Origin of the sequence: Glutamicibacter sp. NPDC087344, assembly GCF_044744225.1 — a bacterium.
Taxonomy (GTDB): Bacteria; Actinomycetota; Actinomycetes; order Actinomycetales; family Micrococcaceae; genus Glutamicibacter.
In genome coordinates, this window is the sequence record NZ_JBIUXY010000010.1 from 114,532 (window position 1) to 164,115 (window position 49,584).

The 49,584-nt window shown below is 57.8% G+C and carries 41 protein-coding genes and 1 riboswitch (1 of these 42 only partly in view); of the genes, 13 read left to right on the plus strand and 28 right to left on the minus strand.

Features of this window, described 5'->3' with window-relative positions; all coding sequences use genetic code 11:
- Positions 1-1,617 carry the 3' portion of a bifunctional phosphoribosylaminoimidazolecarboxamide formyltransferase/IMP cyclohydrolase gene (purH, locus tag ACIOWL_RS16980; RefSeq protein ID WP_400387728.1) on the plus strand. It extends 54 nt beyond the left edge of the window, so only the last 1,617 of its 1,671 coding nucleotides appear in the window; its start codon lies beyond the left edge, outside the window; the stop codon is at positions 1,615-1,617.
- A gap of 70 nt (positions 1,618-1,687) precedes the next feature.
- On the opposite strand, the gene ACIOWL_RS16985 is transcribed toward purH, so the two are convergent.
- Genes ACIOWL_RS16985 through ACIOWL_RS16995 form a run of 3 tightly spaced genes read right to left on the minus strand, consistent with a single transcriptional unit; the run spans position 1,688 to position 5,887 of the window.
- Positions 1,688-4,492 (minus strand): FtsX-like permease family protein, encoded by a 2,805-nt coding sequence (locus tag ACIOWL_RS16985; protein WP_400387731.1) that lies wholly within the window; start codon positions 4,490-4,492, stop codon positions 1,688-1,690.
- Between the two features lie 58 nt (positions 4,493-4,550).
- Positions 4,551-5,276, minus strand: coding sequence for an ABC transporter ATP-binding protein (locus tag ACIOWL_RS16990; protein WP_400387734.1), 726 nt, complete (start codon positions 5,274-5,276; stop codon positions 4,551-4,553).
- Positions 5,273-5,887 (minus strand): PadR family transcriptional regulator, encoded by a 615-nt coding sequence (locus tag ACIOWL_RS16995; RefSeq protein WP_400387737.1) that lies wholly within the window; start codon positions 5,885-5,887, stop codon positions 5,273-5,275. The genes ACIOWL_RS16990 and ACIOWL_RS16995 overlap by 4 nt, the downstream gene beginning before the upstream one ends.
- Before the next feature lie 424 nt (positions 5,888-6,311).
- Here ACIOWL_RS16995 and ACIOWL_RS17000 point away from each other — a divergent pair, with 424 nt between their 5' ends.
- Positions 6,312-7,532 (plus strand): NRAMP family divalent metal transporter, encoded by a 1,221-nt coding sequence (locus tag ACIOWL_RS17000; RefSeq protein WP_400387837.1) that lies wholly within the window; start codon positions 6,312-6,314, stop codon positions 7,530-7,532.
- Between the two features lie 13 nt (positions 7,533-7,545).
- Entirely contained in the window at positions 7,546-8,355 is an 810-nt protein-coding gene (locus tag ACIOWL_RS17005; RefSeq protein WP_400387739.1) for a putative hydro-lyase, read from the plus strand.
- Between the two features lie 82 nt (positions 8,356-8,437).
- Here ACIOWL_RS17005 and ACIOWL_RS17010 read toward each other — a convergent pair whose 3' ends face one another.
- The 6 genes from ACIOWL_RS17010 to ACIOWL_RS17035 form a co-directional block, all read right to left on the minus strand.
- The gene (locus tag ACIOWL_RS17010) at positions 8,438-9,421 is read right to left on the minus strand and encodes an adenosine deaminase (RefSeq protein WP_400387742.1); all 984 of its coding nucleotides are present in this window, start codon (positions 9,419-9,421) and stop codon (positions 8,438-8,440) included.
- Between the two features lie 184 nt (positions 9,422-9,605).
- Positions 9,606-10,286, minus strand: coding sequence for a GntR family transcriptional regulator (locus ACIOWL_RS17015; RefSeq protein ID WP_400387745.1), 681 nt, complete (start codon positions 10,284-10,286; stop codon positions 9,606-9,608).
- 47 nt (positions 10,287-10,333) lie between these two features.
- On the minus strand, positions 10,334-12,076 hold the full coding sequence (locus tag ACIOWL_RS17020; protein WP_400387748.1) for an acetyl/propionyl/methylcrotonyl-CoA carboxylase subunit alpha: 1,743 nt from the start codon (positions 12,074-12,076) through the stop codon (positions 10,334-10,336).
- Positions 12,069-13,715 carry a carboxyltransferase domain-containing protein gene (locus ACIOWL_RS17025; protein ID WP_400387751.1) on the minus strand — a complete coding sequence of 549 codons (1,647 nt, stop codon included), beginning with the start codon at positions 13,713-13,715 and terminating at the stop codon, positions 12,069-12,071. Before ACIOWL_RS17025 ends, ACIOWL_RS17020 begins: the two co-directional genes overlap by 8 nt.
- Positions 13,712-14,470 carry a LamB/YcsF family protein gene (locus ACIOWL_RS17030; RefSeq protein WP_400387754.1) on the minus strand — a complete coding sequence of 253 codons (759 nt, stop codon included), beginning with the start codon at positions 14,468-14,470 and terminating at the stop codon, positions 13,712-13,714. The genes ACIOWL_RS17025 and ACIOWL_RS17030 overlap by 4 nt, the downstream gene beginning before the upstream one ends.
- A 184-nt stretch (positions 14,471-14,654) precedes the next feature.
- Positions 14,655-16,112, minus strand: coding sequence for a DHA2 family efflux MFS transporter permease subunit (locus ACIOWL_RS17035; RefSeq protein ID WP_400387757.1), 1,458 nt, complete (start codon positions 16,110-16,112; stop codon positions 14,655-14,657).
- A gap of 142 nt (positions 16,113-16,254) precedes the next feature.
- On the opposite strand from ACIOWL_RS17035, the gene ACIOWL_RS17040 reads away from it, so the two are divergent.
- On the plus strand, positions 16,255-16,851 hold the full coding sequence (locus tag ACIOWL_RS17040) for a TetR/AcrR family transcriptional regulator (RefSeq protein WP_400387760.1): 597 nt from the start codon (positions 16,255-16,257) through the stop codon (positions 16,849-16,851).
- A gap of 213 nt (positions 16,852-17,064) precedes the next feature.
- On the plus strand, positions 17,065-19,299 hold the full coding sequence (locus tag ACIOWL_RS17045) for an NADP-dependent isocitrate dehydrogenase (RefSeq protein ID WP_400387762.1): 2,235 nt from the start codon (positions 17,065-17,067) through the stop codon (positions 19,297-19,299).
- 248 nt (positions 19,300-19,547) lie between these two features.
- Here the strand turns inward: ACIOWL_RS17045 and ACIOWL_RS17050 are convergent, their stop codons facing one another.
- The 4 genes from ACIOWL_RS17050 to ACIOWL_RS17065 form a co-directional block, all read right to left on the minus strand.
- Complete coding sequence (locus ACIOWL_RS17050; RefSeq protein ID WP_400387765.1) at positions 19,548-20,090, minus strand: hypothetical protein; 543 nt, start codon at positions 20,088-20,090, stop codon at positions 19,548-19,550.
- Positions 20,091-20,558: 468 nt separating this feature from the next.
- Positions 20,559-21,020 (minus strand): hypothetical protein, encoded by a 462-nt coding sequence (locus tag ACIOWL_RS17055; RefSeq protein WP_400387768.1) that lies wholly within the window; start codon positions 21,018-21,020, stop codon positions 20,559-20,561.
- Between the two features lie 297 nt (positions 21,021-21,317).
- On the minus strand, positions 21,318-21,854 hold the full coding sequence (locus ACIOWL_RS17060; RefSeq protein ID WP_400387771.1) for a HipA N-terminal domain-containing protein: 537 nt from the start codon (positions 21,852-21,854) through the stop codon (positions 21,318-21,320).
- Positions 21,851-22,390, minus strand: coding sequence for a helix-turn-helix domain-containing protein (locus ACIOWL_RS17065; protein WP_400387774.1), 540 nt, complete (start codon positions 22,388-22,390; stop codon positions 21,851-21,853). The genes ACIOWL_RS17060 and ACIOWL_RS17065 overlap by 4 nt, the downstream gene beginning before the upstream one ends.
- A 688-nt stretch (positions 22,391-23,078) precedes the next feature.
- Between ACIOWL_RS17065 and ACIOWL_RS17070 the strand changes: the two genes are divergently transcribed.
- Complete coding sequence (locus ACIOWL_RS17070) at positions 23,079-23,558, plus strand: GtrA family protein (RefSeq protein WP_400387777.1); 480 nt, start codon at positions 23,079-23,081, stop codon at positions 23,556-23,558.
- A gap of 125 nt (positions 23,559-23,683) precedes the next feature.
- Here ACIOWL_RS17070 and ACIOWL_RS17075 read toward each other — a convergent pair whose 3' ends face one another.
- The 11 genes from ACIOWL_RS17075 to ACIOWL_RS17125 form a co-directional block, all read right to left on the minus strand.
- Positions 23,684-24,310, minus strand: coding sequence for a TetR/AcrR family transcriptional regulator (locus tag ACIOWL_RS17075; RefSeq protein WP_400387780.1), 627 nt, complete (start codon positions 24,308-24,310; stop codon positions 23,684-23,686).
- Positions 24,307-25,071, minus strand: a complete 765-nt coding sequence (locus tag ACIOWL_RS17080; RefSeq protein ID WP_400387782.1) for a tyrosine-protein phosphatase — start codon at positions 25,069-25,071, stop codon at positions 24,307-24,309. The genes ACIOWL_RS17075 and ACIOWL_RS17080 overlap by 4 nt, the downstream gene beginning before the upstream one ends.
- Positions 25,068-25,901 carry a phosphonate ABC transporter, permease protein PhnE gene (phnE, locus tag ACIOWL_RS17085; protein WP_400387784.1) on the minus strand — a complete coding sequence of 278 codons (834 nt, stop codon included), beginning with the start codon at positions 25,899-25,901 and terminating at the stop codon, positions 25,068-25,070. The genes ACIOWL_RS17080 and phnE overlap by 4 nt, the downstream gene beginning before the upstream one ends.
- Positions 25,888-26,727 carry a phosphonate ABC transporter ATP-binding protein gene (phnC, locus tag ACIOWL_RS17090; RefSeq protein WP_400387786.1) on the minus strand — a complete coding sequence of 280 codons (840 nt, stop codon included), beginning with the start codon at positions 26,725-26,727 and terminating at the stop codon, positions 25,888-25,890. Before phnC ends, phnE begins: the two co-directional genes overlap by 14 nt.
- On the minus strand, positions 26,724-27,617 hold the full coding sequence (gene phnD, locus ACIOWL_RS17095) for a phosphate/phosphite/phosphonate ABC transporter substrate-binding protein (protein ID WP_400387788.1): 894 nt from the start codon (positions 27,615-27,617) through the stop codon (positions 26,724-26,726). Before phnD ends, phnC begins: the two co-directional genes overlap by 4 nt.
- Before the next feature lie 235 nt (positions 27,618-27,852).
- Positions 27,853-29,385, minus strand: coding sequence for a deoxyguanosinetriphosphate triphosphohydrolase family protein (locus tag ACIOWL_RS17100; RefSeq protein ID WP_400387790.1), 1,533 nt, complete (start codon positions 29,383-29,385; stop codon positions 27,853-27,855).
- A 262-nt stretch (positions 29,386-29,647) separates the two neighbouring features.
- The gene (locus tag ACIOWL_RS17105) at positions 29,648-30,574 is read right to left on the minus strand and encodes a 2-hydroxyacid dehydrogenase (protein WP_400387792.1); all 927 of its coding nucleotides are present in this window, start codon (positions 30,572-30,574) and stop codon (positions 29,648-29,650) included.
- Positions 30,575-31,398: 824 nt separating this feature from the next.
- Positions 31,399-31,962, minus strand: coding sequence for a YdeI family protein (locus tag ACIOWL_RS17110; protein ID WP_400387794.1), 564 nt, complete (start codon positions 31,960-31,962; stop codon positions 31,399-31,401).
- 69 nt (positions 31,963-32,031) lie between these two features.
- On the minus strand, positions 32,032-32,223 hold the full coding sequence (locus tag ACIOWL_RS17115; RefSeq protein WP_400387796.1) for a hypothetical protein: 192 nt from the start codon (positions 32,221-32,223) through the stop codon (positions 32,032-32,034).
- Between the two features lie 9 nt (positions 32,224-32,232).
- On the minus strand, positions 32,233-33,273 hold the full coding sequence (locus ACIOWL_RS17120) for a methionine synthase (RefSeq protein ID WP_400387798.1): 1,041 nt from the start codon (positions 33,271-33,273) through the stop codon (positions 32,233-32,235).
- Between the two features lie 18 nt (positions 33,274-33,291).
- Positions 33,292-34,284 carry a putative oxygenase MesX gene (locus ACIOWL_RS17125; protein ID WP_400387801.1) on the minus strand — a complete coding sequence of 331 codons (993 nt, stop codon included), beginning with the start codon at positions 34,282-34,284 and terminating at the stop codon, positions 33,292-33,294.
- 122 nt (positions 34,285-34,406) lie between these two features.
- Between ACIOWL_RS17125 and ACIOWL_RS17130 the strand changes: the two genes are divergently transcribed.
- From ACIOWL_RS17130 to ACIOWL_RS17140, 3 genes are all read left to right on the plus strand, one after another.
- Positions 34,407-35,348: a LysR family transcriptional regulator gene (locus tag ACIOWL_RS17130; protein WP_400387804.1), complete on the plus strand. Its 942-nt coding sequence runs from the start codon at positions 34,407-34,409 to the stop codon at positions 35,346-35,348.
- A 225-nt stretch (positions 35,349-35,573) separates the two neighbouring features.
- Positions 35,574-35,664, plus strand: a riboswitch (SAM riboswitch).
- A gap of 135 nt (positions 35,665-35,799) precedes the next feature.
- Positions 35,800-37,110 (plus strand): O-acetylhomoserine aminocarboxypropyltransferase/cysteine synthase family protein, encoded by a 1,311-nt coding sequence (locus ACIOWL_RS17135; protein ID WP_400387807.1) that lies wholly within the window; start codon positions 35,800-35,802, stop codon positions 37,108-37,110.
- On the plus strand, positions 37,107-38,309 hold the full coding sequence (locus ACIOWL_RS17140) for a cystathionine gamma-synthase (RefSeq protein ID WP_400387810.1): 1,203 nt from the start codon (positions 37,107-37,109) through the stop codon (positions 38,307-38,309). Before ACIOWL_RS17135 ends, ACIOWL_RS17140 begins: the two co-directional genes overlap by 4 nt.
- A gap of 440 nt (positions 38,310-38,749) precedes the next feature.
- On the opposite strand, the gene ACIOWL_RS17145 is transcribed toward ACIOWL_RS17140, so the two are convergent.
- Complete coding sequence (locus tag ACIOWL_RS17145) at positions 38,750-40,054, minus strand: MFS transporter (protein ID WP_400387813.1); 1,305 nt, start codon at positions 40,052-40,054, stop codon at positions 38,750-38,752.
- 957 nt (positions 40,055-41,011) lie between these two features.
- Here ACIOWL_RS17145 and ACIOWL_RS17150 point away from each other — a divergent pair.
- Entirely contained in the window at positions 41,012-42,064 is a 1,053-nt protein-coding gene (locus ACIOWL_RS17150) for an NAD(P)-dependent alcohol dehydrogenase (RefSeq protein ID WP_400387816.1), read from the plus strand.
- A 280-nt stretch (positions 42,065-42,344) separates the two neighbouring features.
- On the opposite strand, the gene ACIOWL_RS17155 is transcribed toward ACIOWL_RS17150, so the two are convergent.
- Both ACIOWL_RS17155 and ACIOWL_RS17160 read right to left on the minus strand, forming a co-directional pair.
- Entirely contained in the window at positions 42,345-43,016 is a 672-nt protein-coding gene (locus tag ACIOWL_RS17155) for an SDR family NAD(P)-dependent oxidoreductase (RefSeq protein WP_400387818.1), read from the minus strand.
- A gap of 32 nt (positions 43,017-43,048) precedes the next feature.
- A complete protein-coding gene (locus ACIOWL_RS17160; protein ID WP_400387821.1) occupies positions 43,049-43,420 on the minus strand; it encodes a DoxX family protein in 372 nt (123 codons plus the stop codon).
- A 131-nt stretch (positions 43,421-43,551) separates the two neighbouring features.
- On the opposite strand from ACIOWL_RS17160, the gene ACIOWL_RS17165 reads away from it, so the two are divergent.
- Positions 43,552-43,974, plus strand: coding sequence for a winged helix-turn-helix transcriptional regulator (locus tag ACIOWL_RS17165; RefSeq protein WP_400387824.1), 423 nt, complete (start codon positions 43,552-43,554; stop codon positions 43,972-43,974).
- 335 nt (positions 43,975-44,309) lie between these two features.
- Here the strand turns inward: ACIOWL_RS17165 and ACIOWL_RS17170 are convergent, their stop codons facing one another.
- A complete protein-coding gene (locus tag ACIOWL_RS17170; protein WP_400387826.1) occupies positions 44,310-45,134 on the minus strand; it encodes an EamA family transporter in 825 nt (274 codons plus the stop codon).
- Between the two features lie 176 nt (positions 45,135-45,310).
- Here ACIOWL_RS17170 and ACIOWL_RS17175 point away from each other — a divergent pair, with 176 nt between their 5' ends.
- Positions 45,311-46,153 carry a LysR family transcriptional regulator gene (locus tag ACIOWL_RS17175; protein WP_400387829.1) on the plus strand — a complete coding sequence of 281 codons (843 nt, stop codon included), beginning with the start codon at positions 45,311-45,313 and terminating at the stop codon, positions 46,151-46,153.
- A gap of 1,930 nt (positions 46,154-48,083) precedes the next feature.
- A partial coding sequence (locus tag ACIOWL_RS17180) for a VaFE repeat-containing surface-anchored protein (protein WP_400387832.1) occupies positions 48,084-49,584 on the plus strand: 1,501 nt, incomplete at its 3' end.

Here is a 49,584-nt window from a genome sequence, read left to right on the forward strand (position 1 = left end):
TACGACAAGACCGGCTTGGAGGAACTGGCAGCTGGGTTGCATAACGCAGGTGTCCAGCTGATCTCCACCGGATCTACCGCTAAGAAGATCGCTGCAGCAGGTATCCCAGTGACCGAGGTCGAGCAGGTGACCGGCTCACCTGAAATGCTTGACGGTCGAGTTAAGACCTTGCACCCAATCATCCACGGTGGCATCCTGGCCGACCGTCGAGTGCCAGCGCACATGGACACCCTCACCGAGCGCAACATCGGGCAGATTGACCTGGTTGTGGTGAACCTGTACCCATTCGTGCAGACCGTTGCCTCGGGTGCGGCCCAAGACGAGGTCGTCGAGCAGATCGACATCGGAGGTCCGGCCATGGTCCGTTCCGCCGCGAAGAACCACGCCGCCGTGTCGATCGTGGTCGACCCGAATTTCTACCCACAGGTGATTGAGGCCGCTTCCGCAGGTGGTTTTGAGCTGAAGACCCGCCAGCGCCTGGCAGCCAAGGCCTACGCTCATACCGCCGCTTATGACACCGCGGTAGCCAGCTGGACCGCCAGCCAGTTCCTTGACGAGGACGGCGACGGCGTGATCGACTGGCCAGCCTACTCGGGTGTTGCCCTGCAGCGCGCCGCAGTGCTGCGTTACGGCGAGAACCCGCACCAGCAGGCAGCGTTGTACGTGGACGAAGCCGCCCCGGCCGGTATCGCCCAGGCCGATCAGCTGCACGGCAAACCAATGAGCTACAACAACTACGTGGATGCCGATGCCGCGCTGCGTGCGGCTTTCGATTTCGAGAAGCCTGCCGTCGCCGTGATCAAGCACGCCAACCCTTGCGGTGTGGCAGTGGCCTCCGACGATGCAGCGGATCCGATTGCCGACGCGCACCGCAAGGCGCACGCGACCGATCCGGTATCCGCCTTCGGCGGCGTGATTGCCGCGAACCGTACCGTCACCAAGGGCATGGCCGAAACCGTGAAGGGCATCTTCACCGAAGTTGTGATTGCTCCGGACTTCGAACCAGAAGCGGTCGAGATCCTGTCGGCCAAAAAGAACATCCGCCTGCTGGCCCTGCCTGAAGGCTACGGGCGCAACTCCAACGAGTTCCGTCAGGTTTCCGGCGGCATGCTGGTGCAGGCCGGTGACAAGATCGACGCTGATGGCGATGCACCGGAGAACTGGACCTTGGCCGCCGGCGCGGCTGCCGATGATGCAACCCTGGCCGATCTGGCCTTCGCGTGGCGTTCGGTGCGCGCCGCGAAGTCCAACGCGATCTTGCTGGCCAAGAACGGCGCCGCGGTAGGCATCGGCATGGGCCAGGTGAACCGCCTGGATTCGTGCAAGCTGGCCGTGGAGCGCGCCAACACCTTGGGTGTGAAGGTCGACTCGGGTGCGGACGCAGCCGGTGGGGCCGAGAACGCTGATGGCGCGGCCTCTGAGCAGCGTGCCGTGGGTGCTGTAGCCGCCTCGGATGCGTTCTTCCCGTTCGCAGATGGCCTGCAGATCCTGATCGACGCCGGTGTGAAGGCAGTTGTCCAGCCAGGCGGTTCGGTACGCGATGAGGAAGTCATCGCTGCCGCTAATGAAGCTGGGATCACCATGTACTTCACCGGAGCACGCCACTTCTTCCACTAGGAATTTGCGGTAAGTGATGAAATGGCTGTGGCCCCACCAACTGGTGGGGCCACAGCCATTTCATCCGTCGTTAGCTCAGGGCCCTGCGACGCACTATCGGTAGGTTGTTCTGGGTCAAGAGCCATGCGGCGGCGGAACCGCACAGCGGGACTGCGAATATCAGCACCGTGAATTGTGCCCAGGGTATCTCGATCATGGCATCTCGTTCGAGTAATAACGTGACAACCGTGATCAGGCTTCCAGCCAAGAGCCCAAAACTGGTCCCCAGTACAGTAGTCAAAAGCAACTGCATGGCCGAAATTGCCCGGCGAAGTCGTGGCGAAGCGCCCAGACTTGCAAGGATCGACTGATCGTTGCGGCCATCGGCCAGAGCCAAACCAGCCGTAATTCCTGCTGCGCTGAGGGTGATCACCGCAGAACCCGCCACCATCATCCACAACAAGAATGACGAAGCGGACGGCGGTCCGAGTTCAAATGTGTATCCCGAGTATTCGCCAAGAATCGGCCTCAGCTTGCCCTGGAGCAAATCATCTTGAGCCTGTGAAAGCTGCTCAGCGACTGTGACAAGTACCGCTCGGTCAACTGTGGTCACTGCCAGGGCCTGTGCCGTTTCCGGGGAGATCACCGCGTAATAGTCCAGTGGCTTGTCGGGTGCCTCGACAACCGCGGGGATCTCGTGGCTGGCAATCGGCTCTATTTTTATCCTGAGTGATGGTTGCGTGCTGAAAGTCGGCTGGGCTATTGGTTCATAGGAAACGACCGTGGCGCTTGAATTCGGGTTTTGAAACACAGGATTGCTGAGCACCGCGCCACCCTGCTGAAGCATTTGTAGCGCTTCGGCGCTTGGCGCCCTTCCCAGCAATGCTGCCAGTTCAGATTCGCCACCAACCACCAGGGCAGGAAGCTCCTCTTCGTTGCCCGTCGCCATAGAGCCTTCGCATTTGAAATCAGAGGGCTCCAATGGCCAGTTGTCATCCGCTAGGTAGCATTCGTGGCCGCTTGGTTCGGCCAACGCCCACGCTACGCAGGATTCAAGTGCTGCGCTATCGTGGCGTTCTTCTGCCTGTTGCTCTAGGCTCCAACAACGATGTGAGCTCGGGGTGCCTTGAAGCACTTGAGCCGTGTCGTTGGTACCGAGAACTTCTTGGACTACGGGCAATACTTGTGAACCTTCGAAATAGCGTAACTCGCCTATTGGCGAGGTGCTCAACCCTAGTGGTGTCTGCTCGGAAGCTGGAACATATTCACGTTGTTCCAAGGGGATCACTCCCTGGTTGTGGTTGTATTCCCAGGTGTAGTTTTCGTGGTTCATTCGTTCGGTGCTGGCGGTTAGTACCAAAAGCGCACCGGAAAGAGTCGTCGCGGCAAGTACCGCGGCGACCGCTGGAATACTGCGCCCTAGATGACGCGCTGAATCTCGTGCTGCCAGTCTGGGGACAAGCGGCCACCGTGTTGAGTTGGCCGCAAAAAACCGGATAAATGTGCCCGATAACAGTAACAAGGATGCCAATAGTGCAACGGTGCCAAGTACCGTCAGCAAACCAATGATGTCCTGTGCCTCGGTGGTGACTGAGTATTTGCGAGACCAAGCGTTTACTGCCAAAGCTGAACCAAACAGGAGCAGCACGATTGGCAACAACGCGAGCCCAATTCTTAATGGTTTCTGAGACTCTTTCTGGGTTGCGGTAGAGCGCACTTTGGCGAGTGACGCTTGACGAGCGACGGCTCTGGCCGGAAGAAATGCGGCGCAAACACCAGCGATGACTGCCAGCGCGATCATTGCAATGATCCACCACCAGGGGATGCGGAGCCCCACATAGGACGCTGAACCTTGCAATAATCTATAGCCGACAAAGCTCAAGCCAGCGCCGATGCCTATTAGCGCGGCAAAGGTTCCAGCAAACAACCCGAGCCACAGCCCGCTGGCGGTGACAATTTTTTGAAGGGTGCTAGTTTCGGTGCCGATGACTGCCAATAAGGCAAGTTCACGTTGTTGTTTTCTCGTTCCAACCGCAAAAGCGGCACCGGCCAAGAGCCCGACTTCAGTGAGGGCCAAGAAACCAATCAGTACCCCGGATGAGGCGTCAAATTGCGTGAATACGGGCGTAAGCCACTGGGTGTGGCTCTCTTCCGAAGAGAGCGCGAATGAACCTGAAGTAAGTACCAGTCCACGTTCATTAAGCTGTTCAACTAAGGCCCACGTGGGCTCTTGACTGCCAACCAAGTAGTATTCCTCAGCATCCGCTGACTGGGTGAACACGGCAGGCAACTGATCCGGAGCGAAATAGATTTGCGGCCAGTAATCATCAACGGTTTTATTCCGCAGGGTTCCAACCAGCGTAAATGTACCGGCTGCCGTATCTAGATCGTCTCCAAGACGCAGGTCGAAGGCTTTCAGCAGCCCTGTGGAGGCCAGGACTTCATTCTGTGCCTGTGCAGAGCGACCATCGAGAAGCTCGTACTTGCCGTCAAATGCTGGATTCAGCACGTCGCCGATGGTTGTGGCGACGTACAGGTCAGAATTGGTTTGGGGAATCACAGACGCCACATGGGATAGAGGCAATATCTGGTAATCCGAGGGAAGAAGGTCCTCGAATGCCGCAGTGGCGGAAGGTTGAGCGCCGGTATCCTCGAATTCAACAAGACCAAGAGCTCCCCACGGCCCTTGCCGGACAGCTCCGTTCCCGAGGTAATCGGTGCTGATACGTCCCTGAGTGGTACCGAGCTCCCTGGTAATGGTTTGCTCTGCAGTGGGGATGCGACTCATGCCGACGACTAGAGCAGCGGTCATCACCGCTATCGGTAATGCGATGAGTGCAACGATCAGGACCGAGCGGCGACTGTTGCGCACAATGTCCCGCCACGCCAGACGCATTACGATCCGAGTTTCATACCTTGCTGTTTTGGGAGTAGGTGAAAGATCCAACGGCATATCAGATCGCAGCGTGGTTCAGCAGAACCGTGGGGTCGTGAGAATCGGCAGCTTCGTCAACGATTCGGCCATCCTTGAGGAAGATGACACGATCAGCCCATGCTGCGTGACGGGCTTCATGAGTTACCAACACCACGGCCGTTCCATCGTCGGCGCGCTGGCGTAACACGTCCAGGATGCTATCTCCGCTAAAGGAATCGAGTGCTCCTGTTGGTTCGTCGGCAAGTAATAGCCGTCGTCGGCCTACGATGGCTCGCGCAATGGCCACACGCTGTTGTTGTCCGCCAGACATTTCATCCATAAACCGGTTGGCAAGCTGGTCGATGCCAATTTGTTGCAGCGCAATGGTGGCCTGTTGCCGGGCTTGCCGGATTCCGACGCCGTCCAGTTCCATGGGAAGTGCAACGTTTTCAAGTGCTGTCAGGGTCGGAACAAGATTGAAGTCTTGGAACACATAACCAACGGCTCTACGGCGCAGCCTTGCGAGTTCATTGATATTCAGGCCGCCCAGTGCAGTGCCTTCAATGGCTACTTCGCCGCTGGACGCTGTTTCTAGCCCACCTGCAATGCTCAACAGCGATGATTTGCCGGAGCCTGAGGGGCCCATGACCGCAACAAATTCTCCTGCCGCTATTGAGAGGTCGATGTGTTTGAGGGCGGTAACTTGATTGTTTCCCGAGCCGTAATTGCGGCTGACGTTGCGTAGCTGGAGAACCGGATCACTCATCGGGTGACCTCATGTTCTGCATTGGAGAGCGCGGATTTTTGCCTTGCGGGTGCACCTGCCGCTGAAGCTGAAGTGATATGACCGCCGTGTTTTCTCATCCATCCCTCGCAGTGGTCCAGCCAACGGACTTCAGCTTCGGTGGTGAAGATGAGAGAGTCTAAAACTAGAATCCACGCAACATCCTGGGAATCTCTTTCGTCAGGGTTTACCGCTGCGCGACGCTGGCGTGTGTAGGTTTGTAGAGTTCGCATTGAAGCTGCGCGCTGTGCCTGCACAATTGATTCAACGTCCACGCCATCTAGGGTCAGTGCCAGTGCCAGCTTGATGGCCAGCTCGTTGCGCGGAGGATTGCTTGAGACGACCGGCTTCTGGAACCATTGATCGACTTCGTTCCTCCCCGCCTGGGTGATGCTGTAGATCACGTGTCCTTCGCCGTCGTCTCCATCCTTGGCGGCGAACCCATCACGTTCCAAACGGTCCAGCGTTGTGTAGACCTGGCCGATATTTAGCGGCCATGTCGAGCCGGTGCGTTCTTCAAAGGCTCCACGCAATTGATAGCCGTACATGGGACTTTCTTGCAAGAGTGCCAGAAGTGAATGCCTGATGGACATGGTGGTGCCTCCGTGGATCAGTGCACTTCAGCCGCAGCTGGGCAGCGCACATGGATGCATACTGCGTATGCTCGATACTAGATACTTAGTATGCATGAAGCAAGTTGGCAAGGTTGATTTGCGGCAGGGGGCTGGGATGGGTGCTGCTGAACTTCATTCAGAGGATCTCTTGGAATCTATTTTTCCCTTGCGAGCCACCGAGGGTGAAGGGCTTTTTTCGCCTGGTCGTGACCGCTTCGTGGGCTTGCTGGATGCGCGAACTGTTGTCAGGGCAAGGGCGAAGGGTGTCTGGATGCGTCGGATGTGACGCTGAAAACAAGAATTGTTGAACAACATCTTGATTAGATTGTTCAACAACCTGTATTGTCTTGTGCGTTACATTGTTCCTGTGACAGCTGTCACCGCTACCGCAACGGATGAAAACATGTCTACCCACGATTCAAAGCCTCAGGCAAGCGCGAAAGCACGCCGCACGGCCCTGCTAGGTGCCATGTTTCTTATGGCCACCAGTGCTATCGGCCCCGGTTTCATAACCCAAACCACCGAGTTCACAGTCAAAATCGGCGCGGCCTTCGCCTTCGCCATTGTGGTTTCCATCCTTGTGGACATTGCCGTGCAGCTCAATGTTTGGCGTGTCATCGGAGTCTCCGGCCTGCGCGCTCAAGAGCTGGGCAACAAGGTGCTTCCGGGTGCCGGCTGGTTGCTGGCAGTCCTCGTGTTTATCGGTGGCATGGTCTTCAACATTGGAAACATCGCCGGTACCGGGCTTGGCATCAATGCCATGCTCGGCGTAGATGCCAAGATCGGCGGAGCAATTTCCGCGGTGATCGCGATCTTGGTGTTCCTTTCGAAAAAGGCTGGAATGGCGTTGGACCGCATCGTGGTGCTGCTCGGTGCGATCATGATCCTCCTGATGCTTTATGTAGCCATCGTGGCTGCACCTCCGGTAGGCGAAGCCCTGAAAAATGTGGTTTTGCCCGAACAGGTCGACTTCCTGATTATCACCACTTTGATCGGTGGAACGGTGGGTGGCTACATCACGTACGCCGGGGCGCACCGCATGCTGGACTCGGGAACTAAGGGTGCGGAGAATGTTAAGGCCATCTCCAACACCTCGGTACTGGCCATCATCATCACCGGTGTGATGCGCGTGCTGCTGTTCTTGGCGATCCTCGGTGTGGTAGCCGGCGGTGTTGCGTTGACCAGTGACAACAAAGCCGCGGAGGCTTTCGGGCACGCAGCCGGAGACATTGGGGTGAGGTCTTTTGGCATCATCCTTTGGGCCGCCGCCCTTACCAGCGTGATTGGCGCCGCCTACACATCGGTCTCATTCATCACCAAATCCACCACGCCCGAACGCACCCGCAACCTGATCACCGTAGGATTCATCGCAGTCTGTGCAGTGATTTATGTGCTCCTCGGGCAGGCGCCGGCTACGCTGCTGATTTTCGCCGGCGCGTTCAACGGGCTGATTCTGCCGGTTGGCCTGGCGATTCTCTTGTGGGTGGCATGGCGGCGCAGGGATCTCATGGACGGATATCGTTACCCCACGTTCCTGCTGATCATCGGAGCGCTGGCCTGGGTGCTGACCGTTTACCTTGGCTGGAATTCACTATCCGGTCTTGCTGCCCTCTGGAACGCGTAGGGAGAAGATTCAGATGACCCGCATCCAAGAATTGAGTCTTGCCGAGCGCGCCGCACTTTCCCCGGCCGAGGCCCGCGCGCTGTTCCGTGCCGGGCAGGTGTTGCCCACCGCAGGATTCAGCGCCGGTTACGCCCAGGCGAATCTATTGATTGTCACCAAGGAACTGGCCTTCGACGTCCTCTTATTCGCGCAGCGCAACCCGAAATCGTGCCCCATCCTCGGAGTTCTCGAACCAGGCCAAGTCGCCAGTGAGTTGCTTGCGGGAGGGGACATTCGTACGGACGTACCCCAGTATTTTGTTTATGAAAACGGGGTCAAGGTCGCCGAGCCCACCGACCTCAATGACTATTGGCGTGATGATCTGGTGACGTTCATTATCGGATGTTCATTCACCTTCGAATCGGCGTTGATTGAGAACGGCATCAGCGTCGCGCACATCGACCAGGGTGTGAACGTGCCGATGTACAAGACCACGGTTCGCAGCGCTTCGGCCGGCGTGATGTCCGGGCCCATGGTGGTGTCGATGCGTCCGATTCCAGCTCATCAGGTGGCCGACGCCGTACGCATCACCTCGCGTTACCCAGCGGTACACGGTGCGCCGGTGCATATCGGCAATCCCGGCGAATTGGGAATCGCTGACCTCGGAGCACCCGATTTCGGTGATCCGGTTCAGATTCCCGAAGGATATATCCCGGTGTTCTGGGCTTGCGGGGTCACCCCGCAGGCAGCGGTCATGGAATCCAAGCCGCTGTTGGCCATTGGCCATGCACCCGGGCATATGTTGATTACCGACGCCCGAGACTCGCAGTATCAAGTGCCTTAACCACAATCAGTTCTCTGCCACGACACCTCGCGGTGGCCACGAAGTTTACGGGGACACCGCGAGATGCGGCTGGTTCAGCCGCCTAGGCGCTCTGCGAGGCTTGCCAAGACGCAACTTCGGCCAGCCTCCCGGCACGCTGTTGCTCGTCGAGGAAGGCTGCTTCGAAGGAGTTTGCGGCAAGTTTTGCCCATTGTTCGGTCGTGAAGCTGAAATGCTCGTTGAGCGCGGCGACATTCGCGTCCAGGTAGCCGCCGAAGTAGGCGGGATCATCCGAGTGAATTGAAACGTTGAGCCCCCTGGCCAACATGAGTGGCAGTGGATGCTCCGCCATGGTGTCCACGGCGCGCAGCCGCACATTGGACAACGGGCAGACTGTCAGCGGCATCTGCTCGGCCACTAGGCGCTGCACCAATTGCTCATCATCCAAACAGCGGATACCGTGGTCAACTCGCTGAACCTTGAGCAGATCTAGGGCCTGCCAGATGTATTCGGCCGGTCCTTCTTCGCCGGCATGCGCGACCACGTGAAGCCCGTGCTCGCGCGCGTATTCAAAGACTTCCTGGAACAGTTCCGGCGGGAAACCGAGTTCTGAGGAATCCAAGCCGATCCCGTCTATGTCATGTTTTTGCTCCACGAGGATCTTGAGCAGATCCAACGCCTCTAACGCTGGTGCGTGGCGCCAGAAGCAGGCAATGAGTTTATGAGAAATTCCCCAACGTTCCTCGCCTTCGCGCAGTGCCTCGCGGATCCCAGAAATAACTTCGGTTAAACCGATACCGCGCTCGACATGAGCCTGCGGGTCGAAGAACAACTCAACATGGCGTACGCCGGAATCGTGAGCTCGCGCGAGGTACGCCATGGTGATGTCGTGGAAATCTTGGGAAGTGCGCAGCACAATCATGTTGGCGTAAAACAAATCCAAAAATGACTGCAGATCGGTGAATTCGTAGCGTGAACGCAGATCCGCCAAATCTGTGTAGGGAAGACTGATGCCGTTCTTCTGCGCCAACGACATGATCAGTTCGGGTTCGAGGGTTCCCTCTAGATGGATGTGTAGTTCTGCCAAGGGCAATTTCACTGGGTAGGGCCTTCCATGTCGCCAGCTGCGGGAGATGGCGCAGTCCGCGGAAGATCCAACGACACCATGCCCACGAGGATGCCTTCAATCTTAAGCCCCGTGCAGGCCCGGTTGAGCGCCACCAAGTGCATACCGTGGTGGGATTCTGCCCACAGTCAGGTCCTGTGCCGGTTTATTCCGGGGTTGAGTGCTCTGTGATGTGCCCCAATAGTTCGGCTTCGGCCATGTCCAAATACTCTCGCAGGGTCTGAGCGGCCTCGGCCCTTTGACCGGCCTTGAGCATTCCAACCAAGGTGGCATTCTGCTCAACATAGTGTGAATGGAAATCCGGGGCATCACTCATCGCATGGAAAACCAAACGCATGCGCGCCAAGACCCTTCCCATCAGCTCCTGCAACAGTTCGCTGCCAGACGTGCGGACCAGCTCCCGGTGAAAGGCCTGGTTGGCATCAGCCATGGCCGCCACATTCCCTGCCAGCAGGGCCGCCCGGGCCGTGTCGATGATCGAATCAAGCGCCGCCGCATCCAGTTCCGGACCCCACGCCAGGCAAGCCGGTTCAACGGTGCGGCGCACCGCATAGATTTCCCGGACATCGGCCGCATTGGGGGACGCCACAAAAACACCCCGGTTGGGAATGCGGGTGACAATCAGTTCGCTGTCCAGCAGGGCAAAACTTTCCCGCAAGGTATTGCGGGAAAGCCCCAAGGACTGCGCCAAGGCCTGTTCGGAAAGTTTGCTGCCAGGCAACAGCTCACCCGAGGCGATTTGGGTGCGCAAGAGGTCGGCGGCCCACGCGCTGGAGTGGGCGTGCGGGGCCTTGGCTGGAGGTCGGGTGGCAGTGCTGGCGTTCATGCCTTTCAATCTACCCAATGCGGGCGCCGGGCTCACAGCCCGTGAGCCTACTTAACGAAACCCAGCACCTGGCCTCGACGCACCGCCACCCCCGGCTCCAGCTGGGCGCGGGTGAAAATTCCATCGCGGTGCGCGGTGACTGGGGATTCCATCTTCATGGCCTCAACCATGGCCAACGTTTGCCCCTGGGTGACATCCTGCCCATCCTGAACCGAATAGCTGACAAGGTTTCCGTCCATGGGTGAGTGAAGCTCGGTCTCATCGGCAAGCTGCGCTCCGAGTCCTGCCACGTCCTCAGGGAGTTTGGCCGTCCCGGGGTGGCGCAAGGCATTTACCAAGTCCGCGGGCAGACCCAGCTGCATGGCCTTGCCATCCACCTCGATGGTCAGTTGGGTGCGCTCGCCGTCGGAAATGCCCAGGTTGATGTCTTCGCTGGCCTCAAGCTCATTGAGGAACTCATCCTCAATCCAGGTGGTGTAGACCCCCAAACGGTCGGTGGCAACAAAATCCGGATGGTCGATCACGGCCCGATGGAAGGGCAGTACGGTCGGGACCCCGGTCACCTGCATCTCGGCCAGCGCATTGCGGGCCCGGCGCAGTGCCTGAGCTCGGTTTGAGCCGTGCACAATCAGCTTGGCGATCATTGAATCGTAGAAGGGCGGCACGGTGCCACCGCTGCGCACCCCGGTATCCACGCGGATTCCGGCACCGGTGGGCGCCTCGAACGCGGTGATGGTGCCCGGGGCAGGAAGGAAACCGCGGGCCGGGTCTTCCACATTGATGCGGAACTCAAACGCGTGCCCCCGTGGCTGCGGGTCCTCACGCAGGCTCAGTTCCAGGCCGTCGGCAATGCGGAACTGTTCGGCAACCAAGTCCACACCCGTGGTCGCCTCGGTGACCGGATGCTCCACCTGCAAACGGGTGTTCACCTCCAGGAAGGAGATCAAACCATCCTGGCCGACCAGATATTCAACGGTACCCGCGCCCACATACCCGGCTTCGCGGCAGATTGCCTTGGCGGATTCATGGATTCGGGTGCGTTGCTCGTCGGTGAGGAACGGGGCCGGCGCCTCTTCAACCAGCTTTTGGTGGCGGCGCTGCAACGAGCAATCACGGGTGCCAAGAACCACCACATTGCCATGGGTATCGGCCAACACCTGCGCCTCCACATGGCGAGGTCGAGCCAGGAAACGTTCAACAAAACACTCTCCACGGCCAAAAGCCACGGTGGCTTCACGCACCGCGGAAGCAAAGGCGTCCTCGACCTCTTCCATGGTGTAGGCGATCTTCAGGCCGCGCCCGCCGCCGCCGAAGGCCGCCTTGATGGCCACCGGCACCCCGTGCTCGCGGGCGAACTCGCGGACTTCTTGCGCGTCAGAAACCGGGCCGGGGGTGCCGGGCACCAGCGGGGCGCCAGCCCTCACGGCGATCTGCCGGGCGGTGACCTTGTTGCCCAAAGCCTCGATGGCAACAGGTGACGGGCCGATCCACGTCAGGCCGGCCTGCTGCACCGCGCGGGCGAAGTCCGCGTTCTCGGATAGGAAACCGTAACCCGGATGCACCGCATCAGCACCAGAGCGCAAGGCCACATCAATGATTTTTTTGATGTTCAGGTAGGTTTGCTCACCGGTTGACCCACCCAGCGGATACGCTTCATCGGCTAACCGCACGTGCAATGCGTCGGCATCCGGATCCGAATAGATGGCAACGGAAGCCAACGAGGCATCGGCGGCGGCACGGGCGATTCGCACCGCGATTTCTCCACGATTGGCGATCAGTACTTTATGCATGATTATCCTTGAAAATGAGTCGGAAGGCCGGGGACTGCGTCAGATCCTTATGCGCTGAAACAACGGCAAAACGCAGTTTGCTCCCCACCGGAAGTTGGGCGGCCGCGCTGAGATCCTCTGAGATCAGGGTTGCGATCACCGGATAACCGCCGGTGACCGGGTGATCGGCCAGAAACAGCACCGGCAGGCCGGAAGGCGGGACCTGCAACGAACCGCGCGCCACACCCTCGCTGGAAAGTTCGCCGTCCCGGGTCCGCTCAAGCGCAAGACCTAGGGTGTCCAGCCGGATGCCAACCCGATTCGAGTCGCTGCTGACGCTCCATTCCTGGCCGGTGAGGCGTTCCAGACCCGCCGCGCCAAACCAATCATCGCGTGGCCCGGGAATCACCCTGAGGGTATACACCCCCTGCGCGTCGGGGATCGGCAGGGTGCTTGGTTCGGGAGCGCCAACCACCTGGGTACGGTTTGGAGGTTGCACCCCAAGCACCTGTCCGGCGGCCAACGGCTCGGGACCAAGCCCGGAGAGGGTATCGGTGGATAACGAACCTAAGGTGTCTGCAACCGTGAACACCCCGCGGACGGCCAGATAGCTGCGCAACCCGTGCCCGGTAGGTTCGAGCCTCAGGCGCTCGCCGTGCAGCAGCACGAAGGGGGCATTCGGGGAAACCTGGCGCACACTGCGTTGCTCATCGTCCGGCGCGGGGGTGATCCATAACTCGGGTTGGGCTCCGGTGACGGCCATGACCTGGTCGGCGATGGCTTGAATCTCCAGGCGGCCGGTGAGGTTTTCGATCACCGCAGTGCCCACCGGGTTTCCCACCAAACGATTGGCTTGATGGAAGGAAGAGATGTCTGCGGCACCGGAGACCGGCACCCCGAGATTCCCCCGCCTGTGGCGTCCTGCATCCTGCAACAGGGATTGAAGTCCCGGATCCACGATGCGCAGCCCCTTGACGGTTGCTGCTGGCGTTGTCTGCTTGGCGGCCTGCGGAGTTTCCCGCGTGCCGGATACCCGGATGCGGGATGCGGCCAGAGTGAATTCGACGGTATCTTGGGGGCGAATCAGCGCTGGCTGATCGCGGTCCACATCCCACAGCTGCAGGTCGGTATGCCCTAGCAACTGCCATCCGCCGGGGGACTGCCGGGGATACACGGCGCAGTAGTCTCCGCCTAGTGCCACGGCTCCGGCGGGCACCCGCGTCCGCGGGGTGGCTCGCCGGGGCACAGCCAACCGCTGGTTTTCCCCCACAAGGTAGGCAAAGCCTGGGGCGAATCCGCCGAAGGCCGCAGTCCATCGTTGGGCCAGGTGGGCGGCGATCAGGGCTTCGCGGCTCATCGAGGTGAGCTTGGCGAGCTCATCTAAGTCTTCACCGTCGTAGGTGACGGGGATCCGTACCATCTTGCCTGCTGAAATATCGGTGGTGCCCAGGGGCAGTCCGGGAAGCAGGCTGGCGGCCAGCCGGGCCTGTTCCGGGGTGTCGAACTTGATCATGACGGTCTGCGCGGCGGCCAACACATCCTGTTGCCCGTTTAGCGGGTTGGCCACTACGGCGGAGTTCAACGCCAGCACGGAATCCAGCGAATCCAGTTCGATCAGCAGGTCGCGGTCTCCGGCCCGGTGGATGGCACCGATGCTCACACGAAACTCCTGATCTGCACGCCGGCGGATTCCAACCCTTGGCGTACCGCGGCGGCCATGGCTACGGCGCCGGGGGTGTCCCCATGCAGGCAAATGCTTTCGGCTGGCATCCGGATGATGCTTCCGTCCACCGCGATGATGGTTCCTTCGGTCGCCAACCGGATCATGTTCTGGGTGACCTGCTCGGAATCATGGAGAACCGCGTTGGGTTCGCGGCGGGACACGAGTGTGCCTTCGGGGGTGTAGTTACGGTCGGCGAACGCTTCGGAGACACCACGCAACCCAGCCTTTTCCGCCTTGGCCAAAGCTACGGAGCCGGGCAGCAAGAGGACCGGGAGGTCGGTGCCGAAAGCGCGGATGGCATCAATGACTGCTTGGGCATGAACCTCATGGTGCACAATCGTGTTGTACAGGGCACCGTGAGGTTTAACGTAAGAGATTTCGCCGCCAGCTGCGCGAGCCAGGGCCTGCAAGGCGCCGAGCTGATACAGCACATCATCGGCAAGTTCGGTGGCCGAGCAATCGAGGAATCGGCGGCCAAACCCGGCCAGGTCGCGGTAGCCTATGTGGGCGCCGATGCGCACCTGGGCGGCCACCGCGTCGCGGCAGGTTTGGGCGATGGTGCTGGGATCACCCGCATGGAATCCGCAGGCCACATTGGCAGAGGAGACCGAGGCAAAAATTGCGGCGTCATCACCCATACGCCAATTTCCGAAGGACTCGCCTACGTCCGAATTCAGATCAATTACCGGCATTGAGATCCCTGTCTCGCGAATTTGTCTTTGAACCAGCATGCACCAAAACGAAAGATTGTTCAACAATCTTTCGTTTGTGGTCCGAAATGTGACCACAGCGACAACGAGGCGGGGATGCGCTCACCGTGAAGTGAGCCCATCCCCGCCTCGGGAATCGTCGTGCAGAAGAGCGGCCGCGGTGGGACTAGTCCCGTGCGGAAATCTTGATGAACGGCGAAAGCAGCACCGCAATGGTGGCCAGGCACGCACCGATGATGAATGCGACATGCGCACCACTGAAGAATGCCTCGGCAATCCCTGAGCCCTGGGTTAGCTGCTCCTCGGCCAACAGGGTCATCACGGTCACCATGACGGTGGTTCCGACCGCGCCGCCGAGCTGCTGCGCCGTGTTGAAAATTGCCGATCCGTGGCCGAAGTTCCGCGGCTCGACAGACGACATTGCAGAAGACATCAGCCCGGTCATCAGCAAGGCAACACCGATAGAGAAGATCACGTGGCTGAGCACTACCACCCACAGTGCTGAGGTGACGTCCAGGGAAACATACAGCCATTGGCCTGCGGCCAGCATGATGGTGCCAGGGATGATCACCGGGCGCGGGCCGAACTTGTCGAAGATGTTGCCGAAGATCGGTGAGACGATGGCCTGGGCCAAGCCGCCGGGCAGCAACAGCAGGCCGATGGTCAGTGAATCAATGCCGCGCCCCGACTCCAGGATGATCGGCATGATGGTCACCGAACCGAGCATGGTGCCGAAAGTGATCATGATGATCAAAATCGCGAAAGTGAATAGGCGCGAATTGAACAATGACAGGTTGAGCAATTCGCGGCCTTCGCTGCTCAAGCGAGTCTGGCGGCGGATGAACAGCACCAGGGAGATCAGGCCGATCACAAAGCTGATCACCATGATGACTGCATTCTCTGCCGCATTCTCAATGGTGGAAATGCCGTACACCAGGAAGCCGAAGGCCAGTGCCGAAAGGATGACCGAGGCGATATCCAGCGGGACCTTGCGTGATGCGGACGGAACCTTCATGAAGATGGCGCCCAGGACCAGCATGATGACAGCCAGTGGCACCATGAGGACAAAGATGTATTTCCAGCCCCAGGCATGCACAATCAGGCCGGAGACAGTTGGGCCGATAGCCGGGCCGACGCCGATGACAATCGAGTTCAGGCCCATCACGGTGCCTCGTTTGTGGATCGGCACCAGGCTGAGGGTGGTGGTCATCAGCAGCGGCAGGATGATCGCGGTGCCAATTGCCTGAATAACGCGGGCAATCAAGACAAAGGAGAAATTCGGTGCGAACACCGCGAAGAGGGTGCCGACTAAGAAACTGAGCACCGCAAACATAAACAGCGACCGATGCTGAAAACGTTGAATCAGGAAGCCGGTCATGGGGATGACTACCGACATGGTCAGCAGGAATCCGGTGGTCAACCACTGGCCGGTGGCCGCGGAGACGGATAGGTCTGCCATGATTCCGGGCAGCGCCACGCTGAGCACGGTCTCGTTCAAGATCATCACAAAGGCGGCGAGGGCCAAAACACCAATGATGCCGGTGAGCTGCTTGGTGGTGAGGGTGGGCCTTTGCGGTGGCGCGGCTGCCTCGCTGGCAGGGATTTCGGTGCGTTCTGGGGACACGATTCCTCTTCTACTGACGGGTACTGATAAATTCTGTCATGCTCTGACACTTTTCATAAGCAAAATCTGTCAGACTGTGACAGAAAACAAATTTTGTGCTGGGCTCGCTACGATGAGCTGACAACACTTCGTGGGAAGGTGAATGGTGGGGATTCGCGAGGAACGCAAAGCTGCCACGCAGCGCGATATCCAACTGGCTGCCTTGGATCTACTTGAAGCCCATGGGCTTGCGGCGCTCACCGTAGGGCAGATTGCTCAGCGTGTGGGGATTGCCGAGCGGACCTTCTTTCGCTATTTCGACTCCAAGGAGTCGGCCCTGTTGCCGGCCGAACATCGTTTGATTGCCGCGCTGGTGGCTGCACCTCTTCCGGACCTGGCGTCCGGTCCGCAGGTTTTCCGCATCCTGGCGAATGTGTGCCGCGAACATTTTTTGGAGGAGATGCGCGGCCAGGGTTTTCGCCGCATTTCTCGGTTGATGCTCACCGAACCGGGGCTCAGGGTGATCACCTCACGCCATGAGCAGCATTTGGTCGCCACGGTTAATCAGCGTTTGGAAGACTGCGGGTACCTTGATGCGATGCAGGTGCGGTTGATCGGCGAAATGCTCTCCGTCACCTGGCGCGTGGCGTGGCAGTGTTTCGGGGTTGAAGAGCGGGCCGGTCGTCAGGCGAGTCCCGTCGAGTTATTTGAAAAGGCCATCGCTCAGCTAGGTGTTCTCGCCGGGCCGGCATCCGAATAACGAATACCCGGCTTGAGTTATCGAAGATTAACTTAAATGTGACGAACTGCTCGAGGGCGCTCTCACCCGGCAATTCGGCGATTTTTCGGGATCTTTCAGCGTATTTTTTCCAAGCGGAAAGTGTGGCGTGGGACAAAATCGGGTAGATTTGGAACGTTGAGTTCAGGGCGGATAACCCCGCTTCCGCACGACGTTCAGGGAGAAGCCACACCTATGGCCAAGATTATTTACACCCACACCGACGAAGCGCCGATGCTGGCGACCCACTCGTTCCTGCCGATCGTTCAGGCCTTCGCCTCGACCGCCGGTGTTGAGCTGGAGACCCGCGACATCTCGCTGGCTGGTCGCATCATCGCTACCTTCCCGGACTACATCACCGAAGAGCAGCGCATCGGCGACGCCCTGGCTGAGCTTGGCGACCTGGCCAAGACCCCGGAAGCAAACATCATCAAGCTTCCAAACATCTCTGCATCGGTTCCACAGCTGAAGGCAGCCGTTGCCGAGCTGCAGGCGGCCGGCTACGCGCTTCCGGATTACCCGGACAACCCATCCTCGGATGAAGACACCGACGTTCGCGCTCGCTACGACAAGATCAAGGGTTCAGCCGTGAACCCTGTGCTGCGTGAGGGCAACTCCGACCGCCGCGCACCGTTGAGCGTTAAGAACTACGCCCGCAAATACCCGCACTCCATGGGTGCTTGGGCCTCGGACTCGAAGACCAACGTCGCCACCATGGGCGTTGACGACTTCGCCTCGAATGAGAAGTCCATCGTGATCGACAAGGACAAGTCGATCTCCATTCGTTTCGTCGGTGAAGACGGCGAAGTGAAGGTCTTGAAGAAGCCATTCGCAGTGCTCAAGGACGAGGTCATTGACGGCACCGTCATGCACGTTGCCGCGCTGTCCGAGTTCCTGAAGAACTCGGTTGCCCGCGCCAAGGAAGAGGGAATCCTCTTCTCGGCACACCTGAAGGCAACCATGATGAAGGTCTCTGACCCCATCATCTTCGGCCAGGTTGTGAAGGCCTACTTCTCCGAGCTGTTCGACACCTACGGCGACGAGCTGGCAGCCGCCGGCCTGAACCCGAACAACGGCCTGGCTGCCATCCTGGGCGGCCTGGACGAACTGTCCGACGAGGTACGCGCCGGCGTTGAGAAGCTGATCGCCAAGGGCCTGGAAGAGGGCCCGGCCGTTGCCATGGTCGATTCGGACAAGGGCATCACCAACCTGCACGTGCCATCGGACGTGATTGTTGATGCTTCCATGCCAGCCATGATCCGCTTGGGCGGCAAGATGTGGGATGCCAAGGGCGACACCGCAGATACCTTGGCCGTCCTGCCGGATTCCTCCTACGCCGGTGTTTACCAGGCCGTCATCGAGGATTGCCGCGCCAACGGCGCCTACGACCCAACCACCATGGGTACCGTGCCGAACGTGGGCCTGATGGCTCAGAAGGCCGAAGAATACGGTTCCCACGACAAGACCTTTGAACTGGCCGCCAACGGCCACGTGCAGATTGTCGACGAGAACGACACCGTGCTCATCGAGCACCAGGTTTTCGCTGGCGATATCTGGCGCGCCTGCCAGACCAAGGACATCGCTATCCGTGACTGGGTGAAGCTGGCCGTAAACCGTGCCCGCGCCTCCCAGACCCCGATCGTGTTCTGGCTGGATGAGAACCGTGCCCACGACGCCGTGCTGATCGCCAAGGTCAACGAGTACCTCGCTGAGCATGACACCGAGGGCCTGACCATTGAGATCCTGTCCCCGGTTGAGGCTACCAAGTACTCGATCGAGCGCATCCGCAAGGGTGAGGACACCATCTCGGTCACCGGTAACGTGTTGCGCGATTACCTGACCGACCTGTTCCCAATCCTGGAGCTGGGTACCTCGGCAAAGATGCTGTCCATCGTGCCATTGCTGGCAGGCGGCGGACTGTTTGAAACCGGTGCCGGTGGATCTGCCCCGAAGCACGTGCAGCAGCTGGTGAACGAGAACCACCTGCGCTGGGACTCGCTGGGCGAATTCATGGCGCTGGGTGCTTCCTTCGAGCACCTGGCCGTCACCACCGACAACGCCCGTGCACAGGTCCTGGCCGATACCCTGGACGCCGCCACCGGAACCTTCCTGCTGGAAGACAAGTCGCCAAAGCGCAAGGTCGGCGAGCTGGACAACCGCGGGAGCCACTTCTACCTGGCTAAGTTCTGGGCTGAGGAGCTGTCCAAGCAGGAGAAGGACACCGAGTTGGCTGCGGCTTTTGCCGATGTGGCCAAGGCCCTGGGCGAGAATGAGGAAGCCATTGTGGCCGAGCTCGCTGAGGTCCAGGGCCAGCCGGTAGATATCGCCGGCTACTACCGTCCGGACGAGCAGAAGACCACTGCCGTCATGCGTCCAAGCGCCACCCTGAACAAGGCTCTTGAACTGCTGACCCAGGCTGTCTCCAAGTAGCATTCAGCCGGCAATGCCACACGGCACCAACCCTTCGGGTTGGTGCCGTCTGGCATTTAAACGCAAGGCCTAATTGCCAAGACCGAAGCCCTCAACCATCACTGGGTTGGGGTGAGTGCAGCCCTCCGCCTTTGCCGTTTGGGCGCGAATGGCGCTTCGTCCAGCATGGGATCGGTTGACCAGGTGCGGCCGCTGATCAATGGACAACTGGTGGACACCTAAAGTGGGGCCGCCCGAGGTGGCCTCAGCTAGGACATCGTGTCTGTACTTGCCGTGGGTGTTGTTGAACTCCCTGCCTTCTGGGGTTCCGTTCCCCACGTCACGACAAAACACTTGCTGTTGTCTTCAGGCTGAAGCACTTGGAAGTAATCCAAAAGTGAACCATCTGCCAGGCTCACTCGTTCCGAAGTTTGCGCTCCCTCGGCCGGACCCAAATGATTTTCTTCGAACCTCAGATCTGCCAGATTCTCTTGATTCAGGCTCTCACGCAACTTTTCCCAAGGCCCGTCGGGAATCGAGTAGTCCGGCGGCAACATTTCGAATGCTTGTCCACGATCATTTAGCTGAACTGCTTCAAGGAATTTTTGCACCGAGTCTTGGGCCGAAATGTTTCCACCTGCCGTACAGCCCTGGCCGGAGGTGGGTGAACACCCCAGCAGTGTTAGCGGAAGAATTGAAAGTGCTACCACCCTGAGGGAAACAGGAAATTTCATCCAACACATTCCTTTCCCTGAAGGTCCTGCAGATCTGTCCGACAACATCTTTCCGAAAACTCGGACGAATAGTTTCATTGAATGAGGTCAAGCACGGTTCGCCGCTTCAGGTCTTGAATATTTCTTGTCAGAGGCTATCAGCTCAAGCCCGGTCAGGGCGTTGTGACTTCACGGAAGGACGCTGGCCACGGGGCAGCAATTCGTTGTTGAACTTGCCCGCAGGCCGTCATATCTGATGCTGCGGGGTTGAGTGGATTAGCGGCTGGCCCACTCGCTGGTGATATCAGTCGAAGCTGAGGTCCGCGCAGACGGAAACTAACCGACGTTTCACCCAACGAGGATTAGCCGGAACGGAGCAACACAGCGTGCAAATCGGCACCTCGGGGCAAGAATCGAGCATCTTGTCGAGGATACTCGGGACTAAGCGAGTCGCCAGCTTCTTGTACGCTGAGGCAAGATGCAACGTAGGTAGTAGTGTTCACTTCTAGAGCCGGCGGTAATCTGACTCATTGTGAGCTTGGTGGTGAGTCGCTGGTTCTCAAATATTTAGTCCCAGTCAGGCCGTAAGCGACCTATGTATCTTGCAGAAACCCACGCCCCTGCGACTGCGGCGGGAAGGATGAGATACCAGATTCGAAATGCCTCATTTCCCCAGAACGGCTGGAGAAGCACCCAAGCGGGCAATGCCGAAAGCACCACACATCCAAAGAGAATTCGTTTTTTGGCAGGTGCGGCGAAAGGACTTCGCCGCAGTGCGACGTATAACAGGAAACAAACGATTCCCATCGCGACCCCAAGGAGAAGCCCCGAAATCGGGGCAAACATAGCGATCAGCACCTGAACGTCATCTCTATAGTCATCTGTTCCGGGTTCAGGGGAGAACATCGCATTCGAATAAAGGGCCAGTATTAGTCCGGCGAGTATGCTGCAGAGCAATCCAGTTATCGCTCCGCGGAGAACAAGCCCCCGTGCAAGGTTGAATGTCGAAACCTGATCTTCAGTTTTCATAGTTTTGCGGTACCTAACTGGATTCCGTAGTGCTCCGTGAACTTTTGACCTTCAAGGCAACGCACAGGAGGGGGATCTTCTGAGAAACCGAAACCCATAGCGTTGCTAGATTGGGGATCGTCCGGAGATTCATCGCGATTCACCTCTAGTAACGTCGTAGCGAGGGCAACTAAGCCGGACGGCAGAGCTGCTTGGAAACACAACCGTATGTTTGATTGTTAGCCTAGCCTAACCATAATTAATTCGAAAATGATGCGGTTCATGCCTTCTAGGCTTGGCCCTTGCTCACGATGCCGTTCATCGACCGTCTATGCTTCGTCTTTTCGCGGCCATCGGGCAGCGTGCGGAAGTTCTTGCTTGCTGGCGTCGGCATTCAGGAGGTATGTGTGCTCTGTGATCTGGACGAATCGCTGGCCAAGTTGCTGTGATGCATAAGGCTGAGCTGACAAGGAAATCAACAACGCTGGGGCCATCATTGCGCGGAATCAGTTCTCCTGGAGACTGCAGCAATACATCAACTTCTTCTGGACGCACGAACTGCACCGCACCGGCGCAATCAAGTCCAATATGTTCCAGAAGCGCAAATGGGTTCTGTGCAGAGATGGAAAATTCCTCGGCGAAAGACTGCCGAACTGCCTCGCCTTCCGGGATCAACCCTTCAATGAACGGATCGGTTACTGCACGAGGGTATGCATCCTCACGATATGGCATGGACAAAGAGAGACTGACACTTTGAGCTCCACCAGGGAGATATTGAAACTTCCTGTTCCCGGACCCTGTTTGTTGGAGGACGCCAACCACGTCTCCGTATAGGCAGGTTAAAAGTTCTTTCATTGAGTATCCTGCTTATCTTGACCGTCAGGTACTTGATTATCGTTGCTTTCATTCATGCCGCCAGCTCTCAAATCGGACTCCAAAGAGTGGGGTAGGGAACTCGGTAGACCTTTTTCGATACCACGCGCGATAGCAGCCGGGCTACCAATCTCTTTCGTCATGCGTTGAACGCTGGACTGGCTAAGCGCGGTGCTTGATAGTTTTTTCGCGGGGGATTCGCTTTCACTGGAAAACTTCTTGAGTGCCGCTGCAGTGGCGGGGGAAAACAAATTCAGCTGTTCCGTGGGAACCGCTTTTGGAGTGTCAGACATGACGTCCTGGCCAAAGGAAAGAGTTAGTGAAACCCCTAGTGCCTCTAAGGTATCGAGTATCTTCCCGAACTCTGCTCGAGTTCGTACGCCTTGTTCGAGGCCAATTAGCCATTTTCGCGAAACACCGGCACGGTCAGCTAGGGCCTCTTGGGTCAAGCCGAGCTTAATCCTGGCATCATGAACAAAGGAGCCAAGTTCTTTCTGATTCGAGATCTCTCGTTTCATGACACACCCTTTCATCGTGTACGTATATTCACAACACTCCGTGTGAACGAATGTTCACAGTTCTAGATGTGACCGAGCGTTCACGGGCGAGAGAATGTCTGCCGCTAGCAGTGGCATCTGAGAATCCCGGCTCAGGACAGCGTGTGTTTGCCTGTACTTTTCTCACTCGCCGGAGGCGGATTTGCTTGGCAGGACGGACCTACACTTTCGCAGCACCGCATAACTCCCACTTACCGCCTCACGGTTACTGTCTGGACCTTCTCTATAAAATTCGTGACATAGGAACAGTCGGGGTAATGGTTAGCGGGCCATTGGTGAACAGTCTTATGCGGGTGAATTCTGGATACGCAGCGCGGCAGCCTCGAGTTCGGAATGCGGTGGCGTCTTTGAGTTGAACAAATGCTACATCCCGCGGTATGTGGACTAGCGGCCTGTGAATGGTTTTCGCTGTCCTTGCCAATAACTTTCAACTGGCGGAGGGACAAGGTTTTTGCTCATTTCCGCGTTGACCGGGCAGATGAAGCCAATTTCACACCATGGAAGATGTTTCCTTGTGAAGTCGGGTATTTTCATCAAGTCAGAAGGTAATCAACAGACAGAAACAGGCTAGCTCTTTGGCTCTTCCCAGCGTGTGAAACTAAAATCGGTTCGTTAGGCGTTTTTCGCGCTCACCGAATTCAGGAGAAGCATGGCTCTACGTGAAAATCCAGTGGTTGTTCGTGCGCTGCGTTTCCTCGGCGTCGGTGGGTTCTGCTTCATTGTGACCCTGGCCGTGAACTACGGCCTGAAATACACCGTCATGGAAGCCCACCCGACCACGGCATTTTTGATCGCCAATACCGTGGCAACGGTTGTGTCCTATGTGCTTTCCCGCCAGTACACCTTCCAGGATCGCAACGACGCGCACCGCAAGCGTATCCAGGTGATTGGATTTTTTACGGTATCTGCACTGGGTATCGTGATCAACTCGGCACCGCTGTACATTTCACGCTGGGTTTTCGGCCTACACCATCCAAACGTTTCCTTCCTGTTCCAGGAAGTCGCTGACTTCGTTTCCGGCCCAATCATCGGTACCGCGCTGGCGATGGTTTTCCGCTGGTGGGCCCTGCACAAGTTCGTTTTTCCAGAGGTTTCCGAAAAGGAACAGAAAGTGGAACTTGCAGCCTAAGGTTGCCCTCTGCCACGCGGAGAAGCACCCGTGAACCGGTGACCACGTAGTTTCCGGTACATAAAACACCGACAGCCGCCGGTGGGAAAGCAGTTCAACTTTCCCACCGGCGGCCGTTGTTTTAACTAGGTATCTGAGCGCAACATGCCGCGCCAGAGGGTCTGGAAGGAGCGTTCTAGCCGCTTTTGCACCGCCGGATCCGACAGGCTATCGCCACGAACGACTATCTGGTAGTAGGCGACTCCGGCGAGCGCATCAAAGCTCGCTTCCACGTCAAGATCTTCGCGGAGGATTCCTTGATCGATTCCTGCTTGCAGTGCCTGTTCGATTGGCACCCTGCGTTTGGAGACGTGTGTTTCCCAGTAGGTTCGCTGCAACTGCCGGTCTGCCATCACCAGGCGGATGCGCTGGCGAAAGCGGGATTCGGAGTAGCCCCCGGAATCCTCTAGCGCCCCGGGGCCAAGCCAGGTTTCGAAAAAGACATCTCGCAGGTCCTTGTCCACTTCTATGGCCGGTGGGACGACTCGTCCTTCATCAAGCGCCGCAGCGATGAGTTGTGTCAGCGACGGCCAACGTCGATAAATGGCTGCCCGGCTGACACCGCTGGTGGAGACCAGCTTCGAGACGGTGACTTCTTCGTCGGCATCGATCAGCGCAAGGGCGGATTGCAGTACCCGGTGTTCAAGATCTGCCAGCCGGGGTCTGCCGGGCCTTCGCGAGATTGGCGCCTCGTGGCACGGCTGTGCGCTCATTGGCTCAGTGCTTTGCCGCGCAGTGCTGCGATGGTGTCAGCGCTGAGTCCGGCATTCAGCAGTGGACGCAGCGGATCGCCGTGGCGTTCGCGAAGTGCGGTGAGGGTGCTGCGCATGGAGATCTCCATGCCGCCTTGGAGCAGGCCGTCTGCGTTGAACTGGTCGACGTCAATGCCCAGGGCTTTCCACATGGCGCCCATGACCGGTCGGTTGCGTTCCATGATGGCTGGCATGTTGTTGCCGGTCCGTGCGTAGTCGGTGATGATGTCCTGGTCGCTGGCGCCTAGGGCGAGCAATAGCACCGCGGCCAGGACACCGGTGCGGTCGCGCCCCGCGGCGCAGTGGAAGGCGGTGGTTCCCTTGGTGAAGGCGATGATGTTCAGCGCGGTGACCAGCTGCGGGGCGCAGTTTTCAATCATTCCCAGATACATGCCGCCCATGGCCTCATGGGTCAGTTCGCCGGGATTCCCCGGGGTCTGGCTGGCGATGTCGTTGAGCAATGGCAGGTGGTGGTAGTTGACCGGCAGGGAGCCCAGCGGGCCGCGTCCGGTGGTGGTGACTTCCAGCGGGGAGCGCAGATCGATGATGGCGTCCAGGCCATCGGCCACCAGTTGGGTAGCGACCTGGTCGGTGACGTAGGCGAGGTCGTCGGTGCGGATGGCCATTTTCTCGCGCAGCAGGCCCCCGGCCACGGGGATTCCGCCGAGGTCGCGCAGGTTGACCGGTGCGGAGAGTTCGATGTCTAGGGTGTTGGTGCTCATGTGATTTTCCTTCGGATGAGGGCGCTGCCCTGGTCGATAATCGTGACAAGAATGATGATGCAAATGATGATGGCGCTCAGGTGGCCGTAGTCGTACATGCGCATGGCGGTGGTCAGTTCCAGACCGATGCCGCCGGCGCCGACCAGACCCAGAATGGTGGCTCCGCGGACGTTGCCTTCAAAAAGCAGCAGCGTGTAGGAGACCAGTAGCGGTGCGGCTTGGGGCAGGATGCCGTATTGCACTACCTGTCGTTTGCTGGCGCCCACGGACTGCATGGCGGTGATGGGTCCGCGGTCCACGGATTCCATGGCTTCGGCGAAAATTTTGCCAATGGACCCCAAGGAACCCAGGGTCATGGCCAAGATGCCGGCGAAGGGGCCCAGGCCTACTGCCGAGACGAACATCAGGGCGATGACCAGATCCGGTACGGCGCGAATGATGTTCATCATCCAGCGGCAGATGTAGTAGAGCCAGCGCGGGGCAATGTTGGAGGAAGCGCCGAAGGCGACAAATAATGAGAGCACCACACCCAGTACGGTGCCGACGATTGCCATTTGCAGTGTTTCAAGCAGCAGGGCCAGGATGGTGGAGATCTTGCTGAAGTCCGGCGGGAAGAGCCGGGAGAGGAACTCACCCATATTCACCGCGCCTTCACCGAGTTTGATGAAGTCGAATCCAACACCGCCGGCGGACCAGAACAGGATGACCAAAGCGACGGGGATGCCGATGAGGAATCGCCCGCGGGGAAGGGTGACGGCTCGTTCCAACCGTGCGCGTTCTTCCGGTGAAAGCTTTGGTTCGCTGCGGGTGGTGGTGCTAGTGGAGTTCATGATCGGTGTCTTTCTCGTACAGGGCGGCCAGGGCTGCCGGCTCCAGCTCGTTGCAGGGACCGGAAAGCATCATTTTGCCGTCCTTGAGTCCGACAATGCGGTCGCTGTGTTGTAGCGCGAGAGGCAAGACATGCAGGCTGACCAAGACCGGGATTCCGTCTTCTATGGCGATCTCGCGCAGCAAGGTGAGCACGGAATCGGCCAGTTTGGGATCCAGCGAGGCGACTGGTTCATCGGCGAGGATCAATTCAGGTTCCTGCATCAGGGCCCGGGCGATGGCCACACGTTGCTGCTGTCCGCCACTGAGGGATCGGGCTGGTTCCTTGGCCTTGTGGGCTATTCCCACACGGTCCAGCAGTTCCATGGCTCGGCGTCGGTGAGCGCTGGAGAAGCCGCCAACCAGATTGATGGCTCCGGCACGGTGCAGGGCACCGGTGAGCACGTTGTTCAGCACGCTCAGCCGTCCGATGAGGTTGAACTGCTGGAAAACCTGGCCAACCTCCGAACGCAGGGTGCGCAGTTCACCGCGTTGCAGGTTGCACACATCATGCCCGGCAACTCGTACGCTGCCCGAGCTGATCGGGGCGAACCCGGTCAAAGACTTCATCAGGGTCGATTTGCCGGAACCTGAGGAGCCCAGCAGGGCGACCATTTCTCCGGGGAAGAGCTCCAGATCCACGTCGTCAAGGACGCTGTGCGCAAGATTTCCGTCGTAGCTGACCTGGAGTCCGCGGACCGAGACGCGGGGGAGCCGCTGGCGTAGTTCTTGCGCGCTTGGCTCTGCAGGCGACTGCTGCCGCTGGCTGCTTTTGGCCGCCGGGATCACTTCAGATCCTCAAGTTCTACACCGGCAACGGCGGCGATGTCGGCAAAGGAAGAGAAGGAGCTCGGGGTGGGGTCGAGCTCAACGTCCAAGCCGATGAATGAAGAGTAGGCGGCCAGCGCTTCGGAATTCTCCTCGGAGAAGACCTTTGGCAGGGCTTCTTGCAATAAGGTGCGGGTTTCGTCATCCATGGATTGACGAGCTAGCACGGTACCCATGATGTCCATGGAGCGGCTCTGCCCGACGGCTCGCCATTCACCCTCGGCGAAGGGGAACATGGGAGCGCCCATCTCGGTCAGCACGTTTGCGGTGCAGGCCGCATCAACCTGGCCTTGCTGCAGGGCGGCAAAACTTCCTTCGTGGCCGCCGGAGAACTGCACCTTGTAGTCGGTACCCTGTTCAAGCCCTGCCTCGTGGAGCATGTAGACCGGCATGAAATATCCGGAGCTTGAAGCTTGATCGGCAAACGCTACGGTTTTGCCGCGCAGGTCCTCAACCTTGGTTATTGGTGAATCGTCAAGGACCACACAGGTTGAGACTGGGTCGGTGGAACCCTTCCAAGCTAGCAGCGCATCAACTTCTCCGGTGTTCACCGCCAACGCTGAGGGGAATCCGCTCATGATGCCCATGTCCACGTGGTCGGAGCGGATCGCTTCGACAACACTGAGGTAATCCGGGACATCTAGAATCTCCACTTCTCGGCCGGTTTCGGCTTCCAGCAGCGAGACCAGTGCGTCGGTTGGGTTGACCGCAGTCGGGTCATCGGAGACCGGAAGCGTCGCGATGGTGATCGGCGCTTCGGAGGCAGTGGCAGTGGGGGTGGACTGGCAGCCGGTGAGGGCGAGGGCTGCCAGGGAGCACAGGCTGGCGGCGGCGAGTACGCGAGAGCGCATGGGTTGGACCTTTCGAGGTGCGCGTTGCTATTTCGAGAACACCATTACTCAAACAGTCCAAGGTGACACCTAATTACGAGACTGGTGTACTCGTAAGAGAACTCAACGTGAACGATAGATGACACGTCCCCAAGCGCGGCGTCCGGGCATGACAACAAAGCGACCTGCGAGCCAAAGGGTTTAACCTTTTGGCTCGCAGGTCGCTTTGCGGGAGGGGAGGAATGCAGGCAAGCTCCTAGAGCCCGCGTCCGGCCTCCCAGAGGTTATCCGAGGTGCCGGTGAGCAGTGCGTTCAGGGACACCGCTTGGGCGTCGGTAAATGAGGCAATGTAGTCCACGATGGCCCGTGCCTGTCCTAGGCGTTGCACCTCGTTGGGCCCGGCCTGACGGAACAACTGCGGGGCGTCATCGCGCAGCGCCCGGTATTCCTGCGTGGTGGCTTCCACCGAATCGAGCAGGCGTCGTGGGGCACGCCCGGCGTCCTCCGCGTCATTGAGCCATCCATGAAATCCTTCCGCGAGGGAGCGGATGATCCGTGTTTGCCCACGCTGATACACGGCGAGGTCGGGGCGCTCCAACACAAAACGGGTGTGCACAAACTTGAGCACGATCACGTCATGCCAGGCCGCGTCTCCCAGCCTGACGTGGCCGCTGCGAACCGTTGGGGTGCGCTCAACGATCACCGACTCCTGCAACCGGTCAATCCAGCGCCGGGTGAAAGCGGTCACCGCGCGGTCTGCTTCCAGCCCACCGTCGTAGGGGACCGCAAGCAGCCCTTCCACCAGATCCCGTCCAACCCGTTCAACGGATTCGCGGAAAGCCTCAGCATCCGCAATCCAGGGGTCCTTGGCTCGCGTGCGCCGCCAGGTCAGCTCCAGTGCGTGACCTGGACGGCGGGTGTCCAGCTCAGCTCGTTGCAGGGTGCTGAGCTGTGTCGAGTGCTCCAGCCAGGCGCGCAATTCGGCCCAGACGCTGGTGTATTGCAGCACCCCTGCCCGGTAAAAGTCATCGAGGTCATGGACCGCATAAGCGATATCGTCCGCGATATCCATGACAGAGCTTTCCACGGTTTGCTGATACTTGGCGATACCGGGGAATACCGAGAGCACATCCTGCATCTCTTGGGAATCCACGTCATATGCGGAGAACTTGAGGGCGCCGGCCGCCGGGTCGACGCCTACACCGCGGGGCAAAAGCTCCGGTGCCAGGGGTGCCCGGGCCCGCCATTCGTTGCGTGTCCAGGGGTACTTCAGCACCGCGGCCCGTACGGCTCGGGTGAGGTTCATTCCGCGAGCGGTGGCATCGCAACTGTCCAGGGCGGTGAGGATGCGGAAGGTTTGCGCATTGCCTTCGAATCCGTCGGGAAGATTGAGCACGTTGCGGGCAACCCGGTCCAGTTCTTGCTCGCCGAGGTGCCCGAAGGGCGGGTGGCCCAGGTCGTGCGCGGCGGCGGCTGCCTGCACCACCACCGGGTCGCAACCACCCAACTGTGTGACAAGTCGTTTAGTTGTTTCATCAGCCGTACGCAACTTGATGGCAATTGAACGGGCCACCGCGGAAACCTTGAGCGAATGCGTCAGCCGGTTATGCACCAGGGTGCCGGAGCCAGCCTGGGGGATCACCTGAGTGACCGAGGACAATCGTGAGAAATAGGGAGAGAATCGAATGCGTTCAATATCGACTCGGAACTCGTCCTCGTTTTCGCTGCGTGGCTCAGCGATAGCGCGGTCGCGGCCGCCGCTCTGGTGTGTTTTTTCCCTGGTATCCATCGTAGGAACCAGCCTAGAGGACGCCGGGCTCAGTACGTTGGTTACCGCGATTGCGTGTCTGAACTGGGATGGTCAAGTGGCAGACTGAATGGTTCCGGGGCGCCGGTCACCGGCGAGCAGTGGCGTTGGTTTTCCGGCGCGGCGAGCGGTGGCTCTTTGGCTTCCGGAGATTCTTTACCCAGAAGCATTTCAACCCCCGGGCCTCGAAAGGTAGGGCTGTGAGCTTGGTGATTCTTCAGATCCGCAGAGCGGTGCGAGTTCGTTAGTTCCCGGCGCTGACCACATTAAAAGGTTTTTTGCCGGCTACGATGCCCCGGACCTGCTCGATAGCCAGTTCGCTGACGAGGTTGAGGAACTCTGCCGTGTCTCCGGCCATATGCGGGGTGATCAAACAATTGGGTGCCACCCATAAGGGGTGATCGGAGGGCAGCGGCTCCGGGTTCGTGACGTCCAAGGCGGCACGAATGCGGCCGCTGTTCAATTCCTCCAGCAGCGCGTCAGTATCGACAATGGCACCGCGACCCACATTGACCAGTAGGCACCCATCGCGCATGTGGGACAAAAACTGTGTGTCAACTAGATTTTCGGTGCGTGCGGTATGCGGCAGGGCAACGACGACGACATCTGCCTGCGGCAATAGCTCGATGACTTCATCGATGCCATGGATGACACGTGAATCCGGCAGCGTTCTCGCGGTGGAGGCCACCGTGATGACTCGCGCGGGTTTGAAGGCATGCAGCCTCGCGCTGATGGCCGAACCGACACCGCCGGCACCAAGAAGCAGCACCGTTGAGCCATGGAGCGAGGAGGTCCACGTTCGTTCCCAGCGTCGTTGCCGCTGTTGTTCCAAGGCCTTGGGCAGCTCGCGCAGGCTGGCCAGGATCAGGGCTAGGCAATGCTCTGCAGTTGCATCCTCAACCGCTCCGCGGGAATTAGTGAGAGTTGTGCCCTGCGGCAGGTGTTCCAGTACCCACTCGTAGCCAATCGACAGGAGGTGTACATGTTTCAGCCCCTTGATTCGGGCAACACGCGCACGCTGGTCGGGATTCGCCGGGCGCTCGGTCACTAGGACCTCCGCCTCGGGTGCATCGTGCGGATCATCGTTAATATGCCAGAGAATTGGTTCAATGCCTGGTAGTCGCATGCCATCGACAAGTCGTTGCCAAGGAACAAGAACACGAAGGGTCACGGTGTTTCCAATCTCTGTTGGCTATCGGATTTTCTCTGCTGTCTGAATGTGATCGAACAAGCCGGTGCGCGGTAATAGATCAATACTATGAGATTTTCTGCGCTGTTCAACAGTGAATAATTGATCCAACAGGTAGGATGTGTAGATGACTCAAGCTCCAAATCTAAAAGCAAACGCAACTAAGGCCGGTTCGACCGCAACGATGTTCATTGGATGGACCCTGGCACTGATTGGCCTAGTGGTATTTGTTGTAGGCGAACCTGTGGGCGGCGGGCTACTGGTTTTGTCCGGTGCAATTTTGCACGTCGGAGCTTTGATAGCGGAGTCGGTTCGGGGCTGAATATTGAGTTTTAAGACACGACAGGCTCCGGGGCAATATCCCGGAGCCTGACGTGTAGGAAAGAGGTCTAGTTATCAGTGGAGCTTATTGGCACCTCCGTCTGCCATGAAGGGCTTGCCGGCGAAGTGCTTGAAGACATCGGAAAATAAACGTGTGGCAGTTAGCGTTGCCTGCGCACCGAGGTCGACACCATGACCAGATGGAATGTCGCAACGGCTGCTCGCGTAAAAACGCAAATGCCTGGCTGTTGGCGCTGACTGAGCCCATGATTGGGGTGGACGGCCTGCCGGATGAGACAGCGATTTTGTCTTCAAACTGCACGGTACTCTCCCTTCCAACATCATGGTGAACCAGGATGAATCATCCCGATCCCGTGCACATAACTTGTGCACAGAGTAGAGTCTACCCGCTGAATTCGACAAGCTGTAGAAAAAGTAACCTAGGGCAAGTGTTCAGCTGACAGCCAAACGAAAACCTCGACCGGTTATGGGGTTTCGTGATCCAATTCGGTGATGAAGCGGGCCAGCCTAGCGTTTCTGGTTTTCTCGGTCCTGGCAATCATCAGCTGATGCAATATGTGGTACCTGGGCTGTGATTTCAGTGCCGCGAAATTCCGGGCGGCCAAGGGGTGGGCGTCCAACAGCTGTTGCAGATCATCGGGTACCTGCGCGGTCGCAGCACCGCCGTAAGCGCGTTCCCAGCGGCCGTCGGCTTTGGCCTTGTCGATCTCTTGCTGGCCCCGCGGGCGCATGCGGCCTTGATCGCTGAGTTCTTGAACAAAACCGGTGTTCTTGAGGGACCAGATGGAAGTTTTGCGTCGAGGGGTGTAGTGCTGCAGGAAAGTGGCTTCGTCCAGGCTGCGCCGGCGTCCGTCAATCCAACCGCTGCATAGGGCTTCTTGGAGTGCTTGAGCCGCCGTCAGCCGGGTCGGTGTGGTGGTTCCTTTTTTGGCCAGCACAAGCCACACCCCGTTGCTGCTGTCTTCAAACTTATCGAGCCATGCGCGCCAAGCGGTGGCATCCTCAAGGATCATTGGGATTTCATCCATGGGAACCATTCTTGTGCCAGTTGCAAGAATCCTCCATCGGATAGGCCGCAAAAATATTGCCACATCTGCCTAGGCGAGATGGGATGACCCGGGGGTGCCGGTGGTTTTGGCGTAGAGGATGGTGGCAAAGGGTCGCTCGTTGTCGGCGTATACCTGCGCGCTGCGAACCATCCGAAATTTGGCCAATCCGCCACCCTGGCTAGGGGGTGCTAGCTGCCTCAGGCCGGTGAATCCCAGGTAAACACCGACCGGAGGCAGCAACCCGCCAGCTTAGACGCGGGCGCCAACCAGCTCTTCACGCAGGATTCCGGCCCCCGCGCTCAGTGCACTGAGCTTGGCCAATGCCACATCCCGGGGGAAGGGGGCCATGCCGCAGTTGGTGCTGGGAACAAGCTTGTCTGCATCGACATATTCAAGTGCGTTTCGCAGTGTCTGCACTACTTCTTCGGGGGACTCGATGGCGGTATCCGCCACGTCGATGGCGCCGAGCATCACCTTTTTGCCGCGCACCAGCTCAACGACTTCCAGCGGCACATTTGAGTGGTGGGATTCCAAGGAGACGGTGTCGATGGATGAACGCTGAAGCAACGGGAAGGACTTCTCATAGTGCCGCCACTGGGCACCCAAGGTGGCCTTCCAGTCATTGTTCGCCTTGATCCCGTAGCCGAAGCAGATGTGTGCCACGGTTTCGGCTTTGAGCCCCTCGCAGGCACGTTCCAACGCGGCGATACCCCAGTCGGAAACCTCGTCGAAAAACACGTTGAAGGCTGGCTCATCAAACTGGATGATATCCACCCCAGCGGCTTCGAGCTCCTTGGCTTCCTGGTTGAGGATGGTGGCGAACTCCCAAGCCAACTTCTCACGGCTGCCGTAGTGCGCATCATGCAGGGTGTCGACCATGGTCATCGGGCCGGGAAGGGTCCACTTGATGGGCTGGTTGGTGAGCGAGCGCAGGAACTTGGCGTCATCAACGAACACCGGATTCTCGCGCGCTACGGCGCCAACAACCGTGGGCACACTCGCCTCGTAACGGTTGCGGATGAGCACCGTCTCGCGCTTCTGGAAATCGACACCGCTCAGGTGCTCAATGAAGGTAGTGACGAAGTGCTGGCGGGTCTGTTCGCCGTCGCTGATGATGTCGATACCGCGCTGGGTCTGCTCCAGCACGGCGGCGCGGGTTGCGTCCTTTTTGCCTTCAAGCAGTTCGGCGCCCTCAAGTTTCCAAGGGGACCACAAAGTTTCGGGTTGGGATAGCCACGCTGGTTTGGGAAGGCTGCCGACAATCGAGGTTGGAAGTAGCTGGGAGCTCATGGAATGGTCCTTAGGTGTTTAGGCGGCCACAGCGGCGCACGAGGCGGCCCACTGGTTCAGCAGTTCGCGGTTGGGAGTGATGAAGTGCTCTTCGGTGTATTTGCCCTGGCTTGCACCAAGCCGAGTGCGTTCCTCGCGGTCATAGGAAATGAGGGTGCGGGAGAAGTCCTGCGCGCTCAGGCTTGGCTGGTAGATGGCCGGCGCCGCGCAGTTCGCGTTGTAGATCTCCGGGCGGTAGATCTTCTGGAAGGTCTCCATGGTGCTAATGGTGCTGATCAGCTGCAGGTCGGTGTAGTCATTGAGCAGGTCGCCGCGGAAATAGAAGGCCAGCGGTGCGACGGACCCGACGGGCATGAAGTAGCGCACGCGCAAGCCCATCTTGGCAAAGTACGCGTCGGTCAGCGAGTAGTCGTCCTGCTGGTATTCAAGACCCAGAACCGGGTGGCTGTGACCGGTGCGACGGTAGGTCTTGGAGCTGGAGACGCTGATGCAGATCACCGGTAGCTGTGCGAAACGCTGTTGATAGGCGTCGGAGTCGAGGAAATGCTGGAAGAGCCGGCCGTGAAGGTCTCCGAAATCTTCGGGCAACGAAGGTTTGCCCGAGGCATCGCTTGCGGAGGGGAGCACCACACTGAAGTCGTAGTCGCGCACGTAGGAGGAGAAGTTGTTTCCTACAATGCCGTGGCTTCGGATGCCGGTTTTCCGGTCGATGATGCTGGTGTCCAGTACCTCCAGCAGGGGGAATTCTTGATCTCCGTTCTCGGAGCTGACGTGTACGTTTGCGGAGATAATCTCAAGCTGAAGTGCGTAGCGTTCACCCTTGGGATTGTCCCAGTGCGCCAAATCGTTAAAGCGTCGGTTGATCATCGTCAGGGCGTTGTGCAGGTTCTGCTGACGGTTCTCTCCGCGAGCCAAGTTGGCGAAGTTTGTGGTGATGCGCGAGTCCGTTGAGGGTGTGTAATTCTCGTCGAAGTCGGTGCTGGTAATGCTGAAAGTTAGCGCGTCTGCCATGGTGGCCAATCTGATGATTAAAGGCCTGGGCAGGCCGGGGGGAAGTCGATGCGTCAATCATGCAGTGCCAAAATGGATATCAGGTAACTCAATGTAACTATGGGTTGATATAGACTCAGCCTATGGTTCAAGGTGCAAGCGGTCTGACACTGCAGCAACTGCGTTATTTCATCGCGGTCGCAACGGAGGGTTCAATCTCCGCCGCGGCCGACCTTTTGTACGTCGCCCAGCCGAGTATGTCCGCGGCCATGAAAGAGCTTGAATCCCGCGTGGGACGTGCACTTTTGGTCCGTTCGGCCAGAGGCGTGACACTGACAATCGAGGGATCTGAATTCCTGGGTTACGCCAGACAGGTTCTGGAGCAGGTGGAGCTTCTGGAGCAGCGGTATCTGGATCGGCCCCCGTCCCGCCGACTGCTGGGGATCTCGACCCAGCATTATTCGTTTTCCGTGGATGCATTTGTCCGGATGGTCCAGGCAAGCGAGGCTGGAGAGTACGAATTTTCCTTGCGTGAGACCCGTACCGAGGAGATCATCGAGGACGTGCGCACCCTGCGCAGCGAGATCGGAATCCTCTACCTCAATGACTTCAATCGAAAAGTGATCGAGAAGCTGTTGCGTGAATCCCGGCTGGTATTTCATCCGCTGTTCCTGGCCGAACCGCACATCTTTATTTCGCGCAGCAACCCGCTCTCCGCAGCACAGCGCGTGACCCTTGCGGACCTTGAAGATCTGCCACGACTCACCTTTGACCAGGGGGCTAACAGCTCGTTCTACTTCGCCGAGGAAATCCTCTCCACGTTGTCCAGCAAACGGGCAATCCGGGTCTCCGACCGAGCAACCATCTTCAACCTGATGATCGGCCTTGGCGGCTACACGATCTCCACGGGTATCGTCAGCGACGAACTTGACCCGTCGATCGTCGCCATTCCGCTGGACGTTGAGGAACGCATCGAGATTGGCTGGATTGATCATGCCGCGATTCCGCTCACGGAGCAGGCACAGCGATACCTGGCCGAGGTCCGATCGGTGGTCTCAGATTTCGGTGTACAAGTTCTCGGCTGAAATTGACACATTGTGTCATCGAAAAAACCGGAAACGACACATAAAAAGCCTCAGATGCCTGAGATCTAGCGGTTTTTGGCTCATTCGACGCGTCACAGACGTGACGTAACACGGGTGTCATTACGCGGAAAATGCGACACATGACGGGTCGCGACGTTCTGTGAAGCACAGGCCTTGGTGCCGGTTGCGCCACCGGGAAGCTTTGGCGAACCATGGAAGAACAACACCCCATCAAGAGCGACCGAGAGATCTGGCTCGTCGACGTCGCAGCAACCAGCGGGAAACCGCAAGGTGCTAATGCCAGGAACGATGGAGCAGCTCCGAGCGCGTCTTTAGACGTTGCGCTGTGCCTCGTACCGTGATGGACAGGCCGTTTTGTTGGCCTTCCCTGGTACGCTGCACCGTGTTCGGTGCACTCTCTCGTGGATGAGACAACGAGAAGGAGCCAGCCATGGCGCAGCCAAACACCCAGCCGTCAACCGCGGCGATCCACGCCGGATACGCACCCAGCGGAGACTACCGCCCACTGACCGTGCCGCTGTATTCCTCTGCGGCTTTCGAATTTCCCTCTCATGCAGATGCGGTGGAGAAGTTCGCACTGCGCCAGGCCGGTTTCACCTATTCACGTACCGGAAACCCCACGGTTTCCGTTTTCGAGCAGCGTGCCGCGGCGTTGGAATCCGGGGCGTACGCTGTTGCCACGGCTACCGGCCAGGCGGCAGTGGCACTCGCGCTGCTGGCGCTAACCCAAGGCCCCAAACATATTCTGGCCTCCAACCAGCTCTATGGCGGAACCGTGGATTTGTTGACCGACTCCTTTAACGACTTCGGGATTCGGATCAGTTTTGTGGATCCCGATGATCCAGCTGCCTGGGAAGCGGCTATCGAAGAGGACACCCGCGCCTTTTTCCTGGAGTCGGTCACGAACCCGCTGTCCACCTTGCCGGATCTGCCGGTGTTAAGCGAGATCGCGCACCGGCACAATATCCCGGTGGTTGTGGACAATACGTTGGCCACCCCCGCAAACTTCAAGCCATTGCTGCACGGAGCAGACATCGTGGTGCACTCGGCAACCAAGGCCTTGGCCGGCCATGGCCAGGTTCTGGGCGGGGTGGTGATTGATGGGGGAACTTTTGATTTCTCGGATCAATTCCGTTGGGCGCAGATCGCGGCCCCAAGGGCCCGCTACGCCGGCACTTCGCTGCTTGAACGCTACGGCGCAGGTGCATACAGCATGCTGGTGCGTTCAAAGTTCTTGCATGATTTAGGTCCAACCCTGCCTGCGGCCAGCGCCCACGGCATCCTGACCGGTATTGAAACGCTGACCGTACGTACCGCCGCGGCGCAACAGAACCTGTTGTTGCTTGCCAACTTCCTCCAGGCTCATCCCGCGGTCGCCGCGGTGCATCACCCGAGCCGGCCAGGACACCGGCACCACGAGCGTGCCAAACGTTTTTTCCCAAGGGGAACTGGCAGCGTGCTGGCGGTGGAACTGCATGATGAACGGCTGGTCTCAGCATTCATCGACAGTCTGGAGGTGATTGTGCTGGCCGCCAATATTGGCGATACCCGCACCATGATCGCCCATCCGGCCACCATGACCCACTGTCGACTTTCCGCGGAACAGCTCGCCGAGGCCGGCCTTAACCGTGCGGTGTTGCGTTTGTCGGTGGGACTGGAAGATCCTGCAGATCTGATTCGAGATTTGGACCGCGCGCTGAGTGCAGCGCAGGCAACTACCCTTGAGGAGAGCTTCGCATGAGCGGCTTCAACACGCTGGCGGTGCACGCTGGCCAGGAAAAGGATCCGCACACCGGTGCGGTGATCCCGCCGATTTACCAGACCAGCACCTTTATCCAAGATGGCATCAACGTGTTGCGTGCCGGCCATGAATACTCCCGTGGCTCCAATCCAACCCGTAATGGGTTTGAAGCTCAGCTCACCGCATTGGAAGGCGGGGCAGCCGGTTTCTCTTTCGCCTCTGGTATCGCTGCGGAGGATGCGTTGCTTCGGGCTTTGCTGGCACCGGGGGACCATATTGTTTTAGGTGCCGATGGGTATGGCGGCACCAACCGGCTCATCACCCGGCTGCACCAAAAGTGGGGGATTACCGCCAGCGCGGTGGATATCACCAACCTGGATGCGGTGCGTGCCGCACTGCGACCGAATACCGCATTGTTGTGGGTGGAAACCCCTTCCAACCCGTTGCTTGGCATTGCGGATCTGGCCGGCTGGGCTGCACTGGCAGAAGAGATTGGTGCGCTGCTGGTTGTTGATAACACCTTCGCCACCCCGTACCTGCAACGTCCACTGGAATTCGGCGCCCATGCCGTGGTTCACTCCACCACCAAATACATTGGCGGGCATTCGGACGTGCTTGGCGGTGCGGTCATTGTGAGCGAGCGACTGCATCGCGGCCAGACTTTGGCCGAAGCTGTGGGCTACCAGCAGTTCGCCGGTGGCGCGGTCTCCGGCCCGCAGGATAACTACCTGGCTTCGCGTGGTCTGAAAACCCTGGGGTTGCGGATGGAACGCCATTGCGCCTCGGCTTCTACGTTGGCTGGCTGGCTGGATGCGCATCGGGATGTCGCCCGCGTGTACTACCCGGGACTGCCCGAACACCCTGGTCATGAATTGGCCGCCCGTCAGCAACGTGATTTTGGCGGGATCCTGTCCTTGCAGCTCGCTGATGAGGCAGCTGCCCGGGCGTTCGCTGAATCCATGGAACTTTTCCAGCTCTCGGTGTCCCTGGGCGGCGTTGAATCGTTGGTCTGTTATCCACGCGAAATGACTCACGCTTCTTTAATAGGCACGCCTCTGGAAATTCCGGCGAACCTGGTTAGGCTCTCGGTGGGTATCGAAGAAGTGGATGATCTGCTGGGCGACCTTGAACGTGGTTTGGCCGCCGCCTCCAAGGCATCGCTGCGGGCAGAGGCCCGCAGCAGCCTGGCAACTGCTTAACCACCGCTATCACGCACTGTAGTTAACTGTATAACTGGCCATGCTCGCTTCGGAACTGCGTGCTACGACGCTCCGCCATCCAAGGACCCGGACAAGGATGGTACGGACGGGCCAGGAGAGAATCGCGGGTTGTATCTCATGACGGGTCACGGACCGTCGAAGCGGAGCCGTGGTGCTACGCGTTTGGTTTGCACCAAATAATCAACTATCCATCAGACACAAATGCTCGGCGGGGATTCCCAGCCGAGCATTTGTGTCTGTAGTTTTTTAGGCGCCTCTTGGCCATGCTGCGACGTCTAAAACATGTCAGTACCGCACAAGAACCTGGTTTAATCCGCTCTCCGGCGTCTATGAGATCATCGAGCTTCTAAACGGTGCCAAGAACTTTGCCCAAGCTGTTCCCTCGTCGGGGAACAGCTTGGGCACAGTATCGGAAAAACCTAGTGAAGCTGTTTGCCCTTGGTTTCCGGTGCCCACAAGAACGAAGTGATCAAGCCGACGAGCGGGAACACTGCCAGGATGATCAAGGTTCCGTTCGCACCCAGATGCTCCATAGAGGTAGGAAGCAGGTAGGTTGTCGCGATTGCAGCGATGCGCGAGAACGCGGCGGCCATTCCAACACCCGTTGCCCTGATGTTCGTCGGGAAGATTTCAGCAGGATACACACGTTCGATGTTGTTTGCTGCCGGGGCAATGAAGAGGTAGGAAACGAACAGGAATACCGTAAGCCACACAGGTGCGCTCGGGAACAGTCCGAGAATAATAAGGGCGCCGAACATGAGCGCGAAGGTCCAGATCACAAAATTGCGGCGGGTGAGCCGGTGCAAGAGGTAGAGGCCGAAGAACGCGCCGGCAAGCTGAATTCCGTTGCTGATGAAATCGAATTGCGGACCGCCCTCAATGCCGAGATTCTCAAAAACTGGCTCGAGGAAGGTGAAGATTGCAAAGAACGGTCCAACCTGGCAGAACCAAAACAGTCCGGCAAAGAGATGTGGGCGCCAGGTGGATTTGGTCCACAGGTCACGGAACCTCGACTTGGTCTCCGCCTGTTCTGGCTCAGGAAGTGTGTAACCCTCGCCGAAGTGCACCCGGACGATTTCAGCGGCTTCTTCCTTGCGGCCCTGTGCGTGGAGCCAGTATGGGGACTCCGGCATGCCTATACGCATGATGAAGGTCAAGATTGCGGGAATCGCGCTCGAAGCCAGCAGGATACGCCAGCTACCTGGTGCGTAATGGCCAACGATATAAGCCAGGATAAAGCCGATGATCCAAGAAACTTCAAAGGCACCCAGCAGGACACCGCGTCCCTTGCGGCGAGAGAACTCGGCGAGCATGGATGAGCCAACGGCGTATTCAACACCAACGGCCAGGCCCAAGGCCAATCGGATGGCAACCAATTGCCAGACGTCGGTGACGGCTAGCTGCAGCAGGGACAGCACAATGAATGCTGCCAAGCTCCACGAAAAGACCGGCTTGCGGCCAATCTTGTCGGCGAGCGAACCGAAGAACAAGCCGCCAACAAAGACGCCGATCAAGGCACTGGCCGCGATGAGACCCATGCCCAGCGCGTCTAAGCCGAGCTCGGCGGAGGCGGAGTTGAGTACCGGGCCGATGATTCCCAGAACGTAACCATCGAGTATTGCACCACCGAGGATTGCGCCGGTGGCTAGGATGTGAACTTTGCGCAAAGGCGCTTCATCAAGAGGGCGCTTGCGGCCCACGACTTCGACAGGATCAGTGCTCATGAAACCTTCATCTCTTGACGGAGTGTGGCGAAAATAACACCCCTACTGATGAACAACTATAAGACGATAGATATATCAGTGGTCAAGGGTTTTCTGAAAAATACCTGTAAAAAGAACTGCCTTGATGGTGCGTTCGCGTGTCCAAGTTAGCTTTCACAGGGGCAAAACTTAGCCCGCGGATGTTCGTCGACGTGCATGGTTTGGGCGCATTGGCGTACCGCTGGCCCTGAATCGACGTCTCGACTAGGCCCTCGTCGGAAAAGCGAATAAGACTTTCCCGTGGGTGACCGGGTGCTGCTAAATCGTAGATATCGTTCAAGATCATTGGTCCACGGTGGATTTTCACATATGCGGTTTCTTTCGGAACTGCTGCCTGTTGGTAGCAAATGGTGGAGAGCAGCCAGCGCGTTAGTTTGGTGCACTGGATGCTTCAGTCGAGATACAAGCGATTTCGTCTGTCTGTCTGTGTGCAGTCTGCTTGGCTAAGCGGTAAGGCTCAAAAAGTGCATCCTCTGTTGTTGGTGACGGCTCAAACTCGTTGTGGAATCGCACCTTCTGTGCCATGCACATAGCGCTGCAGGTTCAGGTGAGTAAGCGGCTTCCCTGATAAGAGTGGAGAATTCTGAATACAGAATCCGGACTGCAGCTCTTAGCCTCGAGGATCAAAGTGGTTTAGCGCGCCAAGTATTCGAGGGGTAGTCCTTGGCCAGCATGCGCAATAGACTCAGCATTAAGGGACTAGTTCCTGAAGCTGGGTTGACGCAGGGCAAGGCCTCTGACGGTTAGCCGAACTGGATTGGTGTGTTGCCTGACTGCAACCGTTCCCAGGAGCGAGTAGGCAAAACTCAATTTGGCTCAGCGGCCCGTGCAACTTAGTGAACACCGAACTATCGCGTATCGAGTGCGAACGCTATTCGGCTCGCGCGATGGATGACCTACAGAATAGGAAGTGCGCCAATGCGAGCCGTAGTTTTTGATCAATGGAAGACTTTCCCCACCATCAAGGAAGTGCCGAAGCCTGTTCCTGGCCCCGGCGAAGTCCTGCTGAAAGTCGCGGGTGCCGGAGTGTGCCATTCAGACGTAGCCGTATACAGCGAGTATTCGCCGGAAATGGGTGCGTTGAGTGAACTGCTTAAGCCAAGCTACATCCTGGGGCATGAGAATTCAGGATGGGTTGAGGCGGTCGGCGAAGGAGTCATCGGGGTGAACCCCGGGGAAGCATATTTGGTTTATGGTCCCATTGGCTGCGGTCGTTGCAAGGCTTGTTCGCGCGGTCAGGACACCTATTGCGAGCATCCGGAACAGGTTGGATATCTTGCCTCCGGGTTGGGGCGAGATGGCGGCATGGCAGAGTACGTCAAGGTGCCGGCAAGAAACCTCGTTCCGCTGTACGATGCGGATCCGGTGGCGGCAGCGCCGTTGTCTGATGCAGGTCTAACTCCGTACCACGCCATCAAGAACTCATTCGACAAGTTGGCCGGTGGCGGTAAAACCGCGCTGGTGATCGGTCTTGGCGGTCTGGGTCAAGTCGCGGTGCAGATTCTGCTGGCAACCACCGGGGCCAAGGTGATCGCTACGGACATGAAATCAGAAGCCATGGAGCTTGCTGCTTCGCGTGGTGCGGTCACCGTTGCCGGCGGTGAAAACCAAACGGCAGAGATCCGAGAGCTTACCGGCGGGCGGGGAGTCGACGCAGTTTTCGATTTTGTCGGTGTATCTCCAACGATCAAACTTGGCATGGAAACGGTTGCCTCTCGGGGTCGTATGACAGTTGTTGGTATTGCTGGCGGCCCCTACACCTGGTCGTTTTACACCGCACCGTATGAAGCCGAACTGGTCAACACCTATTGGGGCACCATCGAGGAGCTCCATGAAGTTGTTGCGCTTTACCGTGATGGGAAGATCACCCCCGACGTGGAACTCTTCTCTTTGGACAACGCATTGGATGCCTACCAGAAGCTTGAATCCGGGGAACTTTCGGCGCGAGCCGTAGTGGTTCCCCATATGTAGTAGACAACTGGTTCAGAACGTTAGACAAGCAGGCCGGGTTACCAGCATTGGCCACGTTCGTGATTGCGCAGGAACGGAAAATAATCCTTTTTGCGATAACTTTTGCACCTCGTGAGGTTAGAAACAGGTGCCTCGGCCTGCTTGCAGGCGACTGGTACTGCTCGCCACCGAGCTGAGCAATGATCAACATTGCGCGCTGGTCCAGCTCGGTGGCTCCGCCACAGTACCAGGCGAACACAGGACATAAGCCGGCTGAGTACGTTAGCGCCGGTTCTGATAACTAGTAAATGACCTTTTCGGCCACTTCCCTCGTGGTGTGAAGATCCCAATAAAGATCTGCCAACTCTGCCGGAGTTTTAAAGGGGTAACCAGGCGCTGGAGCAACTTCGCCGATGCCGACACCTATGGCAACATGAGCCACGTAGGTACCTGATCCTTGAAGCTTTCCATTCAGATTCAGCGCCCAATTGCGCGTAGCGGCCTGTGCAGCATTCAGTGCACCGAATATTTGGACTGGGTTAATGGAGCCAGTACCGGCCGTCAGCAAGATCGTTCCATTTCCGTTTGCTCTCATTGCGGGGAGTACAGACTGTACTGCTGTAACCGCGCCGTATAGAAGGCTGTCGATCGCCGGGCGTAGGGTGTCATGCGTGACCTCCAATGGGTCAACCATTGATTCAGAATTTCCCGCATGGGGAGAGAATTCAAGCACATCAACCGATCCGAAATGCTTGTGAGCATCGCTAAGTGCTCTGCTCAAGGCGTTGGCGTCAGCCGTGTCGGCGGCAAAACCTTTAGCTTCTATTCCTTCGGCAGCAAGAGTGGCTACCAGGTCATTCAGTTTCTCGCTATTGCGTGCAATGAGCGCGGAGCTAAATCCGTTCTGCCCGAATTTGCGAGCGATAGCTAGGCCGAGACCGGCTCCGGCTCCAACGATGGCGATTGTAGGCATGTTGTGTCTTTCTGTATTCGGTTGGTTTGTTGTTAGTAGTTCTCAAGTACTGCGAAGCCAAGAAAGGCTGAGACTACGCAGAGCGCGCACAATATTGCAGGTGCCAGGAAACTTTCCTTGCGCCGAAGATGTATCGTGACCGCGCCTAGCATCGTCAAGGAAAGGCCGAGAGCAGCGGTCGGCGCTAGTAATGTCGCCGTACCAGTAGCTAGCGGAAGGAATAATCCGAGACCGCCCAATAACTCGACCAAACCTACTGCTTTGATTAGCAGTGGTGCCGTGTTCTCGGTCCAATTCATTCCGGCTGCCATGAGTGCGGCTTTGGGGCGCACGATTTTCATGGTGCCAACTGACAAAAAGAGTAGAGATAAAACTGCATTGATGAGCCACAGAACGATGAGCATGGATTCCTTAAGGCTGAAGACGATACAACTTCGTGAGGGACAGTTACTGTTTGTAACTAATCCCATCATGAGTCACTATTGAAGGGTTTACAAAAGGCACATCCATGTGCCTGAGGCTGCAAGGGGTACTGATGCTGAAAACTGAGGAACTAGGTGCTGCGGTATTTGAGCGATTCAAGGGAGACGAGGCTGCCTGTCTTGAAACCGATATAGGCAGAGCTGTTCGTGATTTGTTGGACAGGGTTGGTGACAAGTGGTCTTTGCTGATCATCGGAATGCTTCGCGCTGGTGAGCTTCGTTTCATGGAGCTTCAGAAGCGTATACCTGGGATCTCACAGCGGATGCTGACCTTGAAACTTCGGAGCCTCGAGCGCGACGGGTTGGTGCGCCGTACTGTTTATGCTGAGGTTCCACCGCGTGTCGAATACGAACTCACCGGAATGGGAAAGACGCTCATTGAGCCGGCGATGGGGCTTGCCTTGTGGGCGGTCAAGTATCAGCGCAGTATCGACGCGGCCAGAAAAGACTTCGACGAAGCCCACGCAACACGATGAGAATACTGCGAGTTCCTAGGCGGATAACTGGGCGACTTCAGCGTTCTATTGTTCTTGGCCGGGCGCCGGAACGGCTGCAGTCCAGGGCACGACCATGGGCATCCGCGAAGATTCCTTGAATCGTGCCACCGTCAAGTTGGCATATTTCCATGCTGACTATCCGGGCTGGGTGATCTATTTTAGTCAGGATTGTGTGCAGATGACGAGAGACGCGCACCATGGATGTGGCGGATGACCTCGAGGTATATCCGTTTGCGGCTACTGCTTGAGCCTGAAAGTACGAACTTGCTGCATGCCTTTGAGGGCTTTCGCTTAGCTTTGAGCGCTACATGCACCTATTCGACCAGTACTTGACGCGAGCCGGTTCGGGTCGCGCCGATGCCAGCTATGATCACGCACGCTATTCCCAAAATACCTAATACGTTGGGAACCTGCCCGAGAAGAAACAGGCCGGCGAGCAACGCAAAGGCCGGCTCAAAACACATGAGTGTGGCAAACGCAGCTGTAGTCAGTCTTCGAAGGGCAAATAACTCGAGAATAAACGGCAAAAATGGAACCAGGGCAGCCAAGGTCAAACCAACCAATACCGTTTCGACGGTGAGAGCTGTGAAAGTTTCCAGGCCAGCGACCGGAATTGCGACGACGGCAGCAATAGGCATGGAGATCCCGAGGCCCTTGAGCCCATCACTGGAGTCTCCGATTCGTTGTGTAAAAAGAATGTAACCCGCATAGCAGCAGGCGCCTGCTGCCGCGAAACAGATGCCAACTAAGTCAGTGCTTCCTTGCCAAGGTTGGGTAAGTAGTAGGACGCCAATAGCTGCAGAAAGTGGCCAGACCCAGCTGTGGCGACCTTGACGGGTGAGCGCTGCGATGCACAAAGGACCGAGGAATTCGATTGCACTGGCAGTGCCCAGCGGGATGCGAACGGCGGCCGCCATAAAAAGGATGCTCATGCCTGCCGTCGCGACCCCTAGAATAATTCCGTTGCGAATCGTGGAAATGGTGTATTTATGCCGCCAGGGGCGGACGATTACTACGATGAGCAACGCAGCCCACGCGAGCCGCAGCGATGCTGCTCCTTCCGCGCTGAGCGCACCAAGGAACAGGACTGAGCCAGCCAGACCGAGCTGAGCGGTTGCCATGGAGATCAATGCAAGCATGGCTCCATCGAAACCAGGCCGTAGTTCACTTCTCGTTTTCATGACCCTAGTGGAGCATTAGCCAACTGTCCATGTCCACGTTGCAATAACGAACATATCGTCCGTGAAATCTATACAATGAGATTATGGACATACGACGGCTGCAGGTACTGCTCGAACTGTCTCGGCTAGGTTCTATGCGCGCTGTAGCGGATGTCATGCACTCCAGCACATCGACCGTATCGCAGCAGATTGCGGCACTCTCGCGTGAAGTCGGTGCTGCCTTGCTTGAGCCGGAGGGGCGACGAGTACGGCTCACGCCTGCTGGGCGTAGATTGGCGAATCACGCGGTCAATATTCTTGCGGCGGTCGACGTTGCCAAGGCTGACCTCAATCCCGGTGCCAACCCGGCGGGAGTTGTGACTATTGCGAGTTATGCAACTGCGGCACGGCGTGCTTTGATTCCGTTGATGCGGAACCTGAATTCAACCTACCCCGCGGTAACAGTTCGGGTGCAGGAACTTGAACCGGATGAAGCGCATGAAGCACTATTAGCCGGGCGGGTCGATCTGGCGCTTGCCTATGATTACAACCTGGCTCCTGCGGCACCGGACGAGTCGATAGCCGTACTCCGCTTGTGGGAATCTCAATGGGGTCTGGCAGTGGCTGCAGGTACTGAACCTAAAGGAAACAACTCAGCAGTCGGCCTGTTCAATTTCTATGCAGGTGCGAAGTGGATCGGTAACTCTCGGAACCCAGCTGAAGAAGTTGTGATTAGAACGCTGGCTTCTCTTGCGCAGTCGGATGCGAGGATCGAACATCACGCGGACAACTTGGAACTAGTGGAAGATCTTGTTCGCTCCGGTTCCGGCGTAGGCTTGCTCCCGCTAGACCGGTATCCGAGCGGCGTGAGGGTACTGCCTCTCGAAGCGCCCAACGTAGTTATGCGGACCTGGGCTTGGACCAAAAAGGGAGCGGAGACCTGGCCGCCGCTCGCGCTGGTTCTCGACACGTTTACCAGGGGATTTATACGGCGCTGATGGATTCTCGAATAGATAATTCAAACGAAAACACTGAGTGCCCATGTTTCTTCAATGGTCGTGAGCACTTGGTGCGCCACGCAGTGATACTTGTGCGAAGTGTTCATCACATCAGCTTCGATGCGCGGCGGCTGAAGGGTAAAATTGTCGAGGGCTCTTGCGCTGCCTCGGGTTCGACTACTGGCTGAATGCTTCGAGGTGCCGTCGGATTAGTTCCACCTCAAGGGCGTGATCACGGCCGACTTCAGTCGTGCTCTTCAGCGGCCTTGAGTGGCAAAGCTTTCGATTGTCCTGTTGCATCCGAGGAACGCGTCGCAAACATGGGTGCGCGCAAGTGAGTGCATGATAGCAACTTTTTTCATTTGAATGACGGCATTCAGTGGTCTGAGCCACTAAGGTAAGTGACCTGCAACTCCATCCGTCTTCAGTGGGTCACACTAATATGTGAGCTAAACCACATGGCTTCGCTGTAGTTCTGACTCGAATTTTACTTAATGTGGCGTGACTCACATCTCTCGGGGATTGTGTTTTTTGAAACAGCGGACGAAAAGCCTTCTGCTTAGACTCCTTGTAGGGCGCTAACTTGGGGGTACGCCCAGCGTCTGGGTGGCTGTGAATCATTGCTTCGCTAGACTCGCAGCCATCCATTCAGGGTGCACCGTACGCCTGCTGGTGACGGGGAGGGATCTTGATGCGTCGGCGGCGGTTCAATGTACGTGCTGGTAGGCGTTGATGATCGAATCGGCGGACGTAGTGCACGGTATTTTCACTAGGGAGCTCCGCGTCGAAAGCTTATCGGGCAAACCATTTCAGTGGTGCGATCTTACCGACCCCAGCTGATCACGGTGTTTCTTGACGTTGTTCACGTGAAAGCCGAGCTTGGCTTGGCGGCTTGATTGATTTCGTCGTTCAATATGCAGGCATGTTAGGCGCCGAAGCCCATGAATTTGTTGGGGCATGTTTCTTGAGGCCTTGTTGACGTCGCTTGGGGTGCGGGTTTCGAATGTCGGTATAAAGGGTCTTAATGTGTGTGTCATGGCCAGAACGCTTCGCTTGGCTTGAGTGGCCAATTGGTATAGGAATTGCATGCGCAGAATGGTGCATGTTGACATCTACTCCCGGTTTGTGCAATGAAAGTGCCCGGTGGTGGAGGCCGAAGGCTAAGCCCGGCATTTCCGCATAACTAACTGGCTATAGATGTGAATCCAATTGACCATCACAGCTAACCAATTAGCTATTTTTTTATGCCTTAGTGGTGGGTGAATGAATTGCCGTTTCACTGGTCATGATGAAAGCAGGGAGTGCTGCATGTGAGACTAAGTAGTCGAGGGAAGCGGGGGATCATTATTTTCTCGTCGGTGGCTAACGCGTTGACTGAAGGAATTTTCTCGATGATGCATGCCTCTTGCTGAAGGTTACGACGCGGATAATATGTCTTTGACTTGGTAATTTAATAAGCCATAATCCGTAATCTGCAATGCATAAGTGGTAAGCATGTCGTTATCTTGCGGTTCAAGATCCGAGCTGCGAACTCTGCGTGCTCTAACCTGAATGGCAGCTCCCGTGAGTTCAAGGCATAAAAATATTAGAGCCGGATCTGCGTGTTTCATGACGCGAAACCTGGAAAGAATCCATATATTTCTTAATTTGAGGCAGTGGTACAGAGCTTTTTCAGCTCCAGATTTTCTTCGTGTATCCTACGTTTGTCTCTCGCGCCCATTGTTTTCTTAGTTTTCTAGATGGCCGTTTGAGTTCCCATTTTTACAACGTAGAGGGGCTTTTCGTGATAGCTAGGATCGGCGAAGCGTATCAGTTCGTTAGGGTGAGGCTGATACTCGCAGCGCTACTTGCCATAGCCTTGGTCATGCAGACTGCTGGAATCTTGATGCCGCATGCGAACGCAAGTGTGAGCCCAGGTGACACTGTGCATGTGGGCACGAATACGAAAGGGTACAGCGGAACGCGCCTGTACCCGATCTATGAAGGGACGGATCATTCGGGTGAGCCAGATTTCTGGGCTTACTGCATTGAACATGAAGTTTCGGCCAAGACCGGAATCGATGGTCTGGTTGGCGGCCTAGATAGCTACTTGGGAAGCAACCATTTCGATGATCCGGCGGTGCAAGCCAAGGTTTTCTGGGTTCTTGCTCACAGCTACCCAGAAGTGACTCTGGAAGAGCTTGCCACCGCAGCTGGGGTGCCGAGTATCTCAGAGAATGACGCGATTGAAGCAACCCAGTATGCAATTTGGCGTTATACCGATCTGACTTGGGATGCAGCTTGGCCCTGGGAGACCCCAGATTCGGAAGCCGCCTACTGGTATCTGGTAAATGGTGCAAACGCGGCTGGCGGTCTGACTCTTGAAGAGCTGCAGGCTGAAGTTTCAGTTACCGGCCCATCCGACGCCCAAGTGGCTGATTCGCTAGTTGGCCCATTCACGGTTAACACCAACCAAGCGACTGCGCGTGTTGAGGTTGATCCAGACGTGCCATTGGTGAATTCCGCCGGCGACCCCATTGATTCCTCGGCTGTTGTAGATGGCCAAGAAATCTACTTGGATCTGCGCAACTCAACTGCAGCTGGCGCAGCACAAGTGAGCGTGACCGCGCGCGGTTCAGGCTCATCTGGAAGCATCATTTCGGTGCCTGACCAGGACGGAGAAACTCCGACCGACGAGGCGCATGCACAGTCAATCATTCTGGTTACTCCTTCAGGCAGCCAGGCACAAGATGTAGCCGATGTCGAATGGGCATCGACGGTTCCTTCGATTGGTACGTCGTTGGTTGATTCTTCTGATGATGATCGGGTGCTGGATTGGGCTGGCGGTACGGTGGTTGACACTGTGTCGTATGTGAATTTGGTTCCTGGGACTGAGTACACCGTGACTGGTGAGCTGATGCGGAAGTCGGATGGTTCGGGGACTGGTATTACTGGTTCTACGACGTTTACTCCTGAGGTGGCTGAGGGTTCGGTTGATGTGACGTTTGTTGTTCCTGAGGGGTTTGCTGGCGAGGTGCTGGTGGCTTTTGAGGAATTGTTTGTTGGTTCGGATGGTTCGGGTGATCCGGTAGCTGAGCATAAGGATCTTGAGGATCCTGCTCAGACGGTGACTGTTGATCCGCAGCCTGAGCCTTTGGTTCCTTCGATTGGTACGTCGTTGGTTGATTCTTCTGATGATGATCGGGTGCTGGATTGGGCTGGCGGTACGGTGGTTGACACTGTGTCGTATGTGAATTTGGTTCCTGGGACTGAGTACACCGTGACTGGTGAGCTGATGCGGAAGTCGGATGGTTCGGGGACTGGTATTACTGGTTCTACGACGTTTACTCCTGAGGGGGCTGAGGGTTCGGTTGATGTGACGTTTGTTGTTCCTGAGGGGTTTGCTGGCGAGGTGCTGGTGGCTTTTGAGGAATTGTTTGTTGGTTCGGATG

Coding starts and splice junctions, on each gene's coding strand:
- ACIOWL_RS16985 (WP_400387731.1), bottom strand. CDS start 4,492: ATGCGTCTGGCGTGGCGGGACATTGTGCGCAACAGTCGCCGCTCGGTC.
- ACIOWL_RS16990 (WP_400387734.1), bottom strand. CDS start 5,276: ATGAGTGATCCGGTTCTCCAGCTACGCAACGTCAGCCGCAATTACGGC.
- ACIOWL_RS16995 (WP_400387737.1), bottom strand. CDS start 5,887: ATGTCCATCAGGCATTCACTTCTGGCACTCTTGCAAGAAAGTCCCATG.
- ACIOWL_RS17000 (WP_400387837.1), top strand. CDS start 6,312: ATGTCTACCCACGATTCAAAGCCTCAGGCAAGCGCGAAAGCACGCCGC.
- ACIOWL_RS17005 (WP_400387739.1), top strand. CDS start 7,546: ATGACCCGCATCCAAGAATTGAGTCTTGCCGAGCGCGCCGCACTTTCC.
- ACIOWL_RS17015 (WP_400387745.1), bottom strand. CDS start 10,286: ATGAACGCCAGCACTGCCACCCGACCTCCAGCCAAGGCCCCGCACGCC.
- ACIOWL_RS17020 (WP_400387748.1), bottom strand. CDS start 12,076: ATGCATAAAGTACTGATCGCCAATCGTGGAGAAATCGCGGTGCGAATC.
- ACIOWL_RS17030 (WP_400387754.1), bottom strand. CDS start 14,470: ATGCCGGTAATTGATCTGAATTCGGACGTAGGCGAGTCCTTCGGAAAT.
- ACIOWL_RS17040 (WP_400387760.1), top strand. CDS start 16,255: ATGGTGGGGATTCGCGAGGAACGCAAAGCTGCCACGCAGCGCGATATC.
- ACIOWL_RS17045 (WP_400387762.1), top strand. CDS start 17,065: ATGGCCAAGATTATTTACACCCACACCGACGAAGCGCCGATGCTGGCG.
- ACIOWL_RS17050 (WP_400387765.1), bottom strand. CDS start 20,090: ATGAAACTATTCGTCCGAGTTTTCGGAAAGATGTTGTCGGACAGATCT.
- ACIOWL_RS17055 (WP_400387768.1), bottom strand. CDS start 21,020: ATGAAAACTGAAGATCAGGTTTCGACATTCAACCTTGCACGGGGGCTT.
- ACIOWL_RS17060 (WP_400387771.1), bottom strand. CDS start 21,854: ATGAAAGAACTTTTAACCTGCCTATACGGAGACGTGGTTGGCGTCCTC.
- ACIOWL_RS17065 (WP_400387774.1), bottom strand. CDS start 22,390: ATGAAACGAGAGATCTCGAATCAGAAAGAACTTGGCTCCTTTGTTCAT.
- ACIOWL_RS17070 (WP_400387777.1), top strand. CDS start 23,079: ATGGCTCTACGTGAAAATCCAGTGGTTGTTCGTGCGCTGCGTTTCCTC.
- ACIOWL_RS17075 (WP_400387780.1), bottom strand. CDS start 24,310: ATGAGCGCACAGCCGTGCCACGAGGCGCCAATCTCGCGAAGGCCCGGC.
- ACIOWL_RS17080 (WP_400387782.1), bottom strand. CDS start 25,071: ATGAGCACCAACACCCTAGACATCGAACTCTCCGCACCGGTCAACCTG.
- phnE (WP_400387784.1), bottom strand. CDS start 25,901: ATGAACTCCACTAGCACCACCACCCGCAGCGAACCAAAGCTTTCACCG.
- phnD (WP_400387788.1), bottom strand. CDS start 27,617: ATGCGCTCTCGCGTACTCGCCGCCGCCAGCCTGTGCTCCCTGGCAGCC.
- ACIOWL_RS17100 (WP_400387790.1), bottom strand. CDS start 29,385: ATGGATACCAGGGAAAAAACACACCAGAGCGGCGGCCGCGACCGCGCT.
- ACIOWL_RS17110 (WP_400387794.1), bottom strand. CDS start 31,962: ATGGATGAAATCCCAATGATCCTTGAGGATGCCACCGCTTGGCGCGCA.
- ACIOWL_RS17120 (WP_400387798.1), bottom strand. CDS start 33,273: ATGAGCTCCCAGCTACTTCCAACCTCGATTGTCGGCAGCCTTCCCAAA.
- ACIOWL_RS17125 (WP_400387801.1), bottom strand. CDS start 34,284: ATGGCAGACGCGCTAACTTTCAGCATTACCAGCACCGACTTCGACGAG.
- ACIOWL_RS17130 (WP_400387804.1), top strand. CDS start 34,407: ATGGTTCAAGGTGCAAGCGGTCTGACACTGCAGCAACTGCGTTATTTC.
- ACIOWL_RS17135 (WP_400387807.1), top strand. CDS start 35,800: ATGGCGCAGCCAAACACCCAGCCGTCAACCGCGGCGATCCACGCCGGA.
- ACIOWL_RS17140 (WP_400387810.1), top strand. CDS start 37,107: ATGAGCGGCTTCAACACGCTGGCGGTGCACGCTGGCCAGGAAAAGGAT.
- ACIOWL_RS17145 (WP_400387813.1), bottom strand. CDS start 40,054: ATGAGCACTGATCCTGTCGAAGTCGTGGGCCGCAAGCGCCCTCTTGAT.
- ACIOWL_RS17150 (WP_400387816.1), top strand. CDS start 41,012: ATGCGAGCCGTAGTTTTTGATCAATGGAAGACTTTCCCCACCATCAAG.
- ACIOWL_RS17155 (WP_400387818.1), bottom strand. CDS start 43,016: ATGCCTACAATCGCCATCGTTGGAGCCGGAGCCGGTCTCGGCCTAGCT.
- ACIOWL_RS17160 (WP_400387821.1), bottom strand. CDS start 43,420: ATGCTCATCGTTCTGTGGCTCATCAATGCAGTTTTATCTCTACTCTTT.
- ACIOWL_RS17165 (WP_400387824.1), top strand. CDS start 43,552: ATGCTGAAAACTGAGGAACTAGGTGCTGCGGTATTTGAGCGATTCAAG.
- ACIOWL_RS17170 (WP_400387826.1), bottom strand. CDS start 45,134: ATGCTTGCATTGATCTCCATGGCAACCGCTCAGCTCGGTCTGGCTGGC.
- ACIOWL_RS17175 (WP_400387829.1), top strand. CDS start 45,311: ATGCGCGCTGTAGCGGATGTCATGCACTCCAGCACATCGACCGTATCG.